The following is a 55400-nucleotide window of genomic DNA, read 5'->3' on the forward strand; positions in this document are numbered from 1 at the left end:
CAGATCGGGATCATCACCGAGCCCCAGGCCGAGTCGTCGCGGCTATAGGGCAGGCGCAGGAAACCATGCTGGACGCCGTCACGATCGAAATCGACGGTCGGCGTGACCGGCGACGGGCGAAGACTGGACATCGGGCTCAATCCTTCACCACCAGCTTGCGCGGCACGTTGGCCAGGCACTCCACACCGGTTTCGGTGATCAGGATGGATTCAGTGATCTCCAGCCCCATCGTCTCCAGCCACAGGCCGGTCATGAAATGGAAGGTCATGCCGGGCTTGAGTTCGGTGCGATCTCCGGGGCGCAGGCTCATCGTGCGCTCGCCCCAGTCCGGTGGATAGGAAAGCCCGATCGAATAGCCGGTGCGGTTGTCCTTGACGATGCCGTATTTCTTCAACACGGCGAAGAAGGCATTGGCGATGTCCTCGCAGGCATTACCCGGCTTTGCGGCGGCAAGGCCAGCTTCCATGCCTTCCAGCGTTGCCTTCTCGGCATCGAGGAATTCCTGCGTCGGCTTGCCGAGGAAGACGGTGCGCGACAGCGGGCAATGGTACCTGTTGTAGCAGCCGGCGATCTCGAAGAAAGTGCCCTCGCCCGACTTCATCGGCTTATCGTCCCAGGTCAGGTGCGGCGCCGAGGCGTCGGCGCCCGAGGGCAGCAGCGGCACGATCGCGGGATAGTCACCGCCAATGCCGCCGACGCCGCGCGTGCCGGCATCGTAGATCTCGGCGACGAGATCGTTCTTACGCATGCCGACTTCGATCTTGTCGACGATGCGCTGGTGCATCGCCTCGACGATACGGGCGGCCTTGCGCATATAGTCGATCTCGGTTGGGCTCTTCACCGCGCGCTGCCAGTTGACCAGCGCGGTGGCATCGACGAAACGGGCGTTGGGCAGATGCTTCTGCAGCGAGGCGAAGGCGGCGGCGGAGAACCAGTAATTGTCCATCTCGACGCCGACGGTGAGCTTGCCCCAGCCGCGATCGGTCAGCACACTCGACAGGAAATCCATCGGGTGGCGCTCGGTCGACTGCACATAGTGGTCGGCATAGCCGACGATGTTGTCATGGGCGAGGTAGGCGGTGCGCTTGGCGCCGTTCGCGTCCTGGCCACGGCCGTACCAGACCGGCTCGCCCGATGGCGGCACGATGACCGCCTGGTGGACGTAGAAGGACCAGCCGTCGTAGCCGGTGAGCCAGGCCATGTTGGAGGGATCGCTGACGATCAAAAGATCGACGCCTTTCGCCTCCATGGCTTTCCGCGTCTTGGCGAGGCGTTCCGCATATTCGCTTCGCGAGAATTTCAGGTTTGGCAGCATTTTGTTGGTCCTCGTTTGTTGGGGCTGGAGCCCGTTTCAACTCGTTGAATCCGGCTCCAGGGAATTTTTTGATTGAGCATGATGCTGGGGAAACCGGTTGCCATTTTCCGGATCATGCTCCTGCGGCCGGCGTCAGCTTTCAAAGATCGTTCCGGCTTTCGCGGCCAGCGCACGGTCGCGGGCGAGCGTGGCGATCGCCGTATCCTGCACGCCCGTGCCGGTCAGATCGGCGATGGTGATGTCGCCAGCCGAGCGCCGGCCATGCCTCGCGCCGGCGATGATCTGGCCGAGCTCGGTCACCTCCGCGTCTCCAGCCATCAAGCCCGCCGCGATGGCATGGTGCAATTCGCCCAGGCGCCGCGTCTGTTTCGCGCTGTCGGCGACATAGAGATCGGCCATGCGCAGGATCGCCGGCGCTATCTCGTTCTTGTGCTCGGCGTCCGAACCCATGGCGGTGATGTGCTGGCCGGCCGAGACAAACCCTGCCTTGATCAGTGGTTCGGTCGACGGGGTGGTCGTGACGATGATGTCGGCACCGGCAACAGCGTTGGCTGCGTCAGTCTCGGCGCGCACGTCGATGCCGAGCCTTTCGCGTAAGGTGGCCGCGGTCACTTCGGCCTTGGCGGCATCGCGCGCCCAGATGCGGGCCTGCGTGATCGGCCGCACCAGCATCAGCGCTTGCAGTTGCAGCCCAGCCTGCACGCCGGCGCCGAAGATCGAGGCGACCGACGAGTCCGGCCGCGACAGATGCTTGGCCGCGACGGCTCCCGCAGCAGCGGTGCGGACATCGGTGAGATAGCCGTTGTCGAGCAGCAAAGCCTCGACCAACCCTGTCTTCGACGACAGCAGCACCATCATGCCGTTGACGCTGGGCAGGCCAAGTTTGGGATTGTCGAAGAAGCCGGGGCTGATCTTGATGGCGAAGCCATCGATACCAGGCACATAGGCGGTCTTGACGTCAACCTCGCCGCGATGCTGCGGGATATCGAGCCGCAGGATCGGCGGCATCGCCACCGGCAGCGTGGCGAGCGCACGAAAAGCGTTCTCGACACAGGCGACGGCGTCGAGATCGAGCGTCACGATTGCGCGCAGTTCAGCTTCGGTGAGGATGGTCATCCTGCTCATGCGGCGCGCTCCGAAATCGATGGCATTTCCCCGCAGACAATCTTCCTGTGCAGTTGCATGTCGATGTTGCGGCCGGAAAGCAGAACCACAACCGGCCCCTCCGCCTTGACCTTGCCGGCGAGCAGCGCCGCGATGCCTACCGCACCGGCTCCCTCGACGATCTCGCGTTCCTGTTCATAGGCGTGGCGAATGCCGGCAGCGATTTCATCCTCGCTGAGCAGGACGACATCGTCGAGCAGGTCGCGGCACATGGCGAAGGTCAGCCGGTTGTCGAGGCCGATGCCGCCGCCGAGCGAATCCGCCAGCGTCGGCAGTTCCTCGACCAGCACAGGGCGGCCCGCATCGAGGCTGGCCTTCATCGCGGCGCCCCGCGCCATCGACACGCCGACGACTCTTGTTCCGGGACGGACACTTTTGACGGCCGCCGCTACACCCGAGGCCAACCCACCTCCGGACAGTTGCACCAGCACCAGAGCTGCATCCGGGACCTGGTCCATCACCTCCAGCCCGAGCGTGCCTTGACCGGCTATGATGGCCGGATGGTCGAAGGGCGGCAGCATGACAAGCCCCTCCTCCGTCACCAGCCGCTCGACCTCGTGCTGGGCATCGTCCTGGCTGTTGCCGACGATACGGATTTCCGCGCCGAGGCGGCGAATTTCGTCCAGCTTATTCCTGGGTACCAGTCGAGACATGCAGATCACAGCACGCATGCCCTCGAGCTTTGCCGCATGCGCAAGCGCACGGCCATGATTGCCGGTCGATGCCGCGACGACGCCGCGCGCCTTCTCCCTTGCGCTGAGCGAAGCGACGGCGTTGGAAGCGCCCCGCAATTTGAAGCTGCCGGTGGTCTGGCGGTGCTCGAGCTTGAGTTGAACCGGGACGCCCAGCCTTTCGGAGAGACTTGCCGAAAGCACGATCGACGTGCGCTCGATCTTGCCGGCAATTCGCTCGCCCGCGGCACGGATATCGCCAAGGGTGACGGTCGCCATGGTCGTCAACCGCGCGGCAAGGGCAGCGTCATCAGACGGCCGAATTCGGGATGGGCTGTCTCATCACCGCAAAGGCGCAGACAATTCCAGGCGGTCGCCTGGTTGCTGGTCACCACCGGGCGGCCGATCGCCTCTTCCATGCCGGTGACCGCCAGCGCGCCGCGCAGTGCCGTGCACGACACGAACAGCGCATCGGCTTGCGGATGCGTCGCCTGGCGCGCGAGATCGATGAGGGCTGCCGGGGCAATGCGCGCCATCTCGCGGTCGTCCTCGAAGCCGAGACAGGTGAAGCTTAGGACTTCGAAGCCACGTTCGGCGAAATAGGTCGCCATCGGTCTGGAGGTTTCCACGGTATAGGGCGTGAGGATGCTGATCCGGCGCACGCCGAAGGCGTTCAGCCCGCGCACGCCAGCCATCGGAGGAGTGACAACGGGTATACCTGACTTGGCGGCCTGGATCGCCGTCTCGATCTCGGCATCGCCAATCACCACCGAGGCCGACGTGCAGGAGTAGCAGATGGCGTCGAGCGGCTCGTCGGGCAGGATCAAGGCAGCGCCCGCCGTCAGCGCCGGCTGCATCTTGCGCAGGTTCTCAGGCGTCGTCGGGTTGGCGTAGGGAATGCGCGCGACATAGACGCCGATCCGTTCGCTCGCCACCATGCGGCGAAAATCCGGCTCGGTCGTGTGGTCGGTGGCCAGGATGATCAGCCCGACACGGCGTTCCAGCGGACGCTCATCGAGCGCTGGCCGGTCGGGCACAAGCTTGATCTCGGACAAGAGCTTCATCTTTTATCTTTCGATCTTGCCGTAGCGGCGTTCCAGCCAGCGCAGCAGCACGACCGAAATCAGGCTGATGGCGAGGAAGAAGGCGCCGACCAGCGTGATCGGCTCAAGGTAGCGATAATAGGTGTTGGCGACGCTTTTCGCCTGGTTCATCAGCTCCAGCACTGTGATCGCCGAGAGCAGCGGCGTCTCCTTGAACATGGCGATGAAATAGTTGGCCAGCGCCGGGATCATCGGCGGAATAGCCTGCGGGATGATGATGTGGGACCAGGTCTGCCGCGCGCTGAGATTGCACGCCTTGGCGGCTTCCCACTGACCACGCGGCACATTGTCGATGCCGGCGCGGTAGACCTCCGCCGTGTAGGTGCCGTAGTGCAGGCCAAGTCCGATGACGCCGGCGACCAGCGGCGGCAAGAGAATGCCGATGTCGGGCAAGACGTAGAAGATGAAATAGAGCTGCACCAGGAGCGGTGTGCCGCGGATGAATTCGGCCACCCAACCGACGGTGCGCGACAGCGCCTTGTTGGGCGAGCGGCGCGCCAGCGCGATGCCCAGACCGACGATCGCGGCCAGCACCGAGCCGAGCAGCGTCGCCAGGATGGTGATCTTCACCCCCTGGATCAGCGTCGGCAGGATCTGCCGGACAAAGTCCCAGTCCCAATCCATCAGCGGACCCAATTCATCAGGAATGCTCTGGCCATCAGACGCGCACTCCGTCGAGGCCGCGCGCCATGCGGCGTTCCAGCGAGCGCACACCCCACGAGATGAGCAGCGCCAGGATGAAATAGATGATGAGGATGGTGGTGAACGGCACCATGGTGTTGCCGGTCTGGGCGCGCACCACCTGTGCCTGGAACGTCAGGTCGGCGAGCGAGATCAGCGAGACCACCGATGTCGCCTTGAGCAGTTCGATGGCGTTGTTGCCGAAGGTCGGCAGCATCACCAGAAACGCCTGCGGCAGGATGACGTGTCGCATGCCTTGCCAACGGCCGAGATTGAGCGCGACGCAGGCCTCATGCTGTTCGCGGCCGATCGACTGCACGGCGCCGCGCACCACCTCGGCTGCATAGGCGCCCACATTCAAGCCCAGCGCCAACACACCGGCCTGCAGCGGGGTCAGTTCGAAACCCACCAGCGGCAACACGAAATAGGCGAAGAACAGCTGCACGAAGATCGAGGTGCCGCGGAAGAACTCGATATAGGCCGTGGCCAGGGCCCGCAGCACGAAGAAGCGCGACAGGCGCCCCATGCCGGCGAGAAAGGCCATGATCAGGGCGAGCACCGACCCCATCAGCGTCAGCTCGATGGTGACAAGCGCTCCCTGCAATATCAGGCCGAAATAGCCGGACCACTGGGTCATAGAGTTGAAGTTTCCAACGTTGGTTTCAGCTTCCTTCTCCCCGTTTATGGGGAGAAGATGCCGGCAGGCAGATGAGGGGCAGCGCTAGCTTGTCCAAATATGGCGCCGCCCCTCATCCGTCACTTCGTGACACCTTCTCCCCGTGAACGGGGAGAAGGCAAGAAAGACGCCCTTATTTCGCCGCGCAGAGCTTGTCGCGCGTGGTCGACATAGCCGCCGCCGCCGAGAAACCGTAGGGCTCGATGATCTTTGCGAACTCACCCGACTTCTTCATCTTGGCGAGTTCGACATCGAAGGCGTCGCGCAACGCCTCGTCACCCTTCTTGAAGGCGGCGCCGTCGCAATAGACCGGCGCGCCCTGCACCGGGGCGATGACTTCGAGGTTCGGATCGGCGGCCTTCTTCATCAGGTCGTTGATCGAAAGGACAGGCAGCGAATAGGCGTCGATGCGGCCGTCCTGCACCATCTTCAGGCCACTCTGGCCGTCCGGCACGACGATGACGCGTTCGCGTGGCACGCCGGCGTTGAGCGCAAGCTTCTCCTCGGTGCCGCCGCCCGGCGCGCCGATGGTGGCTGACGTGTCCTTGGCGACATCCTCGTAGCTCTTGAAGCCTTTCGGATTGCCCTTCTTCACCAGCATCGCTTCGGCGTCGCACAGAACCGGCTCGGAATAGGCAACCGCGGCGCAACGCTCCGGCTTCATGAACAGGCCGGCGGTGACGACGTCGAAGCGGCCGGCCTGCAGGCCGGGAATCATGGCGCCATATTCCGAGATCGAGGCGGCGACATCGGCAACGCCCAGCCGCTTGAATATCTCGCGCGCGACGTCGGGCGCGGCACCCGAAACCTTGCCGTCGGCGGCGACAGCCGTATAGGGCGGCTCATTGGCGATGGCCAAGCGAGCGAAGCCTTGCGACTTCAGCTGTTCAAGCTTGCTGTCGTCGGCCGAACCCGTGATCGAGGCGGCCAGAACCGCCGAAAGCGCGAGACCGGCGACGCCGGCCAGAGTTCCAAGTTTCTTCATTGTTCCCAACTCCTTGTTCTTGTCTTGGTTTGCGTGATCTTAGGACGGCTCAACCGCCCATGGGGACGGCATCGCCGCCTTTGGCATGCGGTCAGACACGATGTCCGGCCGCGATGATCTTCTTCAGGAACCCTTGCGTGCGCTCCTGCTTGGGATTGCGGAAAATCTCGTCGGGCTTGCCTTCCTCGACTATCCTGCCGCGATCGAAGAACAGCACCCGGTCGGCGAAGTCGTGGGCGAAACCCATCTCGTGGGTGACCAGCAGCATGGTCATGTCGGTCTCGGCGCAGAGCCGCCACAAGACACTGAGCACCTCCTCGACCAGTTCCGGGTCGAGCGCCGACGTCACCTCATCGAACAGCATGATCTTCGGCTGCAAAGCAAGCGCACGGGCGATCGCCACGCGCTGCTTCTGACCGCCTGACAACTGCGCCGGCATCGCCTTCGCCTTGTCGGCCATGCCGACCATCTCGAGCAGTTCCATCGCCCGCTTCTGCGCCGCGGCGCGCGGCGTGCCCTTGGTCAGCATCGGCGCTAGGGTCACATTATCGATGACGCTCTTGTGCGGAAACAGGTTGAACAGCTGGAAGACCATGCCGGTTTTCTGGCGCATTCGCGCCAGGTGGCGCTCGTCAGCCGGCAGCAGCTGACCGTTGCGCTCCATGTGGTAGAGTTGCTCGCCGTCGATCTGGATGTGACCGCCGTCGATGCGCTCCAGCGTCATCAGGATGCGCAAGATCGTCGTCTTGCCCGAGCCGGAGGGGCCGATCAGCGCCAGCTTCTCACGCGGCATGACCTGCATCGACAGGCCGTCCAGAACCTTGAAGCTGCCAAAGCTCTTCGAGATGCTGTCGATCTTGATGATGGGCGCGGTTGCGGACAAATGAATTTCCCCGTGCTGGAGAAGCCTGGTGCCCTAACGATGCGGAACGCGCCAAATCATGTCAATTGGGAAAATAATATCATGACAATTATTCTGATTGCGCACATTTTCCGGTCAATCCCAGCCGGCTTTTTGGACATGCCTTTGTCAGAACGCCTTGGTGTATTGGGCGGCATGCTCAGATTGCAAGCAGCAGATGCTCCGGATCGCCAAGCAAGAGCTTGGTGACAACGCCGAGACCCGCGCGCAGTTCCCCCTCGGTGGTCGAACCCAGCGAAATGCGCACCGCCGGATGCCAGGGCGTATCCGAAATACGGAAGGAGGTGCCCGGCGCAATGGCCACGCCTTGCAGCCGAGCCTGGGCGACAAAGCTTTCCTCGGAACGGTCGGCCGGCAGTTGCAGCCAGATATGCAACCCGTCGCGACGGGCACGGTAGTCGACGCCGGCCAGCACCTCGCCCGCGATGTCCTGTCGCCGCCGCAACGCCGCGCGCTGCCAGCGCACCAGCTCCATCGCGGTGCCGTCGGTCACCCATTTGGTGGCGATCTCGGCCACCAGCGGTGTCGCCATCCAGTTCGAGACTAGATGCCGGTTGGCGACAGCGGCAACGTAGCGATCGGGCGCGGCGAGATAGCCGATGCGCAGGCCGGGCACGGTGATCTTGGTGAAGGAGGTGACGTAGAGCGTCCGTTCCGGCGCGAAAGCGGCGACCGGCGGCGGTCGATCCTCGACCAAGGGACCCAGCACGTCGTTCTCGATGATGGCGATGTCGTGCTTGCGCGCCACCGCCGCGATCTGCTCGCGACGCTCCGCATCCATGAGCGTTGCCGTGGGATTGATTACCGAAGGCTGCACGAAGACGGCGCGGATGTCGGACAGCCGGCAGGCTTCGTCCAGCGCTTCCGGAATCAGGCCATTGCCGTCGATCGGCAGGCCTTGAAGATTGAAGCCGAGATAGCGCGCCAGCGGCACCAGCGTATGATGACCGATCGCCTCGGTGGCAACGGTGGAGCCGGGCGGCGCCACGCTCATCAGCGCCACCGTCATGCCGGCCGTGGCGCCATTGGTGAGGCTGATATTCTGCGCGGAGGCGTCCAGCCCGCACAACTTCAGCCATTCGACCGCTACGGCACGGTGGCGCGGGAACACCATGTTTGGCCGGAACGACAGTGCCGAACTGGAAGGCAGGTTTTCGGCGAGCCAGCCCAGCGCCTGCTTCATCCGCTCCAGGTGCATCGGCTCGCAGACCGGCTTCAGGATCGACAGGTCGATGACTTCACCCAGGCGCTCCGGCAGATAAGGCGGCTCCGGTTCGCGGCGCTGCGTCTGCACAAAGCTGCCGCGGCCGATCTCGCCCGAAATCAGGCCGCGCCGGATCAGTTCCTCATAGGCACGGCTGACCGTCTGCACTGAAAGCTTGAGGTCGTCGGCCAGGCGGCGATGGGTCGGCAACCGCGTGCCGTTGGCGAGGCGGCCGTCGTGGATGGCGCGCGCGAACTGGTCGGCCAACGATTGATAGGCCGGCCGCCGGATGAGCGCGGGATCAGGGTGCCACAATGTCATGACTTATTAGAGATCGAAATCAGTGCAATTGACAATCGAAATAATGCGCCGTCATGGTACGATCGACGAGAAAGTGAGCGCTGATGACTGCTGCGAAACTCGACGCGATCGACCTCAAAATCCTCGACGCCATCCAGCGTGATGGACGCATCACCAAGCTGGCGTTGGCCGAGCAGGTCGGGCTGTCGCCGACGCCGTGCTGGATGCGGCTGCGCAAGCTGGAAAAGGCCGGCATCGTCTCGGGTTATCATGCCCGGATCGCCATGCGCGTTGTGGCGCCAGTCGCCACCGTGCTGATGGAGGTGACGCTGGCCAGCCACCGCCAGGCCGATTTCGACCGCTTCGAGCGCGTCATCCGCGACATCCCCGAGATCGTCGCCTGCTGGTCGGTAGGCGGCGGCGTCGACTATGTGCTGAAGGTGATGGCGCGCGACATCGACGCCTATCAGCGGCTGGTCGACGGCTTGCTCGATCGCGAGATCGGCATCGACCGTTACTTCACCTACATCGTCATCAAGACGGTGAAGGATGACATCGCGCTGCCGATAGCGGACCTGCTGCCGGCGTCGACCTAGACCGGATCGACTGCCCCCTCGCCGCAATAGAGAGACTCTCTCTACGGCCAGGCGTCCAAACAGCCTCTCTGTCTGCCGGTGATGGGTAGTCTCCCCGCATCAAACCGAACCGGGAGGCTTCGACCATGTCCGCGCATTTCGCCCGCTCGCATCGCCACGAAGCGCTCGACCGGCTCGCCGACCGCCGGCTGCTGCGCGAACTCGCCTATATCGACGGCCACTGGACGGCAAGCGGGGCGGCCGAGAGTTTCGAGGTCACCGATCCCGCGACCGGCACCACCGTGGCCTTCGTCGCAGCGCTCGATGCCGGCCAGACGACAAAAGCCATCGACGCCGCCGCGCGCGCCTTTCCGGCCTGGCGGGCGCTGCTGCCGCAGGAGCGCTCCAAAATTCTGCGAAAATGGTTCGAGCTGATCATCGCAGCGAAAGACGACCTCGCTCTGCTGATGACGCTTGAGCAAGGCAAACCGCTCAAGGAGTCGCTTGGCGAAATCGACTACGCCGCCTCTTTCGCCGAGTGGTATGCCGAGGAAGCAAAGCGCCTCAACGCCGAGAGCGTCACCAGCCATCTGCCGAACGCGGAAATGATGGTGCGGCGCGAACCGCTCGGTGTCGTCGGCGTGGTCACGCCGTGGAATTTTCCTTCGGCGATGCTGACCCGCAAGGCAGCCGCCGCACTTGCCGCCGGCTGCACCATCGTTGCGCACCCGTCTTCCGAGACGCCACTTTCGGCGCTGGCGCTGGCCGAACTCGGCGAACGCGCCGGACTGCCGGCCGGCGTTTTCAACATCGTCACCGGCAAGGCCGCGACGATCGTTGGGCGCATGTGCGAAGATGCGCGCGTGCGCGCCATGAGTTTTACCGGCTCGACCGAGATCGGCCGGCTGATCGCCGCCCAAAGCGCGCCGACGATGAAGCGGCTGGTGATGGAGCTTGGTGGTCACGCGCCGCTGATCGTCTTTGCCGATGCCGATCTCGACAAAGCGGTGACCATTGCCATCGACGCCAAATTCGCCACATCAGGCCAGGACTGCCTTGCGGCCAACCGCATCTATGTCCAGCGTCCGCTCTATGACCGCTTCTGCGCTGCTTTCGCCAAGCGCGTCGAGGCGCTGCGGGCCGGCAATGGCTTGGCCGATGACGTCGACATCGGGCCGCTGATGCATGAGCGCGCCGTCAAGAAGGTCGAGGAACAGGTCGCCGACGCCGTGGTCCTCGGCGCGCATTGCCTCGCCGGCGGCAAGCGCCATCAGGCCGGACCGCTCTTCTACCAGCCGACGCTGCTGGCCGATGTCGCCGACGACGCGCTGATCATGCGCGAAGAGACCTTTGGTCCGGTCGCCGCCGTCACGCCTTTCGACAGCGAGGACGAAGTCATCGCACGCGCCAATGCGACCGAATATGGCCTGGTCGCCTATGTGGTGACCGAGAACGGCGCGCGCCAGCAGCGCATGGGCCGCGCGCTCGACTACGGCATGGTCGCCATCAACCGTGTGAAGATCACCGGCGCGCCGATCCCGTTCGGTGGCGTCAAGCAGTCCGGCATCGGCCGCGAAGGTTCGCGCCACGGGCTAGAAGCTTTCACCGACCTCAAATACCTTTGCCTGGATGTGGCGTAGGCTCGCACCCGGATCTCTTTCAAGGAGTTAAAAATGCTCGACCAATCCAACGAACTCGCCGCATGGGATCGCGACCATTTCTTCCATCCCTCAACGCATATGGGCACCCACGCACGCGGTGAATCGCCGACGCGGATCATGGCCGGCGGTGAAGGCGTCACCGTCTGGGACAACAATGGCAGGAAGAGCATCGATGCCTTCGCCGGCCTCTATTGCGTCAATGTCGGCTATGGCCGCCAGAAGATATCAGATGCCATCGCGACCCAGGCGAAGAACCTGGCCTATTACCACGCCTATGTCGGGCACGGCACCGAGGCGTCGATCACGCTCGCCAAGATGATCATCGACCGCGCGCCGAAGGGCATGTCGAGGGTCTATTTCGGCCTCTCCGGTTCGGATGCCAACGAAACCAACATCAAGCTGATCTGGTACTACAACAATGTGCTGGGGCGGCCGGAGAAGAAGAAGATCATCTCGCGCTGGCGCGGCTATCACGGCTCGGGTGTCATGACGGGCTCGCTGACCGGGCTGGACCTCTTCCACAACGCCTTCGACCTGCCGCGCGCACCAATCCTGCATACCGAGGCGCCGTACTATTTCCGCCGCGTCGACCGCTCGATGAGCGAGGAGCAGTTCTCGCAGCATTGCGCCGACAAGCTCGAGGAGATGATCCTCGCCGAAGGGCCCGAAACCGTCGCCGCCTTCATCGGCGAGCCGATCCTCGGCACCGGCGGCATCGTGCCGCCGCCCGCCGGCTATTGGGAAAAGATCCAGGCGGTGCTGAAGAAGTATGACGTGCTCCTGGTCGCCGACGAGGTGGTGACGGGCTTCGGCCGGCTGGGCACCATGTTCGGCTCTGACCATTACGGCATGAAGCCCGACCTTATCACCATCGCCAAGGGCCTGACCTCGGCCTATGCGCCGCTGTCGGGCGTCATCGTGGCCGACAAGATGTGGCAGGTGCTGGTGCAAGGCTCCGACAAGCTCGGCTCGCTCGGCCATGGCTGGACTTATTCGGCGCATCCGATCTGCGTTGCCGCCGGCGTCGCCAATCTTGAACTGATCGATGAGATGGACCTGGTGCGGAATGCTGGCGAGACCGGCGTCTATTTCCGTGCCGAACTGGCCAAGGCCGTCGGGGGTCACAAACATGTCGGCGAGGTGCGTGGCGACGGCATGCTGGCGGCGGTGGAATTCGTCAAAGACCGCGACGACCGTGTCTTCTTCGATGCTTCGCTCAAGATCGGGCCGCAAATTGCCACGGCCCTTGCCGCGAGCGGCGTCATCGGCCGCGCCATGCCGCAGGGCGACATTCTTGGCTTCGCGCCGCCGTTGTGCCTGACCCGCGAGGAAGCCGACATCGTGGTGGCCAAGACCGCCGATGCCGTGAACAGCGTATTTGCAAATCTCTGAGACCGACTCATGAATGCCATAACCAAAACCCTCCCCGCCACCATGGCCGCCGTGCTGCTCACCGGGCACGGCGGACCGGAAAAGCTCGTCTACCGAACCGATGTGAAAGTGCCCGCGCCTGCGTCAGGTGAAGTGCTGGTGAAAGTCACCGCTTGCGGCATGAACAATACCGATGTCTGGGTGCGCCAGGGCGCCTATGGCACGGAAGAGGACGCGGCCGCCGTTTCGACTTGGCGCCGCCAGGGCAACACGCTGACCTTCCCGCGCATCCAGGGCACCGACACTGTCGGCACCATCGTTGCCGTCGGCGAAGGCGTTTCGTCGGATCGAATCGGCGAACGGGTGATGGTCGATTTCTCCATCTACAACCGCGACGACGATTCCCTGGCCGACATCGACTATATGGGCCATGGCCGCGACGGCGGCTATGCCGAGTATCAGACCGTGCCGGCCGAGAACGCGCATGTTGTCGACACTATTTTGAGCGACGTCGAACTCGCCACCTTCTGCTGCGCCTATCTCACCGGCGAACAGATGCTGGAACGGGCTAACCTCAAGGCAGGCGAGCGCGTGCTGGTCACCGGCGCGTCGGGCGGCGTCGGCTCCGGCATCGTGCAACTGGCGCGGGCGCGTGGAGCCATTCCCTTTGCTGTCGTGGGCAAGGGCAAGGAAAAGGCGGTGCTCGACATCGGCGCCGAGGCGGTCGTCACCCGTGGCGTCGCGGACCTGCCGCAAGCCGTGAGCGAGGCGACCGGCGGCCAGCCGATCGATGTGGTCGCCGATCTCGTTGGCGGCGCGATCTTCAACGACCTGCTGCGCATCCTGAGGCCCGAGGGCCGCTACACCACGGCCGGCGCGATCGCAGGTCCGGTCGTCCAGCTCGATCTCAGGACCATGTATCTGAAACAGTTGCAGCTGCACGGATCGAGCCAGGGCACGCGCGCCGATTTCCGCCGCATCGTTCGCTACATCGAACAGGGCAAGATCCGGCCGCTTGTCGGCGGCGTCTACAAACTCTCCGATTTCCACCGCGCACAAGCCGATTTCGTCGCCAAGGATTTCGTCGGCAAGCTGGTGGTGGTGCCCGACGCCGTCGCGAAGTGACCTGCCGAAACCTGCATTTCGCCTGAAGCTCCCCTCGCCTGCTGCTGCCACGATCGGAATGGCTTGCAGACCAGCCGGTAAGCCGCCACAAACGGTGACGCCCGCCGCGCCGTCGGCCCGGGCATACGGTCACGGATACAGGCGAGACATGACAGCCCGAATGATACTGCTCGACGCCAAGCCGCTTGGCATCGAGGATGTCGCCGAGATCGCGCGGCGCAATGCGCGGCTGATGTTGGGCGAGGAGGCGATGCGCCGCATCCGGGCGAGCCGCGCGCTCATCGAGCAGCTGACGCAACTCGGCAAGCCGATGTACGGCGTCACCACCGGCCTCGGCGCCTGCGTCGACACGCCGCTCGCGCAGGCCGATCTGATCGCCTTCCAACACAGCGTGCCGCTCAGCCACAGCATGGGCATCGGCCCGGCCCTTCCCACCGAGGCGGTCCGCGCGCTGATGGCCGCGCGCATTTCGGGAATGGCCGCCGGCGGCACCGGCACTTCCGAACGCGTGGTGATGGGCCTTGTGGCGGCACTCAACGCCGGCGTCCATCCGGTGATCCCGACCTGGGGATCGATCGGAGCGGCGGACCTTGCCCATCTCGGCCACATGGCGCGAGCGCTGCGCGGCGACGGCGAGACGGAGTTCCAGGGCAGGATCATGCCGTCGGCCGAGGCGCTCGCGCTCGCCGGGCTCGAACGGCTCGACCTGCGCGAGAAGGACGGCCATGCCATCATCGTCGCCAACAGCCTGTCGACCGGCGCGGCTTGCCTCTGCCTGGAGGATGTCGCCCACCTCATCGACTGGTCGCTGGCCGCGGTGGCACTCAACCACGAAGCGTTCCGCTCGTCACTCACCGCCATCGATGAAGCTGCGCTGTCGGCGCGACCGGCGTTCGGCCAGCGGGAGATCGGGGCGCGGCTGCGGGCGGAACTCGCTGGAAGCGGGCTCTGGAGGGAGAACGTCGCGCGGCGGCTCCAGGATCCGCTCAGCTATCGTTGCGTGCCGCAGGTGTGGGGCGGCCTGTTGCATGCGTTCGAACAGGCGAAGCTGGCAACGGAGATCGAACTGGCCCATTCCGGCGACAACCCGGTGATCCTACCCGAGGACGGATGCGTCGTCTCGAACGGCAATTTCGACCTCACCGCGATGACGCTGGCCTGGGAGCAGCTCGGCCAGGCGCTTGCGCATTGCGCCGTGGGCACCGCCAATCGCTGCATGAAGCTGATGTCGCCGACGGTGGCGGAACTGCCGCGCTTCCTGTCGGCCAGGGGCGGCAGCCGCCAAGGCTACGCCGAATTGCAGAAACCGCTTGCCGCGCTGGAGGCCGAGATCCGGCATCTGGCCAACCCGATGTCGCTCAGCCCGCTTGCCGTATCGGACGGGATCGAGGACCAGTCGTCGATGGCACCACGGGTGGTGGCCAAGACAGCCGAGATTGTCGAACGCCTGCGCTATCTCGTTGCGATGGAGCTGATCTTCGCGGCGACGGGCGTGGAGTTGCGCGGCGTCGTCGACAGTATGGGCGAAGGACCACGGCGCACCTACGCCGCCGTGCGTGCGCTCGTCAGCCCGCTCGACGACGACCGCGAGATGAGCGCGGACATGACGCGGGTCGCCCGGATGGTGGCTGGTCCCCGAGACTGAGTTCCGGCTTATCGCTGGAAAGGTCCCCTGAGATTGAGGTTCTCGGCCAGAAGGCAGAAGCGGTCGATCAACCGGACAAGGTCCTCGCCCTGCTCGGCGACAACGGCGCCTCGCTCGGCAGGCGAGTTATCGGAGAGAGCCTTCCACAACCGGCCTTGCCGATCGCAGAGATCCGCCAGCTCGGAACATTCGCTAGCGGTCAGTTTCAAGAGCTGGCCGGAGGTCACCAATCCAATGCCTGGAGGCGTGGTTGCTCCAAGGGAAAGATAGGCCGGCGGCACGCTGCCTTTTGCGTTCGTCACCGACTTTCGGCAGATGACATCGAAGATCTGGTCGACGGCCTGCTTGGCGCCGGCGACGCGCGAGGGATGATCCGTATCGGCTGCCGCATGCGGCAGAAGCTCGAGTTTTCCGCTGTGCTTCTCGACGAGGCCCAGATAGGGCAGCATCGGTCCGGAAAGGCGACCGGTCGCGGCATCCTTGAACAGGTCGGCATCGATCGCGGCATGACGCACCCTGCCCGAGGACAAGGCTTCGCCGAGGGCCGCAACGTCGACAAGCTCGCCGCGATCGTAGTTGACCAGCACCGCGCCTTTGTTCAGGCGCGACAGGACATCCGCGCCGATGAGCCCGGCATTGGCGTAGCGGCCGGTCTGCGCATCCTGCTTGCCCAGGCCGACATGAACACTCAAGACATCGGCACCATCAGCCGCATCGAGGAGATCCGCCGCATAGACAAAGCCTTCGGCCTCTATCCAGTCCCGATGCCGGGGCCGTGCGTGGATCACCACGCGCATGCCGAAGGCCTGGGCAAGTTTGGCCACCTCCCTGCCGATATTGCCGTAGCCGACGATCGCGATCGTCTTGCCTTCGAGCTTTTCGGTCGGGAAATCGCGCAGCTCCCTGCCGGTGTCGAAGGCGCCGCGCGCCACCCGGTTGTGAAGCAAGTCCACCGGGAGATCCGGCAGCACTTTCAGGATCGCCTTCATCACCATCTGCGCCGTGGCGCGGCTGTTGATGCCGGGCGTATTCATCAGCACGGCCGTACCGCCTTCGCCGCTGCCGCCGCCCCAGGAGTGCGAACCCATATTGCCGGTGCCGGCGCCGATGCGGACGCCGGCGAGCGGAAAGACGGTTTCGGCGGGCAGGAAGGTCGCGGCGGCAATGACGGCATCATAGCGTCCATCGCCGGCGACTTCGATCAGCTCTTCGCGGGTGCTGAGGTCCGGCTGATAGAAGAAATGCACGCGGCCAGATTCGAGAGCGGCCTTGTCGCCAAGCGCAGCCGCATGAAAGCGGCCGCCCTTGGCTTCGATATGCGCACGCACCTCCGACGGGTCGGGCTTTCCGTCGGCGTCGAAGCGCAGGCCGATCAGATCGCAGACCAGCACGGTGTAGGCGCGTTGCGGATCGACCGGTTCAACGGCGCGGGTGTCGGCATTTGCGATCACGTCGATTTCCCTCGTGCAAGAGCGGAGTCCTGCTGGTCCAGCAGGCTTTGAATAATCAGAACCTATCCGCCGGGAACGGCGCGAGATCGATCACCGGCGGCAGACCAGCGGCGAGTTGCGACACGATCTTGCCGGTTTCAGGTACAGTGCGATGCCGCCATTGGCCCCTTGAACGGGCAGGTCGGACGCGCGTAAAATCGCGCTATCTGATTGAGTCTGCTACATTCGTTCGGGCTAATGCTCGGATCGGTCTGGGTATTTCCTTGCACACGGATGCGACCAGCGCGGCCAAGCGCGGCAAATCATTTGCCCATGTGGCGGAGGCCTCCTGGGGCAAGGGCCTCAGCACCTTGCTGCGCATCGTGCGCATGACGCTGCGCCATCCCTGGCAGGTTGCAATCACCCTCATCTCGACATTTATCGCGGCGACGCTGCAGCTTTTCATTCCGCGTCTCCTGGGGCGCGCCATAGACCAGGCGCAAGGGGTGATGGCGGCGGGGGCCGGCACCGCGGCCGAGCAGGCGCTGTGGAATACGGCGCTGACGCTGTTGGTCGTCAGCATCCTGCGAGGCCTCTTCACCATGGCGCAGAATTACTATGGCGAGGCCGTCGGCCACCGGACAGGCTATGAGCTGCGGCTCGCCTTCTACGAGAAGATCCAGCGGCTGAGCTTTTCCTTCCACGACAAGGTCCATACCGGCGATCTCATCACCCTCGGGCTGCTCGACCTCGACGGCGTGCGCATGTTCTTTTCGACCGGTATCCTACGCGTGGTGCTGCTTGGCGTGCTGATCGGTGTCGGCGCCTATCTGTTGATCAGCACCGATCTCGTGCTCGGGTTGTTGAGCCTCAGCTTCGTGCCATTTGTTGCCTGGCGCTCGTCAGTGACGCAGCTCCGACTGCGCAGCACCTGGCTGACGCTGCAGGAGCGACTGTCGGTGCTGAGCCGGGTGATGGACGAGAATCTCGGCGGCATCCGTGTCGTGCGCGCCTTCGCGGCTCAACGGCATGAGCTGGCAAAATTCGACCGTGCCAAACGGGACGCACTGGACCTCGCCAATGAGCGTGTCGACATCCGCGTCTCGAACACCAGCGCCATGAATTTTTCCTTCCTTGCCGCCATGGGCCTGGTGCTGTGGTTCGGCGGCCAGAAGGTGATCGCGGGTCAGATCAGCGTCGGCACGCTGGCCCAGTTCCTCACCTTCATGACCATATTGCAGATGCCGGTGCGCCAGCTCGGCCTGATGGTCAACTCCTTCGCGCGCGCCTCGACCTGCGGCACGCGGCTGTTCGAACTGCTCGACGCTGAGCTCGACATCGAGGACGCGCCCGACGCCAGGGAGCTCGTCATCGCCGAGGGCGTGCTGCGCTTCGACAATGTCGGTTTTCGCTATCAGGGCGCGGGCGAGCGTCCGACGCTTTCCGGCGTTTCCTTCGAAGCAAGGCCCGGCGAGACCGTCGGCATCGTCGGGCCGCCAGGCAGCGGCAAGTCGACCATCGCGCACCTGATCCCGCGCTTCTACGACGTGACCTCGGGCGCGATCACCATCGACGGACAGGACATCCGCAAGGTCACGCTGCAATCGCTGCGCAAGGCGGTCGGCGTCGTGCAGCAGGATGCGTTCCTGTTCACGACCTCGATCGAAAACAACATCGCCTACGGCAATCCCTGGGCGCGCGAGACCCGCATCGGCCAGGCCGCCGAATATGCCCAGCTGCACAATTACATCATCGGGCTTCCGGCCGGCTACACCACGGTCGTGGGGGAACGCGGCGCCTCGCTTTCCGGCGGCCAGCGGCAGCGCCTGACCATCGCGCGCAGCCTGATGTTAAGACCATCGGTGCTGGTCTTCGACGATTCCACGGCCGCGGTCGACGCCGGCACCGAGCAGCGGATCCGGGCGGCGATGAAGCGCTTCGCCAGGGATCGCGTGACGCTCATCATTTCGCATCGGCTGAGTTCGCTGATGCATGCCGACCAGATCCTGTTCGTCGAGCGCGGCCGGATCGTGGAGCGCGGCACGCATGAGGAATTGCTGGCGCTCGGCGGACGCTACCGCGCGCTTTACGACCTGCAGTTGCGGCCGGACGACGATCGGCTCGAGGGAGCCGCCTGATGTCGACGCAGGACGACGAGAAGGAAGATACAAGCCGACGCCCGACCAAGGCCGTCGTCGGCTCGCACCGCGATGAGGAAGAGGTCTTCGGCAAGGCCTACGATCCACGAATCGTCAGGCGCATCTGGAGCTTCGTCAGACCATATCGGGGCCGGATCTTCATCTCGGTCGCGGCGGTGCTGGTGTTCACGCTGACACAGTTGGCGATCCCGCTGGTCATCCGCTACGCCATCGATCACGGCATGGCGCCAGGCAGGCTCGACCGTTCGGTGATGATCACCGCGATCGCCGCTTTTGCCGTGATCATCCTCATCAACTACGCCGCCAGCCATGTCCAGGAGAGCGTCGTCGGCAAGGTGGCGGAGAACGTGCTGTCCGACCTGCGCCGCGCCATGTTCAGCCACCTGCAGCGTGTCTCTCTGGGCTTCATGGACAAGACCGAGGTCGGCCGGCTGATGTCGCGCCTGCAGGGCGACGTCAATTCGATGCAGGAATTCCTCGAGACGTCCGTGATGTCGGTTGGCGACATCGTGCTTCTGTTCGGCATCGTCACCGTCCTGCTGTGGTTGGACTTCCGGCTCGGGCTGCTGACGCTGTCGACCATGCCGGCGCTGTTCATCGTGCGCCTGTTCTGGCTGCCGCGCGCCAAGGTCGCCTTCATGGCCGCGCACGAGACCAACTCCATCGCCAACGGGGCGCTGGCCGAAGGCATCCATGGCGTGCGTACGGTGCAGAGCCTGGAACGCCAGCACGTCAATTTCGATCTCTATGACGAGAAGGTGCTGGCCAATCTCAACGCCCATCTGCGGTCGGCGAGATATGCGCAGGTGATGGTGCCGATCGTCGACACACTGACGGGCATCGCCATGGCGACCGTGATCGTCGTCGGCGGGTCGATGGTGCTGTCGCACAGTCTCGATATCGGCGTGATGGTGGCGTTCCTGTTCTACATCCAGCGCTTCTTCGACCCGATCCGCTCGCTCACCATGCAATACAGCGTCATGCAGCGCGCCATGGCGTCAGGCCAGCGCATTTCCGAAGTGCTCGACGTGCCCGTGGATGTCAGCGACAAGGAAAATGCGGTGGCGCTGTCGCGCGACATGGACGGTTCGGTCGAGTTCCGGAATGTCACCTTCGGCTACCGGCCTAACCAGCCGGTGCTGAAGAACATCTCCTTCCGCGTCTGTCCGGGCGAGACGGTCGCGCTTGTTGGGCCGACCGGATCAGGCAAGTCGAGTTCGATGGCGCTGGTGCACCGCTTCTACGATGTCTGGTCGGGTGAGGTCCTGGTCGGCGGCCATGACGTGCGCGACCTGACGCAAGATTCGCTCGGCGATCAGGTAGCCATGGTGCTGCAGGAGCCGTTCCTGTTCTCCGGCACGGTGCTGGAGAACATCCGCTATCACAAGACCGGCGCCAGCCGCGAAGAGGTGGTCCGCGCCGCACAAGCCGTCGGCGCGCACGACTTCATCGAGCAACTGCCTGACGGCTACGACACCGAACTCGAGCAGCGCGGCGGCAATCTCTCGCTCGGTCAGCGCCAGTTGATCAGCTTCGCGCGGGCGCTGGTGGCCGACGCCAAGATCCTGGTGCTCGACGAAGCCACCGCCAGCATCGATTCCTACACCGAGATGCTGATCCAAAAGGCATTGGTCAAGCTGCTCGAAGGGCGCACCGGGTTGGTCATCGCGCACCGGCTGGCGACCATAAGGGGCGCCGACCGCATCATCGTACTGCAGAATGGCGAGATCGTCGAAAGCGGCAACCATGAACAGTTGATGAAGAGAAAAGGTCTTTACGCCCGCCTCTACAACATGAACTACGCTTCCTTCGACGACATTTCCGAGGAAGACATGGGAATGGACGCTTCGGTCGGCAAAGCGACGTGAGCCGGTGCCGGCAGGGTGCGAGCCGACGGATTGCCTGATGCCTCCGACACGACCTATTTGCGAGATCCCTTGATGTGGCCGCTAACTTGAACGCCGTCTTCGGCGCGCAGGTACAGGAAGCCCGGAATCGAGAGCAGCGGGATGATCGCGGTCAGCAGGAACACCTGATGAAAGCGTTCCGGCGTCAGGACATGGCTTTCGCCCGCAATCAGGCCCAGCAGCATGGCGGCGATCGAGACGCCAAGCGACACGCTGAGCTGCTGCAGCACACCGCCAAGGCTAGTGGCGCGGCTGAGTTTGTCGGCCGGAAGATCGGCGTAGGACAGGGTGTTGGATGTCATGAACTGCGCCGAGCGGACGATGCCGAACAGAAAGACATAGAAACCGATCAGCCAATGCGGCGTATCGGGACCCATCAGGGCGAAGCCCGCCACGGTGGCGGAGCCGACGAGCGCGCTGCCGACCAGCACCACACCGAAGCCAAAGCGCCGCAGCAGCGGCGACAGCAGCGGCCGCATGAGCAGCGCCCCAAAGCTGCCGACGAATGTCAGCGAGCCTGATGTGACCGGGCTCATGCCGAAGCCGACCTGCAGCATCAGCGGCACCAGGAAAGGCACGCCGTTGAGACCGACGCGGCACAGGCCGCCCGCCAGCGTGCCGACCCAGAACGAGCGGAACCGAAACAGCGTCAGGTCGACAGCCGGCGCCACGACGCGGCGTGCATAGCGCCCGAAGGCAAGCAGCAGCAACGCGGCCGCGGCCAACACCAGCACCGTCGCGGACCCGGGAATGACCGGCCGGCCGATATTCTCCAGCCCGAACTGCAGTAGTGCCACGCCAAACCCCACCATCAGGAAGCCCGGGACATCGAAACGCTGCACCGCCTCGCCATGGAAGTCGTCGACGAAGCGCAGCGCGGCAACGATACCAAGGCAGCCGAACGGCACGTTGACATAGAATATCCAGCGCCACGACGCGTAGGTGGTCAGCAGGCCGCCGAGCAGCGGCCCGATGACCGGCCCCATGATGGCCGGCAGGGTCATATAGGTCATGGCGGTGATCAGGCCGCTGCGCGGAAAGCTGCGCAGCAGGATCAGCCGGCCGACCGGCGTCATCATGGCGCCGCCCAGCCCCTGCAGGGCACGCATCGCCAGCAGCATGCCGAAACTGTCGGCCATGCCGCACAGCGCCGAGCCAAGGGTGAAGGTGAAAAGCGCCAGCGCGAACACCCTGCGCGCGCCGAACCTGTCGGCAAACCAACCGCTGACCGGGATGAACACGGCGAGCGTCAAGATGTAGGTGGTGATCGCAAGGTTCAGACGGACCGGCGTCGTGTCGAGACTTTGCGCTATTGCCGGGATCGCGGTGGTGATGATGGTGGAATCGAGCTGCTCCATCAAAAACGCGATGGCGACGATGATCGGAATGATCAGCCGCAGCCTCGGGTCGCGCTCGGTGGCAAATTGAGGCTGTTCCAATGCTCTGGTCAATTCCGTCATGCAGATGGCTTCTATCGGCCAAAGTGGCTTGTCCCGGTTCAAAGGCAAGATTGCCTTGCCGGCCAGCCGGGCCTGATCGCAGGCCCTCTTGTGATCCGGCAAATCGGTGAGCGGTAGTCATTTCCGCTTCGCTGGAAGTCAACAAATCTTGACCGGCACCGCGAGTGCCGCGGACAAACACTGCCCATTTCAGCGGGCGCCGTCCCGATTTCGTGAAGGAACGTGTGCAGCGAGGCGGGCGTTCTTTCCCATATGTCTCGAATGGCAAGGAGACATGCTGATGAGAAAGCGAAGCGTATTCCTCGGCTCCCTCGTGGTGCTGTTGGCCGCGAGCGCCGTCCCGTTTGCCGCTGTGGCCGATGCCGCCGTCACCAGGCACCATTATGTCCGCGTCAACGCCGCCCATAATGACCACGCGCACGCCGCGAACCGCAGACGCGGCCACCGTGACGGTTGGGTCGGCAGGGGCTGGACCGGCGAGAATTCGGCCGACAATAACGACTGGATGGACAGCTACTACAATGGCTACGGCAGTTACCGGGGCCGTGCCGACGACTTCTGTGGAACCATCCAGTGGACGCTCGGCCTGTGCGGTCCCCACGGCCCCTAACGCCTGACCGCCGGAGCCGACGAAGGTTGCTGGCATCACGCCATTTCGGGACGTCTCGACGCCTCGCGGATGGCCTTGTGCACGCCGCGCTGCAAGTCCATGAAGGCCGGGGTCTCCATGACCTCTTCCCGGCGCGGGCGCTCGATGTCGACGTTGAAGGTCTGCATGATGCGTCCCGGGCCGATCCCCATGACGACGATGCGGTCCGATAGATAAACGGCCTCCTCCACGTCATGCGTGACGAACAGCACCGTGAGCCGGTGCTCCTCCCAGATCTGGGTCAGCAGTTCCTGCATCTGGTGTCGGGTCAAGGCATCGAGCGCGCCGAAGGGTTCGTCCATCAGCAGCATTTTGGGGCGATAGGAGAGAGCGCGCGCGATGGCGACGCGCTGCTTCATGCCGCCCGACAGTTCGGACGGGAAGCGATCGGCGCTTTGCGTGAGCTTGACGAGGTCGAGATGCTCGAGCGCGATCTCGCGGCAGGCGGCGCGATCATAGCCGGCGGCCTTGAGAGCAAACTCGATGTTCTGCCGCGCCGTCAGCCAGGGGAGCAGCGTATAGGACTGGAAGACAACACCACGGTCGAGGCCCGGCTGCAGGATCGGCGCGCCATCGATGCTGAGATCGCCGGCGTCGAAATCCTGCAGTCCCGCGACGATCGACAGCAGCGTGCTCTTGCCGCAGCCCGACGTGCCGACGAGGGAGACGAACTCGTTGTCGGCGAGGTCGAGATTGATGTCCCGCAGCACTTGCGTGCGCCGCTCACCGGTGCCGAAGCTCTTGTCGAGACCCGCGATGCGCAATTTGGGAACAGTCACCGGCGGTTCCTCATTGCTGGTGGCCTTCCTGCCGAAACAGCACCTTCTCCAGGGCCTTCATGACCTGATCGGTGATGAGGCCAAGCACGCCCAAGAGCAGGATGTAGCCGATGATGGTGTTTGTCTGGAAATAGCGCTGCGACACGGTGATGCGATAGCCGAGGCCGGATGTCGCAGCGACGAGTTCGGCCAGCACCAGCCAGGTCCATGCCCAGCCAAGGCTGATGCGCAGCGTGTCCCAGATGCCCGGCAAGGCGCTGGGAACGACGATGCGCGTCAGGATCTTGCGGTCCGGCAGGCCGAGCGTGCGCCCAAGGCCGATGAAGTCGGCGGGAACCCGTTTCACATTGTCCATGATCATCAGCACCTGCTGGAAGAAAGTGCCGATGAAGATGATCAGGAATTTCTGGGTATCGCCGGTGCCTGCCCACAGGATGGAGAGCGGCACGAAGGCAACAACCGGCATGTAACGGATGAAATCGACCAGCGGCTCGATGGCCGCCTCCCAGGAACGGAAACTGCCGATCAGCACGCCGATCGGTATGGACAGTGCCGAGGCGAGGAGGAAGCCGATGGAAATGCGGTACATCGAAGCCCTGAGGTCGAGCCACAAGGTGCCGTCGGCGGCGAGCTTGGCGATCTGGGTCGCAACGCTGCCCGGCGACGGCAGGAAGATGGGTTTCACCCATCCCAGCCCGGTCGCTGCCCACCAGGCAAGGCCAAGGCCAACAAAGACGGCCACCGCTATCGCGAGGAAACGCGACCGGGCGATGGGCACGCCGATCCCGGAGGATCGGCGTCGCCTTGCCTGTGTTGCGGCGGGCGCTCGTGCCGGGCGGGCCAAGCCGGTTTTCGCGGGAGGCTCCCCGGACATCCGCGTTACCACCGCGATCCGGATCTCGTCACTGCGCCGCCTTGACGAAGGACGGATCGATCATCTGCTCCGGCGTCACATCGGCCTGCAGAAGCTTGGCGTTCTTGGCGGCCGCTTCGACATCGGCGAATGTCTTGGTGGTAAACTCGCCGGTGAGCGCCGTCTTGTTTTCGGCGAGCGAATAGTAGCGCACCCCGTCGAAAGCGGTGTTGAGGTCCTTGACGTCGGAACCGACCGCCTTGGCGATGATGGCGCGGCCGCCGGCGGTGTCGGCGTTATAATCCTTGAGCGCGGCGTCCCAGCTCTTGATCATGGCCAGCACCTGGCCGGGTCGCGATTTGATCACCTCGTCACGCACCACCAGCACGTCGCTGATCAGGCCGGGATCCTCGCCGGCGGTGAACAGCAGCTTGACGTCCTTGTTCTGCGCCATGGCGACAGTGAGGTACGGCTCGTAGGTGACCGCGACCGGCACCTGGCCCGCGATCAGGGCGCCGCCGGCGTCGGCGGCAGGCATCGGAACCGGCTGGATATCGGCGACCGACATGCCGTTCCTGGCGAGCGCGTATTTGAGCAGGATGTCGCTCGTCGTGCCTTCCTCGAAAGCGACCTGCTTGCCCTTGAGATCGGCGACGGAGGTGACATCCTTGCCTGCGACGATGGCGTCGGCGGTCATGGAGACATCGAGCAGCAGCACGATCTTCACCGGCAGACCGGCCGCAACCATGCCCATCGCCGTGTGGGTGGCGATGTTGGCGGCGTCGAGCTGGCCGCTTGCGAGCGCCGCGTTGATATCCTTGTCCTCGGCAAAGTTGACGATCTGGACGTCCGACAGACCGTTTGTCTTGAACAGTCCCTTGGCCTCGGCGACGTGCCATTGACCATATCCAAGCCAGGGCTCGATGCCTATCTTGAACGATCCAGCTTCAGGTGTCGTCGGGATGGCAGCATCGGCTGCGTGGGCCACCGGGGCGGTGGCGAGCCCGATCGCGGCGGCCATCACGAGCGCGCGAAATTGTCCTGCTAGGTTAAGCGTCATCTTTCGTTCCCCTTGATGATCAGACCGCTTTTTACCCAGGCATCCGGTCTGGTGAGACTGCGGGGTTCTGCTCTTGCGGCACTGTGCCTCGGCGTCTTGCCCGCCACTTCATGGTTGAAGCGCTGACATATTTCAGCGGCAGCGGCAGCGGATGTCAAGGCTGAAATACATACATGCATATACAAGTTGGAGAGACTCAAATTTCAGGTTGATCCAGCTCGGCGGCTTGCATTGGCCCGTCGCGTTCAGCTCGCTCCCGTCGCCTTCAGCTCGCTTTGGAAGGCGAGTAGCGGCTGCCGAGCGAGTAGCGGCTGCCGGCATAGGTCAGCTTGCTGATCGTGGCCACGATGGCCCCCGTCCATGTCCGGCGATGCAGGAGAAGGCAGCAACTGCCGACATCGATGCCGAGATGCTGTGCGGCCTCCTTGTCGGCCGGGATGGCGGAGATGATATGCTCGACCTCGGTCACCGGCGTCTTCTGCATCAGGTAGTCATAGGTCGCTGTCTTGGTGAAGTCCTGCTTGTCGTAGTCGGGGATCAGGCCCGGATTGACGAAACGCTCCTCCAGTTGCACCGGCAAGTCGTTCTCGAAATTGACGACGACGGAGTGATAGATCGAAACCCGCTTCGCAAACTCGAACGACAGTGCCAATTCCTTGGTCGGCATCATCGTTTCGAGAACGAGGACTTCGGAGCGGTGGCTGTTGCCGCGCTCGACGATCTCCGCAGCGATATTGTTGATCTCGATCAGCGTCGACTGCGGCCGGGGCGGCGCGATGAATGTTCCCACACCCTGCAGCCGGATCAGGAATCCCGCCGAGGTCAGCTCCCGCAGAGCCCGGTGGACCGTCATCCGCGACACGCCCAGTGACGCCACCAGCTCATTCTCGGACGGCAGCTTGCGGTCCTTGCCCCACCGGCCCGTCCCGATATTGGTCAGGATATAGTCCTTCACCTTCTCGTAGAGGGGGCTTGCCGTGTCGGGCAAATCGATCATTTCAAAAATCCTTTCCGGCAGGTTGCCGCATGCGGATGATTGTTTTCAAGCCATCGCTGCTTCCCGCCAACAGCCGCTCATAGGCGGCTGGGATGTCGTCCAGACCGATCTCGCAATCGACCAGGGCCAGCAGCGGTTCACTCAGCTCACCCAGCATCCGGACAGCGTCTGGCAATTCGTCCGCGAAAGCATGGCATCCGAGCAACGCGATCTCGCGTTCGACAAGAACATTGGGGTCGATGTCGAGGCGGCCATGGAAGATGCCGACCATCGCTATCGCACCACCAGGATCGAGAACGCCGAGCAACTGGCTGAACGCCGCGATGCTGCCGGTCGCCTCGATGGCCGCCAGCAACGGGACATTGGCGGTCGCGGCTGCAATGACCTCGCGGTCGAGATCGACGATCGTGGCGCCCGTCACTCGCGCCACGCGGGCGCAGCGCGCCTGGTTGCGGTCGGCGACAAGCACGGTGCCGGCGAAGGTTCGCGAAAGCAACAGCGCGGCAAGACCGCCGATCGGCCCGCAGCCGACGACCAGAACCGAACCCGCCGTCTTCGGCAGACGCCGCACCGCGTGCAGCGCGACGGCAAGCGGCTCGGCCATCGCCGCGACGCGCTCGTCAAGGCTCGCATCGATGACATGCAGCAGACGTGCGGGCAACACCGCCTGTTCGGCAAAGCCGCCATCGCAGATTTCGCCGACGAAGCCCAGCGCTGCGCAGAGATGCCGCTTGCCGGCACGGCATTGCGCGCAGTCTCCGCACCAGAAACGGGAATCGGCGACGACCCTGTCGCCGACGGCAATGGTATCGACGCCCTCGCCCAGCGCGATCACCGTGCCGGTCAACTCGTGGCCCGCCGTCGAGGGCGCCCGGCTTATCCATTGGCCGGTGCGGAAATTGTGCAGGTCCGAACCGCAGATGCCGGCGGCATCGACCCTGAGCTTTACCCAGCCGGCATCGGGAATGCCTGGCGCGGCGATGTCCTCGACGCGCAGGTCGCCCGGTCCATAAAGTCGTGCCGCCCTCATCGCGATCGTCTCCGCTAGCCGGCGAGATAGCGGTCGCGGATTTCCGAGACCGCGTTTTCGTGCGAGCTGAAGCCCTCGTAGCGGGCGAGCCTGCGGGCATGCTGCGCCAATTCCGGATACGCGGCCGAGGTGACATAGCCGACCGAGGAGCGCTTGACGAAATCCGTCACCGAAAGCGGCCCGTAGGTTCGCGCCCAGCGGCTGGTCGGCAGCACCGCATTCGGCCCGAGGATGAAGTTGGCAAGGGTCACCGGCGTATGCGGGCCCATGAGGATTTCGGCCGCCTCGGTGATGTGGCCGAGATGCGCGAACGGCTCCTTCGACAGGATTTCCAGATGTTCAGGCGCGTAGTCGTTGATGAAGCGATAGCTTTCCTCCAGCGACGCCGTCAGCACGATGCCGCCGCGCTTTCCGGTCAGCACCGCGCGCGAGAATTCCACACGCTGTTCGGTCATCCGCGACCAGTGGTCGGGAAATGCAGCAAGGGCTGCTTCGGCGACCTTGCGGCTGTGCGTCACCAGATAGGCTGAAGAATCCGGCCCGTGCTCGGCTTCGATCAGCAGATCGAGCGCGGCAAGGCCTCCGTCGACGCTGTCGTCGGCAAAGATGATGGCTTCCGACGGTCCGGCCGGGAGCCCCGTATTGATGATCGAGGACAGCACGCTCTTGGCCGCCACCACCCAGGGACTGCCCGGGCCGACGATCTTGAGCGCCGGCTTCACCGTCTCGGTGCCGTAGGCGACGGCGGCAACGGCTTGCGCGCCGCCGCATTTATAGACGGTTTCGACGCCGGCAAGGCGAGCGGCGACCAGCGTGGCCGCGTCCACCGAACCATCCGAGGTTGGCGGCGTCACGATCGCGATCCGCGGCACGCCGGCAATCACAGCCGGAACCGACGTCATCATCGTCACCGATGGAAAGGCGCCCTTGCCGCGCGGCACGTAGAGCGCGACCGATGCGATGGGCGTATACCGGTCGCCGGCATAGGCGCCCGGCCGGATCTCCTTGAGCCACATGGTCTCCGGCTTCTGCTCCTCATGAAAATGCCTGATATTCTCGATGCCGAACCTGATGCTCTCCACGACTTCCTTCTCGACCTTGTCGAAGGCCGCATCGAACTCCGCTTCCGACACTTTCAGTCCGCCTTCCCTCACATTGGCCTTGTCGAACTCCCTGGCGAAACGGATCAGGGCGGCGTCACCCTCTTCCCTGACGGCCTGGATGATCGGGCGGACCTTTTCGACGAAGGCCGACAGATCGCCTTCGGCGCGTTTCAGCAGACCGGCCCGTTGCGTGGTATTGAGGGATGACAGATCGTGGAAGCTGATGTCGGACATGGGTGCTCCTTCTGTTCAGAGCAATGCGCCGGCCGGTCACATTGCGGAAGACTTTGTTCTCTAACCTGGGCGAGTCGCCTCAGATCGATGCGAGGAAACCGCCATCCACCGGAATGGACTGGCCGGTAATGTAGGCTGAGGCATCCGAAGCAAGGAACACGGCGACGCCGTGCAGATCGCGCAGATCGCCGAAACGATGCTGCGGGATTTTGGCGAGCATGGATTGCCGCCACGCTTCGTCGGCGTAGAACACCTCCGTCATCGCCGTCCTGAAATAGCCCGGGGCGATGGCGTTGACCCTGATGCCAAGCTGCGCCCATTCCGCTGCCAGCGCCCGGGTCATGCCGAGCAGGCCCGACTTGGACGAGCCGTATGGCACCGCCGTCGGAATGCCGACTTCTGAAGTCAACGAGCAGAGGTTGATGATGGCGCCGGGCCGCCCGGCGTCCCGCATCTGCCGTGCCGCCGCCTGGGCGCAGAAGAACGCCCCTTTGAGATTGGTATCGACGATCCGGTCCCACAGCGGCTCGTCAACGTCGAGCGAGGGCCGGACCTCTTCCACTCCGGCATTGTTGACGAGAATGTCGAAGCCGCCAAGCAGGCGGGCTGCCTCGGCGATAACCGTGCGGCACTGGTCGACATCGGTCACGTCAAGCGCAATGGCGTGCGCAACCCCGCCGGCCGCGCGGATGGCCGCCGTCGTCTCGTCAAGCGAGTCCAGGCTACGCGCCGTGACCGCGACGTCGGCGCCGGCCGCGCTCAGCGCCCCGGCGATGCTGCGGCCAATGCCACGGCTGGCGCCGGTGACAAGCGCCTTCCTGCCGGAGAGGTCGAAAAGAGAAGCGTCGCGCATGTGATCCTCCTTGGCCGCTCCATAGCCCAGAGACTACCAGATCGACTTACATATACAAGCATATACAAACAAAGCTGATTGCGATAACGTGACGTCAGCCGCCGCACCAGGATCGCGTAGTTGGCTCTTCATACGAGATGCCACGGGCGGCAGCCCTGTCGCAAATGTCGTAACCTCCCGAAAGCAAGCAGAATTGCCTGGCGTACCCGACACGAAAGTCTGGGTCTGCCGCGCGTGCGGGATATCGGCCATTGAAAGCTATCGTGCCCCTCGAGCCGGCCGCCTTGTCGTGAGAGCCTCGTCCATGAACGAAAGCAGCCCGCCCCGGAGCCTCTATCGCGATACGGCTGGCGGCACCGGCAACTACCCCTCCCTTGCCGGCGCGCAGCGGGCAAGGGTCGCCATTGTCGGCGCTGGCTTGACCGGCCTGTCGACTGCCTTGCATCTGGCGGAAGCCGGCGACGACGTCTGCGTGCTCGAGGCCTATCAGCCGGGATGGGGAGCCTCGGGCAGGAATGGCGGCCAGGTCAATCCCGGCCTCAAATACGATCCCGACACGATCGAAGCCATGTTCGGCCCCGAGCTGGGGTCGCGGATGATCGACTTCTCCTACGGTGCTCCGGATTTCACCTTCAGCCTCATCAAGCGCCTGTCGATCGATTGCGAGGTCCGGCAGAACGGCACCATACGCGCGGCCATCCGGCCGCAGCCGGCAGCCGCGGTGCGGGCCACGGCCAACCAATGCGAGCGGCGGGGGATGCCGGTCGGCTTGCTTGACGCAAAAGCGATGGCGGCGCGAACCGGCACGGACAGATACATGTTCGGCATGTTCGATGCTCGCGGCGGCGACCTCCATCCCTTGAAATACGCGCGTGGCCTGGCGGCCGCCGCGCGGAAGGCCGGCGCGCGGATATTTGGCGGCAGCGAGGTTCTCTCGCTCAGCAGGCAGGCCGGGCGCTGGCTCCTCGAGACCGCAAACGGATCCGTCAGCGCCGAGAAGGTCCTTGTGGCGACGAACGGCTACACGGGAAACTTGTGGCCTGGCCTGGAGCAGTCGCTGGTTCCGGTGTTCAGCGCCATCGCAGCGACCGAACCGCTGTCGCCCACGGTCGCGGCCGCAATTCTTCCCGAAAGGCCGGTCGTCTACGAAGCCGGCAACATCACCGTCTATTACCGCATCGACGTCCAGAACCGGCTCCTCATGGGCGGACGGGGACCGATGAGGCCCATCGGCGATGCTTCCGCCATCCGCTATCTCACCGACTATGCGCTACGGCTCTGGCCGGCGCTTGCTGGAGCGGGGTGGACACATGGCTGGAACGGCCGGGTCGCGGTCACCAAGGACCATCTTCTACACGTTCACGAGCCGGAAGACGGCGTGCTGATCTGCCTTGGCTACAATGGCCGCGGTGTTGCCATGGCCTCGGCGATGGGCGATGCGCTGGCAAACCGCCTTCGCGGCGACGAGACCACTGCCTTCCCGATGCCGATATCGGGGCTGAAGCCAATCCGGCTCCACCGCTTCTGGCCGCTTGGCGTCAGGGCGGCGATCCTTTCGGGCCGGGTGAAGGACCGGTTCGGCCGATAACGGAAGAGCACGCCGCTATGCTCCGGTCTTGGCATCGGACAATCTTCGGGCGTGGTCGTCCATGCATGCGGAGCATCAGCGCCCGCTGATTGCGACCGGTGCACTGCAGGTCGCCCTGCGGCGCGCAGGCGCGTTCAACGGCCGGGCTTCAGCCAAGCGCTTCAGCGCGCCAGCGGTCGGAGCGGGATATGTTCCGAGCACGCTACTCGGCGGCTATCCTGGCGCGCTGCCGGCCGAAGAGCGCCAGACCGACATCGTCCACGGCGAGGCCAATGCGGGTCTGGATCGCTTCGGATGCCAGCACGCCATCAGCGAAATCTTTCTCCGAGGCGTATATGGCCGTCGGCAGCGCAAAGGCTTCGAAAAAGCCGAACAGCGGCCGCAGCTGATGCTCGACGATCAATGCATGGCGATCGCCGCCGCCGGTCGCCGCCAGCAGCACCGGCTTGCCCCTGAGGGCCGCCGGATCGACTAGATCGAAGAAATGCTTGAACAGCCCGGTATAGCTGCCTTTGTAGGTGGGCGAGCCGACCACCAGGACATCGGCGGTCAGGATCCGCTCGAGGACGGCGCGGGCCTGCTCGTCCAGGTCCCGAGTGGCTTTGGCATTGCCAAGGCTGGGACCGAGATCGACGATGTCATGGGTGCTGGCGGCGAGGCCGTATCGTCCGGCGATCTCCGTCACGATATGGTCCACGAAGCCACGGGTCTTGGAGGGCCGCGTGAAATTGCCGGAGAAGCCGACAATGGCCGGATTGGTCATGATGGATGCCCTGTGATCTTTTCGAACCAGTTTGCCAATGCCCATAGTTTTTATAGACATTACTGCCGAACAAAAGGAATTCACGGTCGCCGTGGGACGAAATCGGAAAAGATTTTTCTCCCGGGAGCCAGATCGCCCGCCTGCATGCCGGATGATGACGTCACCCGATCCAGATGCACTTGGCAGCCGTCCCACGCGAAGGGCGATGCGACCGGTGGCGAAAAGGGGGACCATCACCGTTTGTTCGGAACCTGATCGCCCGGCGGCTGTTTTCCGTTCAGCCAAATACGGAGGAAGCCATGGCACGCGACAGAACCGAATATGAAACGGGCGCACGGAAGTATCCCGCCAGGACCGGCCCGGATCCGAACGATGATTTCTCGGTTGACGCAGCGGGCAACAAGCCGCCGGCAGGCGGAATGGGGCTTACGCGACCGGCGGATCAGACAAATGAAGAGACACACCAGTCAGAAGGACAGAACCCGCCTCCCAAGGCGACGCCCAGCCCCGCAACGGAGAAGACATCCGGCGCGGGTCCGGCGATCTCCGAGCACTCGAAGGACGCGAAGGCTCCAAGGTCGGGCCGCCAACCCGGCGCCTATGTCAAGGACTGACGCGGACGGGGGCGATACCTTCTGACAAGCCATGCGCCGCGCAGACCGCCGGTCTGCCGCGCGTTGAACTTTCTTCAGCCGAGGAGACGACCATGCAGACGAAGTCACAAACGGCCGGTGAAGTCGCCAAGCAGCGCCATATCCAGCGCGGGATCGATGCCAAGGACAAATCGAAGCGCAACGGAAAGGCGGAGCACGCCATGCAGGCAGGCGCGCGCCCCTATCCCGAGCCGCCCTTCCCCAAGCAACATCAGGCGAAACCCGGGCATGAAGCGACGATCGAGCCTGCTCCGCTCTACGATGCACCCTACTATGTCGGATCAAAGAAACTCGAAGGGAAGGTGGCTCTCATCACTGGTGGCGATTCGGGTATCGGCCGCGCGGTCGCGGTTTTGTTCGCTCGCGAAGGCGCCGACATCGCAGTCGTCTATCTGGCCGAGGACAGGGATGCCGAGGAGACAAAATCCGCTGTCGAAAAAGAAGGCCGACGCTGCATCCTGTTGAAGGCCGACGTCAGTGAACGCCAGGACTGCCACGATGCCGTGGCGACCACGGTCGAAACATTCGGCCGCATCGACGTGCTGGTCAACAACGCCGCCTTCCAGATCCATTCCAGCGACTTCGGCAACCTGACCGAAGAACATTTCGACACGACGCTGAAGACCAATCTCTATGGCTATTTCCATATGGCGCAGGAAGCCGTGCCCCACATGAAGCCGGGCTCGGCGATCGTCAACACGGGTTCGGTTACCGGCATAGAAGGCTCGAAGCAGCTGGTCGACTATTCGATGACCAAGGGCGGCATCCATGCCTTCACGCGCGCGCTTTCGGGCAACCTCATCGCCAAGGGCATCAGGGTGAACGCGGTCGCGCCTGGCCCGGTGTGGACGCCGCTCAATCCGTCCGACAAGGAAGCCGACGACGTCTCGAAATTTGGCGCCGACACGCCGATGAAACGGCCGGCCCAACCGGAGGAACTGGCTCCCGCCTATGTCTTCCTCGCCTCCCCGCACTGCTCGAGTTACATCACCGGCGAGATCCTGCCGATCGTCGGCGGCTACTGAGGTCAGCGCAATGTATTTCATTGCCCTGGCGACCGACTATGACGGGACGCTCGCACATGACGGGACGGTCTCCAACAAGACGCTCGCGGCACTGGAGCGGTTCAAGAAAAGTGGCCGCAAACTGCTTCTGGTCACTGGCCGCGAGTTGCCCGACCTCAAGCGCGTGTTTCCCGATGTCGGCCTGTTCGACAAGGTCGTCGCCGAAAACGGCGCCTTGATCTACACACCGGCTAGCGAGGAAGAGCGGGCGATCTCACCATCGCCGGAGCCCGAATTCGTCGCCAGGCTGAAAAAGCAGGGGGTGAAGCCACTTTCCGTGGGGCGGTCGATCGTCGCCACCTGGGAACCGCATCAGGCGACCGTGCTCGAGGTCATCAAGAAGATGGGGCTCGAACTCGAAATCATCTTCAACAAGGGCGCGGTGATGATCCTGCCGAGCGGCGTCAACAAGGCCACCGGTCTGGCGGCCGCGCTCGAGGACCTTCACCTGTCGCCGCACAATGTTGTGGGTATCGGCGACGCCGAGAACGATCACGCCTTCCTGAAGGCCTGCGGCTGCAGCGTTGCGGTCGACAATGCCATTCCCGCGGTCAAAAGCACCGCGGACCTGGTTACGCGCGGCGCACGCGGCAAAGGCGTCGAGGAACTGATCGCCAAGCTGATAAAAAGCGACCACGGGATCGTGCCGAAGCGTCATGGCGGGATTGTTCTGGGATCGTCCGGTGGCGATGACATCTATCTGTCGCCGACCGAAAGCGTGCTCATCGCCGGCAGTTCGGGCATCGGCAAATCCACTTTGGCCACCGCACTGACGGAACGCTTCGTCGACAGCCAATTTCAGTTTTGCGTCTTCGACCCGGAGGGTGACTATGACGGCCTCGAGGGCGCCGTTCGGCTGGGGGATGCATCGAGCGCGCCGACAAAGGCGCAGGTGCTCGACCTGATCGCCAAGGCCGACAGCAATGTCGTCGTCAACGGGCTGGCGCTGCGTGTCAACGAACGGCCAGACTTCTTTGCCGACCTGCTGCCTGACCTTGGCAGTTTCCGTCGCCGCACCGCAAGGCCGCATTGGCTGGTCATCGACGAAGCGCACCATCTTCTTCCGAAGCGGCGCGACGACACCCGCGCCGTGCTCTCCCTGGAACTGCCGGGCACGATCCTGATCACCGTCCATCCCGAGGCGATTTCGACCGACGCCCTGCGCCTGATGACGGCCGTCATCGCCCTTGGCCCGAAGGCGAAGGACGTGGTGAAGACCTTCTGCCATGAGACCGGCATCGAGCCGCCGAAGGACATTCCCACGCCCAAGGGCGATCGGGTTCTGTTCTGGCGGCCGGGGGCGCGCAAAAAACTCACGACGGTCAAGGTCATAGAACCTCGCCAGTCGCTCAAGCGCCACAGCCGTAAATATGCCGAGGGTCAACTCGATGAGACCGGCAGCTTCTATTTCCGCGGTCCCGACGACGCGATGAACCTCAGGGCCCATAATCTGATGATCTTTGCTCAGATGGCCGAAGGCATAGACGACAAGACCTGGGAGTTCCATTTGCGCGCGGGCGACTATTCGAAATGGTTCCGCCACCAGATCAGGGACAAGGACCTCGCCCGCGAAACCGCCGAGGCGGAAAAGGACAGCAAGCTTTCGGCGGACGAGAGCCGCAAACGGGTGCTCGATGCCGTTCGGCGGCGCTACACGGCACCCGCGACGGCGCCAGAGGCGTAACAGCCCGACAGGAGGCGGTCATGAGCGACGACCGGCATGGCAAAGACGACAAAGACGGACCCGGCGAAAATGGACCTGTCTTCTCCGCGCGCCAGGCTTCGCAAGGCGAGATCATCCTGCGAACCCGCACGCGCCGGATCATCTTCGTGGCAGGACTGGTCGGCATCCTGATCCTGGCGGCGGTGGTCAGGTTCGCGATCGGTTAAACCTGCCTGGTTGCAACAGCCGCCGCGACAGGGTGTGTCGGGCAAGGCTGACCGCGATTGGAACCCGGGCGCCGACTTGGCGTTCAACCTCCATCGAGAAGGAGAAACGATCATGCCCCGAGGCGATAAATCCAAATACACCGACAAGCAGGAACGCAAGGCCGACCATATTGCCGAAGGCTACGAGAAGCGTGGCGTCTCCGACAAGGAAGCCGAGCGGCGCGCATGGGCGACGGTCAACAAGGACGATGGTGGCGGCAAGAAGGAAGGCGGCTCCGGGCGTGGCAAGCACACAGGTCACCCAGCGGCGCACAAGGGCGGCAAAAGCGGCGGAAAGGCGTCCGCTTCCCGATCGGCCGCCAGCCGGTCCGAATCGGCAAAGAAGGCGGCGGCGACCCGCAAGAGGAACGCCGAACACCACGCCCACTGACCGACCGCGAGGATTGGACGCCGGCATGAAATCGCGACTCGTCAACGAGGCCAATGGCCAACGGACATTTGTCGTGGTGCTCGACCCGGGCGAGGAAGCGTTCGCGGCACTGACCAGCTTCGCGGTCGAGCAGAAGATCGGCAGCGCCTCCCTGACGGCGATCGGCGCGTTCCAACGGGCCACCGTCGGTTGGTTCGACCTGGAGGCGAAGAGCTATCGAAAAATCCCGATCGACGAACAATGCGAGGTCCTGAGCGCGATCGGTGATGTCGCGACGGGCGATGATGGCAAGCCAAGCCTTCATGTCCACGCGGTGCTTGGCTTGAGCGACGGCACGACCAAAGGCGGCCATCTGCTCGAAGGCACCGTTCGGCCGACATTGGAAATCACCGTGGTGGAAGCGCCGGGTCACCTGCGCCGCCGCAAGCGAGCCGAATTCGGCGTGGCTTTGATCGATCTCGGTGCCTGAAGCTGCCGCGGGTGCCGGTTGGCGGGCTTCGCCGCTGGCGCGTGCCCCAGAAAGCGACGTAAGGCAATGACGGACAGCTTTGCCCTACCCCTGAACACGCCCCCCATGGAGGCCAAGGCAGCCGACGCTCTGCCGGATGGGGAGGGCTTTTGGCAATACGAGCCCAAATGGGACGGGTTTCGCTGCCTCGCCTTCAAAGGCGACACGGATGTCGACTTGCGCGCCAAATCCGGCAAACCGCTCGGTCGTTACTTCCCGGAGCTCGTCGCCATGCTGCGGCAAGTCAAGGCCCGCAATTTCGTGGTCGATGGCGAGATCGTCATCGAGCTCGAAGGCCAGCTTTCTTTCGACGCGCTGCAGATGCGGCTTCACCCAGCCGAAAGCCGCATCCGCAAGCTGAGCGCGCAAACGCCTGCCCGGCTGATCCTGTTCGACATGCCGGTCGCGCCGGGCGGCACGATCCTGCTCGGCGAGCCGTTGTCGCAACGACGCCGGGCGGTCGAGGGCTTCGTTCAGGACTACGCCGAGCCTGGCTTGCGGCTATCGCCCAGCACGACCGATCCGGCGGCCGCCAGACGCTGGCTTGAGGAAGCCGGTCATGGTTCCACCGACGGCGTGGTCGCCAAATTGCTGGCCGACCCCTACCGTCCAGGGGAACGCGCGATGGTCAAGGTCAAACGGTTGCGTACGGCCGACTGCGTGGTTGGAGGATTCCGCTATCTGACCGGCAGCAAGGAGGTCGGCTCGCTCCTGCTCGGCCTTTACGATGATAGGGGCAAGCTCGACCATGTCGGCTTTACCTCGACCATCGGCAGGGATGACCGGGCTGGCGTCACCCGAAAGCTGGAAAAGCTGCGTGGCGGACCCGGCTTCACCGGCAAGGCGCCGGGCGGGCCTAGCCGCTGGAGCACGCAGCGCAGCGGCGAATGGGAGCCCCTGCGGCCGGAACTGGTGGTCGAGGTCCGCTTCGACCATGTCACCGGCGACAGGTTCCGGCATGGCACCAAACTGTTGCGCTGGCGGCCGGACAAGGCGCCGCGTCAATGCACCATGCAACAGATCCAGTGATGGAGTTCGTGCCGCGGACGCGCTTGCGAAGCCCGGTCGCGATGAGAGCCTACGCAGCGGTCGCCTCTTTGCGAGATGGCTGGAACAACCGTCCTCACGGCAAGTTGTGCTCCAGCTACACCGCTGGTGGGCTTCACGACAATTGGAGATGACAATCATGGCGACTGCGAAGAAAGCGGCAACGAAAGGGCTTGAAGCCCTGTTCCTCGACGGGCTGAAGGACATCTACTACGCCGAGAAGAAAATCCTGAAGGCGCTGCCGAAAATGGCAAAAGGCGCCGAATCCGAAGATGTTTCGGCAGCATTCGAGAAACACCTGCAGGAAACCGAGGGCCAGGTCGACCGCCTCGAACAGATCTTCGAACTCCTCGACAAGCCGGCCCGGGGCAAGACCTGTCCGGCCATCGACGGCATCATCGAGGAGGGTTCGGAAATCCTCCAGGAATACAAGGGCGACCCCGCGCTGGATGCTGGGCTAGTCGGAGCGGCGCAGGCCGTCGAACACTACGAGATCGCGCGCTACGGGACGCTGATCGCCTGGGCCGAACAGCTCGGCAAGAGCGACGTGGTCAAACTCCTGAACGAGACTCTCGAGGAGGAGACGGCGACCGACGAGGCACTTTCCAGCCTTGGCGAGGGTGGCGTCAACGAGCGTGCCCTGGAACAGGCCGCCTAGCTGGCGAGCTGTTGCCCCGGGCGCTTCAGGCGATCCGGGGCAAACTCCCCGGATTTCGGAGAACGACAATGGACCCCCGCAAAAGAGAGCAACCCGCAGTTCAGACGGAAGACCCGACGGAGACTGAAGGTCCCACGGTAGAGCAGCAGGACTGGGACGCGCTAGCAGGCGCGAAAATCCTTCCGGACGACGTCGAGGTGGAAGACGAGGCCGACGGCGAATTGCCCGAGGAAGATGACGACAACGCCTACCAGGAAAGCGACGAGGCATTGCCCGACGATGTCGAGGAAGCGGTGCTGTCACGCGATCCTTCAAGGGAAGGCGGCCGCTTCGACGAGGAGTGACCAAACTACGGGCGGATTCCGCTCAGCCGACCGCGTGCATTGGGGGCTCTTCGTTCTCGTCAGGATTGGGTAACGGCGCCTCATCGGGCAATCCTTCCGGCTCCGGTTCGCCGATCGGCTTGGGCTTCCAATTGGGAGCCGGCATGGGTACGTCGCGGTTGGGGTCGGGTTCTCTCGGATCGGGCATCAAATCTGTCTCTCTTTCGGCGAACTGTGCGGGTCGGCTCTGCCCAGCACGGTCGCATGCAGAGCCCGTCCCGAGCGCTCGGGACGGGCACGGAGCCACACAGGTTTGCTAGCGATTCTTGTGGCTTTGCTCGCCAGCTCTCACATGCTGTTCATGGGTTCCGCCACGCTTCGTGCCGGCGCTGTCGCCGCCTTGTTGGCGATGGTTGTCACCGGCCGCCTGCTGCTGACGGCGGTTCTTATCGTCCATGTTCTTGTGGCTCTGCTGGCCTGCTTTCACATGTTGCTCATGGCTACCACCTTGATTGGGCATCTTCTTCTCCTTTGAGTTATGCGAGGCGGTCAACCGCCTCAAGGGTCAAAGACGCTGGCGGCCAGGACGTTCCCTCACGTAATATTTCGTGAATCGGACCGTCCATGGGGTAGGCCAGATCAGACGATAAGCTGCTCGATCCTGATCGGAAGATCGCGGATGCGTTTGCCAGTCGCATGGTAGACCGCGCTGGCAACGGCGGCCGCCGTGCCGACATTGCCCAGTTCTCCGAGGCCTTTGACGCCTGCCGGATTGACCTCGTGGTCAATCTCCGGAACCAGAATCACCTGGAGATCCTTGATGTCGGCATTGACCGGCACGAGGTAGTCCTGCAGATCTCGATTGACGTAGCGGGCATAGCGGCTGTCGACCTCGGTCGCCTCATGCAGCGCCTGGCCGATGCCCCAGATCATTCCGCCCATCAGTTGGCTGCGCGCCGTGCGCGTGTTCATGATGCGGCCGGCGGCAAAGGCCCCGACAATGCGCGGCACGCGGATTTCCCTGGTAAGGCGATTGATGCGAACTTCGACGAATTCCGCGCCGAATGCATATTTCACCGAATCCTCGTCCTGCTCGCCGCCGTGAAACTCCGGCTGGCCGGCATAGAGCTTCTTGAGCGCTTCGGGGCTCGCCCCCTTGGGCGCATACTCGGCATACTCCTCGATCGCCCCCACCCGCATGGTTTTCAAGACGTCCTCGACCTTTGCCGAAGCGCCGCCCTTGGCAATGATTTTGCCATCAACGATATCCAGTTCCTCATTGTGGGCGCCGGCAAGCGCACCACCTTCGCCGCTCGCCGCGGCAAACAGCTTCGTCCTGATCGCGTCGCAGGCCTTGAGCACCGCCGAACAGACGCTTGCCGTGGAGATAGACCCTCCCGACACGGGCGCCGGGGGCAAGGTGCTGTCGCCCATCTCGACGCTCACCCTGTCCATGGCGACACCGAGGCGCTCTGCTGCCATCTGGCCGGCGACCGTGCGCACGCCGGTGCCGATTTCATGCGAGCCGCTCTGGACGCGCACATCGCCGTCGACGGTCAGCCATACGCGCGCAGCGCAGGGAGCCGACGAGGTCGGATAGACTGCCGTCGCGCAACCCATGCCGATCAACCAGTCGCCGTCGTGCATCGATCCGACCTTGGCGTCCCGTTTCGTCCAGCCGAACGCGTCCGCCGCCTGATCGTAGCATTGCATCAGCGAGCGGCTCGAGAACGGCTTTCTTCCAATCGGCTCGGCTTTTGGCTCGTTCACCCTCCGGAACTCCACCGGGTCCATGGCCAGGGCCACCGCCATCTCGTCCATGGCGTTCTCCAGCGCATAGACGTAAGGCGTCTCGGGAGGCGAACGCATGTAGCCGGGCGTGTTGCGGTCCGCCTGGACCAGCGACACGTGCGTAAGCACCGCGCCGTAATCATACATGCGGCCGGTCGCCGACGTTCCCCCGACCACGTAGGGATCGGGGCGCGATGTCACCTCCCAGCCCTCATGCGCGAAAGCGGTTATGCGGCCGTCCTTGTCGGCGCCCATGCGGATCCGGTGCCTGGTCTCGGCGCGATAGGTCTGGGTACCAAACGCCTGCATGCGGCTGACCACGCAACGCACCGGCCGGCCGAGACGCCTTGCCGCAACCGCGACGATCGCCGTGCGGGCCGTCATCGGTCCCTTCGAGCCGAATGCGCCGCCGATGTATGGGCTGACAATGCGCACCTTCGCCGGATCGATCTTCAACTGCCTGGCAAGTTCGGCCTTCCAGCCGGTGACGTTCTGGGACGGCTCATGAATGGTGAGTTGATCGCCCTGCCACATTGCCGTCGTCGAAAACAGTTCGATCGGATTGTGGTGCTGCGTTGGTGTCGAATAGCGTGCATCGATCCTGACCGGAGCAGCGGCATAGGCAACATCGAAATCGCCGACCTTGACGTCTTCCTTGAACATCGGGCTTTTGCCCGCGGCGGCAATGGTCGTTGCTCCAGGGCTGTCGAAGCCCGCACTCGGTTTCTCCTCGGCGTAGTCGGCACGGATCAGCAGCGCAGCCTGCTCCGCCGCCTCGAAGGTCTCGGCGACCACCAAGGCAATGATCTGCCCATCGTGAAAGACCTTCCGGTCATGCAGCGGCGCGATCGAGGCGGCGGCGGTATTGCCGAATTTCGGCTTGTCCACCGCGTCCATGTCGCCATAGGTCACGATGTCGAGCACGCCCGGCACCGCTCGGGCATTGTCCAGGTGAAGTGCCGTCACCGTGCCCCTGGCGATACTGCTGGTGGCCAGCACGCCATAGGCGACATTGGCCGCCGCGAGGTCCGCCGGATAACTCGCCTGGCCGGTCACCTTCAGCCGCCCGTCGATGCGCGGCAGCGGGGCACCCATGTTCTCCTTGGGCTGCGGAGCGGCTGCGTTCATGATCACACCTTCATGTCACGGGTTTCGAGGAGCGCCCGCACCAGCGTCCGTTTGCCAAGCTCGATCTTGAACGCATTGTGGCCGCGCGGCCTGGCATCGGCGAAAGCCGTCTCCGCGGCCGCCCGCGCCATTGCCTCGTCCAGCATCTTGTCGTGCAGGACCGCTTCCGCTTCCCTCGCCCGCCACGGCACCGTGGCGACGCCGCCAAGGGCTATGCGTGCCTCGCGGACGTTGTTGCCGTCGAGGTCGAGAGCGACCGCCGCGGAAGCCAGGGCGAAGGCATAGGATTCGCGGTCACGAACCTTAAGGTAGCGGGAACGGCGGGTCCAAGGACCCGCGGGCACGTCGATGGCGGTGATGATCTCGTCAGCGGCGAGGCCGGTCTCGACATGCGGCGTATCGCCGGGCAAGCGATGCAGGTTGGCGAACCGGATTTCGCGCGCGCCGCCAGAACCCTCGACATGGAGGTTGGCGTCAAGGGCAATCAGTGCCTGGGCGAAATCACCATGATAGGTGGCGATGCAGGCATCACTGACGCCCAGCACCGCGTGTTGCCTATTGAAACCGTCCATTGCCGCGCAGCCCGAACCCGGCTGGCGCTTGTTGCAGGCCCATGAGATCTCCCTGAAATACTCGCACCGCGTCCGTTGCAGCACGTTGCCGGCAAGGCTGGCCATGTTGCGGAGTTGGCCGCTGGCTGCCAGCCTGAGGCTGTCGGCAATGACCGGATAGTGGAGCTTGACGTCCTTATCGTCAGCCGCCTCGCCCATCCGCACCAGCGCGCCGAAACGAACCCCTTCGGCGGTGACGCGGATTTGCCGAAGCGCCGGCTCGGAGAGACGATTGAGATCGAGCAGGCGGTTCGGCCGGGCAACGTCGAGCTTCATGTAGTCGGCCAGATTGGTGCCGCCAGCGATGAATTGCATGTCTGACTGGGTCGGCGGCCGATCCGGCGCGGCAAAGTTCGAAGCGAGGGCGATAGCCGCCGGGATGTTGGCCGGTTGCTCGAGAACGAAAGGACGCATGTCAGGCTCTCCCGGTTTCGTCGCGAGCCTGCACGATCGCGGCCACGATGTTGGGGTATGCGGCGCACCGGCAGATGTTGCCGCTCATGTATTCCCGGATATCGGCCTCGGAACCGGCGTGGCCTTCGTTGACACAGCCGATGGCCGACAGAATCTGGCCCGGCGTGCAATAGCCGCACTGGAAGGCGTCATGGTCGATAAAGGCCTGCTGCATCGGATGCAGGGCGCCGTCGCGCGAGGCGAGCCCCTCCACGGTCGTCACATCCTTGCCCTGCATCATCACCGCGAAGCTCAGGCAGGAGAGGACCCGTTTTCCGTCGACGAGCACGGTGCATGCACCGCATTGCCCATGGTCGCAGCCCTTTTTCGTCCCGGTCAGCCCAACGTGGTCACGCAAGGCGTCGAGCAGGCTGGTCCTGGTGTCGAGCGAAAGCTCGTAAGCTTGCCTGTTGATACGAAGCGAGGTGACGACCGGCTCCCGGAGCTTGGAACGGGACGCGGCCACTTCCTCCGCCTTGGCCTCAGGAGACAGGAGCGGTGCGACCGCAGCGGCCGAAACCGTGCCCGTCATGAAACGTCTCCGGCTGAGGCTAATTGGCTTTGGGACGAGGGTTTCGGACATGGCTCGCTCCTGGGCTGGCTTTCGCCGCTAACCTTTCACTCCGGGCATTGTTCCGAATGCAGTGCGACAAAACCCTGCCTGATCGCGAAAGAGTGATTTTGCTCCGGCATGGCGGTGAGGCGCGGCTAAACCCGATCGAAGCGGCCGCAACGAGGCTTCTTGGTGGAGGGTGGATCGATGAGGGGAAGGCTCGGACTCGCACCGGTGCCGCTGACCCTGGCGGCGGCCACTTGCCGGCATGCCGGCAAGCAAGAAGAACGACGGTCGAGGCGGCATCCTACTCCATGACATGTGGAGTGTGCCGCTTATCCTCCTTCGGATCGACGTCAATACGTGCCTTTTTCGGATCGAAGGCGCCATGACGCGCGATGGCCAGGGCCGCGGTATCCGGCGTCTCATACGCCCACATGAAGTCATCGGCCGAGCCGCCGACGGCATGAACACGCCAATAGCTCGCTGTTCCCTTCAACGGGCACTCGCTGGTGGTGTTGGTCTTCTCGAGGAGGTCGAAATAGATATCCTCGAAGGGGATATAGAAGACCGGCTCATGGCCCTCCTCCCGAAGAATTTTCGCACGGTCGCTTGCGGCGACTATCGCGTCGGAGAACCGGACCGTCACCGTGCCGAGGAATGGTTCTATGCTCATGCCGCCGATAGGGCGCCTGGAAATCGCTTCTGAACCTTGCATCTGAATTCTCCTTGGCCAGCGTCTTGATGGTTGGATGACATTTGTCTTCCACGCGTGAAGTCGAAATGCGCGGCAGTGGATTGAGGTTCCGGTCCCTCCGGAAATCCTGGCGTCCGCAGTCATCAGCCTAGCCGCGCCAGGGGAATGACCGGAGCCTCATCCGTCAGGCCAGCCACGCAAGCGGCAGCGGCGTATAGCAATAGGAAATCACGTTCATTTGGTCGCCGGGGCAGTTGGCTGATCGCCACCGGTCGTCGACTTCGGTCTGGCGTCCTGGTCGACTGGTGGGTTCTTGGTGACGGTGTCGGTGTTGGCCTTCGTCGGCTCGGTGTTGTTGTCACATGCGGTGAGCGCAAGACCCGTTGCCAGGATCAGAAAGGATAGGAACCTCGTCATCGCCATCTCCTCGAGTTGACACTCGACAAACGAGGTTCCGCGATTTTGGTTGCCGCCGTGGCCACCCCTTCCAAGGGGGAGCCGTTCCCTTCATCGATCGTTTCCGCGATGTATTCAGTAAGATCGCCCACCTCATCCTGGATGTCCTGCGCCGCGATCCCCTCATCTTGCGCATCCGCCACGCACTGATTTGCGAGTTCCTCCGCGGCATCGATGCCGGACATAGGGATAGGCTCGTCAACGACGTGTTCTTCGATCCAATCCGAAATGAAGTGGGCTGTTCGATTGACGATCAGGTCGGCGTCCTCGGACAACTCCGCTTCGCCCCTGAGCTTATCCCTGGTTGTCGTTCTCATCGGACACACCCGTTCACTTGACCAATTTCAAACGCCGATCGGCCGCAAAAGATGCAGGGAAGGAGGAAAATCGTGATCGGCCGCGCATCGGGAACGGGTGTCTTCATCCCGCGTTGTCAGCCACGCTTTGGACATCAGCGAACCCGGTAATGGCTTTGAAACCACAACGAGGCTCTCCGCCGAACGACAAGCAGCCCTCGCTGATCGATGAGGAAGCAGCCGGCCGCGCGGCCTCGACAACGAAGGACAGCAACGCCGCGGCAGGGCGGGAGCCAGGAAGCCGTGGGCGCGACGCCACGTGGCCATCTCAAATCACTGGGCTGGGGTGGAAGGACATCTTCTGGCGACTTTGGGAAGAGTTCAACAAGGACCGGGTTCTGCTGGTGGCTGCCGGCGCAACCTTCTATCTCCTGCTCGCCTTGTTTCCCGCCCTGGCAGCCTTCATCTCGATCTATGGCTTCGTCGCGGACCCGGTCACGGTCGCCGACCATGTCGCTTACCTCCAGGGATTGCTACCGCAGGGCGGGCTCGATCTTATCCGCGATCAGTTGCAGGCCTTGGCCCGCCAGAAAGCAGGCGCTCTCGGCACAGGCTTTTTCATAGGCCTGACAATCGCCCTCTGGAGCGCCAACAGCGGCATGAAGGCGCTCTTCGACGCGATGAACATCGCCTACGAAGAGCGTGAGAAACGCTCGTTCATTACCCTCAATCTGATGTCGATCCTGTTCACGGTCGGAGCCCTGCTCATCGGCATCGTGCTGCTGCTTACGGTGGGTGTTGTCCCGGCGCTGTTGCGCTTTTTCTACCTTGATGCCTGGACAGAAACCGTGGTTGCGGTATCTCGATGGCCCATCCTGGTAGTGTCGATCCTAACCGGCATTTCCTTGCTCTACCGCTTCGGGCCGAGCCGGGAACATGCGAAATGGCGATGGTTGAGCTGGGGAGCGCTTGCGGCAACCGCGGCATGGATCATCGCGTCGTGGCTGTTCTCGTTCTACCTCCAGCATTTTGCCAACTATAACGCGACATACGGCTCGCTCGGTGCCGTGGTCGGCCTGATGATGTGGACATGGATTTCAGTCATCATCCTGATCGCCGGCGCCGCCATCAACGCGGAAATGGAACATCAGACAGCCTGTGACTCGACCACAGGCCTGGCGGTTCCCATGGGTGAGCGCGGCGCGGTCGTCGCCGACACATTGGGCAAGACTGCGGACTGATGAAACTTTCAGGTAGATGTCCCATCGTCACCTGCACGAGCGACAAGGTTCGAGCCACTCTCACCAAGTGCGGCTATCGTCTATAAAACGGGAATGCTGGTACTCAGCGCCCCAGGTTGATGGGAGGGGGGTCCTATTGCCCAATCGGGCAGGCCAAAGAGGATGAGCAGCCACACACCGACTTGCTGAAGGGCGTCGCTGCCCATGGCGCTGGCGGGAAGTCAAAACAGGAACCTTTGCCAAGGCTTTGCCGTTGAAACCGCGTTCGCCATCGCGGACATCACCCTTCAGTCTGCTGAAAGCTAGTTCCGTGGATACGAAGCCTCAGAAAAGCGAGCCGGACCCGTCCGACGACAGGGCTGGACAAAGCAAGCGTCTCGCCAGCCAGCCAAGTTCGCGGCACGACAAATCGGACGATCGGCAAATGGACGACAGGCCGCAGAAATCGAACCTGCTGGGCTTTCCCAGGCGCCATCCCTATTGGACAGCGGCAATTGTCCTCCTGCTTCTGCTTGTTGCGATGGGTGTAGCGATCTGGTGGCTGAATACGCGTCAGTATGAATCCACCGATGATGCCTTCATCGATGCCCGCACGGTAACGGTGAGCGCCGAGATTGCCGGGCGTATCACCGATGTGGCCGTCACCGACAACCAGCCGGTGCGCAAGGGTGACGTTCTCTTGCGCATCGACGACAGCGACTACCGGGCATCGCTCAGCCAAGCGGATGCCGGCGTAGCCGCCGCTCAGGCCGACATCACCAATGTGGCGGCCCAGATCGAGGCGCAAAATGCCAAGATCGACGCCGCCCAGAAGCAGGTGGTGCTGGCCCAGGCAGCGCTCGACTTCGCCAAGGCCGAAGACCAGCGCAATCGCGAATTGCTGACGAAGGGCACGGTGACGCAGCAGCAGGCGCAGCAGGCTGCATCGACCCTTCGACAGGACCAGGCAACCCTGGACAGCGCCGAGGCGGACGTGGCCGCGGCGAAGAGCCAGGTGACAGTGCTGCAGGCACAGACCAAAAGCGGCGAAGCCAAGCTTCACCAGGCACAGGCCAGCCGGGATCAAGCCCGCACGGCACTGACCCGTACCACTATTACAGCCCCTGTCGCCGGCCGCGCGACAAGCATTTCGGCCGCCATCGGCACCTACACCCAGCCGGGTCAGGTGCTCATGATGTTCGTTCCCAACGAAGTCTGGGTAAAGGCGAACTTCAAGGAAACCCAACTCGACAGGATGCGAACCGGACAGCCGGTCGACATCGATATCGACGCCTATCCGGACAAGACCTTTCATGGCCATGTCGACAGCCTGCAGGCCGGCAGCGGCACCGCCTTCAGCCTGCTGCCCGCCGAAAATGCCACCGGCAATTTCGTCAAGGTGGTGCAGCGTGTGCCGGTCAAGATCGTCTTCGAGAACCCGCCCGATGTGCTGCTCGGCCCAGGCCTGTCGGTGGTGCCGACGGTCAAGGTGCGATGAGCCGCGACAACGCCAGCGACCAGGGCGAAAGCCGATCCGCGGCCGGTGAGCGCAATCCCTGGCTCATCGCCATCATTGTCTCCATTGCCACCTTCATGCTGGTGCTCGACACCTCGATCGCCAATGTGGCGCTGCGCAACATCGCCGGCAGCCTGGCTGCCGGCATGGATGAAAGTACCTGGGTCATCACCACCTATCTGGTCGCCAACTCCGTGATCATTCCAATCAGTGGGTGGCTGGCCAGCGTGATCGGCCGCAAGCGCTACTACATGCTTTGCGTCGCGACGTTTACCCTGGCATCGCTGCTGTGCGGGCTGGCGCCCAATCTCGAGATGCTCATCGTCTTCAGGATCCTGCAGGGCCTCGGCGGCGGCGGCATGGCGCCAAGCGAGCAATCCATCCTGGCCGACACCTTTCCGCCTGAAAAGCGCTCGCAGGCATTTGCCCTCTACGGCATCGCCGTCATCGTCGCGCCGACGGTCGGGCCGACCATCGGCGGCTGGCTGACCGACAATTTTTCGTGGCACTGGATCTTCTTCATCAACGTGCCGTTCGGCATCATGTCACTGGCGTTGGTGCAGTGGCTGCTGGTCGAACCGGAGGTACTCGAACGCGAACGCCAGCAGCGGCTGAAAGGAGGTCTCAGGATCGACTGGGTCGGATTCATCCTGGTGGCGACCGCGCTCGGCTGCCTCGAAATCTTTCTCGACGAGGGCCAGCGCAACGACTGGTTCGCGTCGAGCTTCATCACGACTTTCGCCATTATCTCGGCGATCTCCTTCGCCCTGCTGATCCCATGGGAATTCCGCCACCGCGATCCGATCGTCGACATGCGCCTGCTGTTCACCCGCCAGTTCGGTACATCCTTCCTGGTGATGATGGCGGTCGGTGCGGTGCTGTTCAGCACCACGCAGCTGATGCCCCAGCTGCAGCAGACCGCCTTCGACTACACGGCGACGCTATCGGGCCTGTCGATGATGCCGGGCGGCATCGCCATGCTGATGCTCATGCCGATTTCGGGATTTGCCGCCGGCATCGTCCAGCCAAAATACCTGATCATGGCGGGCATGGCGGTGGTGGCGATCGGCCTGTGGCATATGACTTCGCTTACGCCCGACGCCAGCTTCAGCTTCTTTGCCTTTGCCCGCATCTTCCTGATGATCGGATTGCCGTTCCTGTTTATCCCGATTTCGACCGCGGCATATGTCGGTCTGGCGCCGCAAAAGACCAACCAGGCCTCGGCCTTGATCAATGTTGCCCGCAATATCGGCGGCAGCATCGGCGTGTCGCTCTCCAACACTGTGATCGCCCAGAACGCACAACTCCATCAGGCGAACCTTGTCGGCCACACCGCGCAATCGTCGCCCGCCTACCAGCAGGTGGTACGGCAGGCGACCGAGCACTTCGTCGCCGAGGGTTCCTCGATGCTCCAGGCCAAGCAGCAGGCCATTGGCTGGATCGGGCAGTTGATCGCCCGCCAGGCTTCACTGCTCGCCTATATCGACGTCTTTCGTTACTGCGCGGTGGCAACGGCGCTGCTGGTTCCTCTCGCCCTTCTGCTGCGGTCTTCGCAAGGAAACCCGACCGGCAATAGCGGGGAGGCGTCTGGACCTCCTGGATGACAGGAACCGATCGCCGGCCGGTCCGCACCGCGAACCGCTCCAAGCGGAACGGATCGTCTTCTTGCCGGTTGTGAAGGAAAGGAGATTTCCCATGTCAGACGGTATCATGTGGCTAATCGTCGTCGCCGGCGGGCCAGCGTTGCTGGTCATACTGATTGCCTATGTCCTGGTAACCCGCCGTAACCGTGGTCCGGTTGAACGCAGGGAAAGCGACCGCGCTACCGACCAGCTCTATCGCGAGGACGATCGGCGATAGCTTGCGCATTGGCGGTGTAGGAGGTCGTCGCGGACATGCAACGACCTCCCCTTGGTCTCACCGCATCAAGCACCGCCTCAGGAACGCAAAGAGCCTGTTCCCGCTGATCGTTGCACGGACCCGAGCCGCGGCCCATCGTGCTTTCATGGTGGCACCGACGTGGCAATCACAGACAATGTCGTGGAGCTGCCAGTCGCTCAATTCGAAGAAGCGCTTCGCCTCGCCGTATGTGTCGTCCCTCAGACCCGATGCACGCAAGATCGGGTCTTCGAAGGCAACCGCGAGTGCCGATCCTTCCCCACGTGCGATGGCCCGTGCTTCAGGACGCAAATGTTCCGTGCCGGTTAGCGCACCGAGGCATCGTTCGGGATTTTGCTCGAGAAGTTCAGCCCAACGCGCGATGCGTTCATTACGTGTCATTACCGAAAACGGCGCCAGCGGCTCAATCCTGGCGACGGTTTGGAGCTGGTCGAGTGTCTGATGTTTCATGGTCGGCTCCTGTCTGAGAGGGAGAAGCACCCACGCCTTCTGAAGAAATTATCGCCCGGCAGGGCTTCGACAAGACGGAGGTTTGACGAATTCGCCGCTGGCGACGAACTCCAAAATAATATCGCGGGCCAACAACCGTGATCAGCTCGCACTATCGCGCCGCCACTTCCTGGCAGAGCCTTCCAACTGAATGCTCGCACGATGCCGTGGCGTCAGAGTTCCAGCAGGGCATAGGGGCGGCCGTTCGGTTTGGCCACGTGCATGGCGACGTTGTAAACCTTGGCGCCGCCGGGCGTTTGGCCTTCATAGGAGCCGCGATGCGCGTGACCGTGCACAACGGCGCTGACCTTGAACCGATCGATCGTCTCGGCAAGGCGTGAAGAGCCAAGAAACGGAAATATCTCCAGCGGTTCTCCCTCGACGGTCTCAGCGATCGGCGCGTAGTGGAGGACCACGAGCGTCCGCTTCGCCCGTACCTGGCGCATCGCGTTTTCGAGGCGCATTGCCTCGTTGACACTTTCCGAGACCATCGCCTTGATCGCGGGTTCGCCGAAGGAGCCGAGCATGCGCGATCCGAAGCCACCGACGAACCCTTTCACGCCGACGAAGCCGACCTCCTCGATTTCGACCGCATGGCCATCGAGAAGGTGAACATGCGCCTGGCGCAGGATGTTTGCGACGTCGTCCACCGCGCCGGATTCGTAGTCGTGGTTGCCGAGCACCGCCACCACGGGGATCAAGCAGTTGCGCAGGTCCTCGGCGAGCATCTCCGCCTCACGAGGCTTGCCGAGATTGGTGAGATCTCCCGTCAGGACGAGAATCTCGGCTTCCCTCGATATCTCGCCGAAGAGATCGCGATACGAGGTTCGGGGATCTTCCCTGACATGCAAATCCCCCATGGCGGCAACTTTGAGTGTCCGTGCGCTATCCTTCGGCGCGACGTTCTCCAGGCGGTCAGGCATCACGAAAATCTCCCACGCCGCCGACGCCGGCGAAGCCCCATTCCTTGACATCGATCTCGTAGTCGGTTTGCGACAGCAGCCGCCCGCGGCAGATCTTCATCCTGGGGGACGGCAATTGCCGTTGCTTGGCGAGGCGGTCGAGCAGTTCATCGAGGAGCCATGCCGGGATGTGATCGCGCTCGCTTGGGTAAATCCATCTGAAGTTGATGAGCTGCATCAGCAGGACCTCCCAATGAACCTCCAGATAGGAAAGCAGCCGGTGCCAATCTATCTGGTCGTGTGCCTTGAGGATCGTGTGGGCGATATCGGCGCCGTCGTGCCGGCCCCTGTCTTGAATGAAGCATTTGGACCAGATGAGTTCGGTCGGCCCGATGATCCGCACACGGCTGCCCAGCAACTCGGTCTGTCTGGCGTGCTCCAGCCATCGATCGCCAACAGGCATCATGCCGTTGGCCGATCCGAAGATGACGTCGAAGAAATGCCTGCCCTTGAACACCTTGCCAAGCCACCGGTCGTCCACGATTTCGACGGCATATCCAAGCTCCTTGAAATGGGCGAGGATCCGCGCGTAGTCACCGGCCTTGCAGAAGATATCGAGATCCTTGGTCTGGCGAGTGACGCCGGTATAGGCGCTTACCGCATAGGTTCCAGCGACCAGAAAGGGAATGTCCGTGGCGGTGAGCTCGCGGACGGCTTCCATGTAGAACACCTCCGCCCCGGCGTGCTTAAGCGTCGGCGCCGCCTTTGCATTGATCAACGGGAGCGAAACCAGGACGTCTTCGCGTGATCGATCGGTGGTCATCAATGATGGCTCCTAGCCGCCAACCGACAAGTCGGCCGCTGGGACAACAACGTCGACCCCTCCATGGTTCCGCCTTGCGGGCGGGGTCCGTTTCGTCATGGAGCGATCTGTTCTGAGCGGCGGAGATTCCGCTGGGAACATGGCTTCAAACGCGATCGAACCCAGCCCGATGCCCTCGAGATGGATTCGATGGTGCTTAAACGCCGCAAAGCGCCCCAGCATAGCGCGGCAAGATCGATTTCCGCGAACCTCGTCGCTGCGTGCCAGTGAAAGGAACGTGAGCCGCTTTCAGGGTCGATTGATTGCGCGTCCGCCGTCGCGATCGATCTCGCCCGGCACGTATTCGCCTGCATTGGCATCGAAGCCGGTCCAGCCGTCGGCCTCGTACGATCTGCGGCGTTCGGCCAGGTCCACCGATCGGGATTGCCCCAAAATCTGCTCGGCATTCGGCACGAGTTCGTCCTCCACCTTGGCCGTCACCAAGGTACCGCCGCGGCGTACACCTTCCGCATAGACGTGCGCATCGCGCTCGGGCACGCCCGATTCCGTCAGAGCGCCAATGATGCCGCCGGCCGCTCCACCGGCCACGGCACCGGCAACCGCACCGGCGGCGGTGGCGGCGAGCCATCCGGCCGCGACCACCGGGCCAACACCCGGGATGGCCATGACGCCAAGTCCCGTGAGCAACCCCCCGGCGCCGCCGATCACGGCTCCGATTCCGGCACCGCTGCCAGCGTCTTCAGCGGCCTCGGAACGATTTGCGTCGTACCAGTCATCCGAGTTGTTGGCGACGATGCTGATGTTGGAATGCGGGACTCCCGTCGCCTCAAGCTCGCCGACCGCATCGGCCGCGTCGTCATAATTGTCGAACAGTCCAGTTACGGTTTTCATGTGATTTCTCCTGATCCACGCTCACTTGCTTGCGGCAACCACGTTGCCCTGGTAGTCGACGCCAACGTTGAGGTTTTCGCCTCCCTTGGCCGCCTGGCCGCGCCAGATGCCCTGATCGTCCTTGGTCAGCTTCGACACGTTCGAATATCCGGCGTTCTCGATACGGCTCTTGGCCTGGGCTTCGGTGAAGCTGTTTGCACCAGGAACGAGGGCGGCGGCGTTGGGAGTATTGTCGGTCTTCACCGCCGGCGTTGTCGCTCCCGTAACGGAATCTTGCCCGGCGGCGATCTTTTCGATCGCCTGCTGGTGCATCTTCAGCGTGCCGACCGTTTGCTGGGCAAAAGTCTTGAGCGCGGCGTTGTCACCCCCGCTGGCATAATCCTCGAACAGCTTGACGGCTTCGTCATGCGCCTTGCGCTGCGCGTCGACATAGGCCGGATCAATCGGCCCCTGCGCGTTCTTGAGCTTATCCAGATCGCCCTGATGCTGAGCGTCGAGCGCTGAGGGCACCTTCAGTTTTTGTTCGCCGGCGACCGCTTGCAGCTTGGTGTTGGCGGCGCCGTGGTCCCGGATCATCATCTGGGCAAAATCCTTGATGCGCTGGTCCTGGGCCTTGCCCAAGGCAATCTGACTCGAGTCCACTTCGAACTTGCCGCCGACGGCAGCCTTGTCGACAAAATCCTGGGCGCTGTCGGCCGCGAAGGCAGGCATTGCGAGAACCGTGGAAGCAACCGCGAGGGATGCGAGAAGGTGTCGTGTTTTCATCGGCTTTGTCCTTGTCGGTGAGCGAATTTGCGCTGCGTCCTAACAAGCCAAGATGCGCTTTGTTCCGCTCTCCAGGCCCCATGCCGCTAGACCCGGCAGCGCCAGAAAACCATGGGTGGAGACGAGCGGCTCAGGCGTCGTTATTCCAAATTCCAAACGCCAGGTGCACTGGAACAAATCGACTGTCGCGGCGTTAGAGGCCGTCCGCGGAAGGCTCCGTGGGAGCAACAGGCGAAGGTCTTGGAGGGGCGGGTGCGTACAGGCCATTTCAGAAAACCGATCGTTATTCAACCTGGCCGCATAGACCGCGACAGGGTTGTGGTCTCTGTGTCCGATGCCGCCGAAGTGCTGCTGCGGGACTGGCCAAAGCCGACGTCGGAAAGGCGTCTTGCCGCGATCAGGGCCTGCCTTGCGGTGATGCGTGGCGAAAAGCCTCCAAGGGTTGCACGACAGGCGTTCATTGTTGCGGCCAAGGACGCCAGGATTCTGCTCGGCGATCAAATCTAGTCGTTGGCGCTATGCGCACCACCGCTGCGGATTTGGCAGAGCCTGGTTCGAACGAGAGAGGTCAGTGCCAAGATGTCAATTCCTACACCGGCCTCTGCCAGAGGCGAGATCCAGGGGGGAGAGACGCAGGACAAAACGCCGGGCTTCGATCCTGCCGTTGCTCCGATGGAGACCGATGCCGAGGCGGCGGACACACAAAATCCGATCCCTACGGAGCCGCCACGTTCCCGCCGGCCGAAATTCGAAAATGACGCCAGCTTCGCCAATGCGATGCGGCCGGTCGAAGGCGAGCCGGAACTACGACCTCGCAGCAACTGGCCGCTGTTGGTCGTTGCAGCCGTCGTTTTGGTAGCGGCCGCGGTTTTTCTGGCGGCGAGCATGCTGCGGTGAAACGTCTACGAGAAAGCGCGGCGACGGCCTATTCGCGAAGATCGGGTGCGCTCTTCATGCCCGAAAGTTCGGTCATCGGACACAGCAGCCGCGGCCGCGCCGGGTTAGAAATGTCGAGCTTGTCCCAAGGGATGCGGTATAGGCCATCGCGGCGGCGCAGCCGAAAGAGATCGAGCACGGCCACGCCTATGGCCGAGGTCGAAAGACGCTCGAAAGCGGCGTAGACGCCGACATGGAATTCGGTAACGACAAAATCGTCGCCATCCGGTTCGGCGCGGATTTCCTCGATGTAGCCGATGCTCTTGCCCCGCTGCGAAAGCACGCGTCGCCCAGCCAGATGTTCAAGATTGACGATGGTCATCATCAAGCTCCCGGAATGCGTCCGATGACATGATCGCGCAACCAGTCCTGCCAGGCGAAGATCGTCGTGCGACGCACATCGATATCGAACTCGATGTCGACGCCGATATCCTTCACCTTGTGCCAGGCGATCCGATGCGGCTCGCCGTGGCGCTTGCCACCCAGCTTTGCCGCGAGTTGCGCCATCCATCGCCCCGGCCACGTGCCAAGGCGACGCGCCAAAGTGATGGAGCCGAGTTCGATCGCGACGATCCTTGGGGGCTTGCCCTGCCGCAATTCGGCCACCAGCCCATCGACCTTGCCGATTTTGACCTGGCGGCGGTCGACCACCTGCTTGTCCAGGAGATCACGCAGCAACTCCATCATGTGCCTCCGAATATCTGCAGCGGGATCGTCACCACGGCCAGCACAAAGCCGAGCGCGATGATGAAGATGACCGCGGCATTCGAGAGAATGCCGTTGCGATGCTCGCCGACGTAGCGTTCGTCGTTCAGCAGAAACAGGAATGGAACCACCGTCAACGGCAGGCTGGCCGCCGTCAGCGCCATGGAAAATATAGTGAGCCTCAACGGATCGACACCAAGCATGATCGGGATGGCCGCAAGCAACAACGATACCGTATACACGGCGCTGAAGCCTGGATTGTCGCGCGGCTTGCGGTCCTCGCCCCAGGTCCAGCCGAAACCTTGCGCCACGAGGTAAGCCTGTTGCAGCGCGACTTCGAGTGCAGCGCCGAAGCAGGCAATGGCGAGAGAGGCTACGAACAGGATGAAACCCCAGAAGCCGAATACCGGGATCAGCATCAATGGCATTTGGT

58 protein-coding genes (2 of these 58 running past the window's edge) are annotated in these 55400 nt (G+C 63.4%); 23 read left to right on the plus strand and 35 right to left on the minus strand.

The window, feature by feature from the left end; translation table 11 throughout:
* The 10 genes from doeB to ehuR all read right to left on the minus strand — a co-directional run.
* Positions 1 to 131: the 5' portion of a N(2)-acetyl-L-2,4-diaminobutanoate deacetylase DoeB gene (gene doeB, locus MESAU_RS26310; RefSeq protein WP_015319072.1), read on the minus strand. Its footprint begins 871 nt before the window's first position; 131 of the gene's 1002 nt are visible here — the first part of the coding sequence; the start codon lies at positions 129 to 131; its stop codon lies off the left edge, out of view.
* A 5-nt stretch (positions 132 to 136) separates the two neighbouring features.
* Entirely contained in the window at positions 137 to 1315 is a 1179-nt protein-coding gene (gene doeA / locus MESAU_RS26315; protein ID WP_015319073.1) for an ectoine hydrolase DoeA, read from the minus strand.
* 132 nt (positions 1316 to 1447) lie between these two features.
* A complete protein-coding gene (gene eutC, locus MESAU_RS26320; protein WP_015319074.1) occupies positions 1448 to 2440 on the minus strand; it encodes an ectoine utilization protein EutC in 993 nt (330 codons plus the stop codon).
* Positions 2437 to 3429, minus strand: coding sequence for a hydroxyectoine utilization dehydratase EutB (gene eutB, locus MESAU_RS26325; RefSeq protein ID WP_015319075.1), 993 nt, complete (start codon positions 3427 to 3429; stop codon positions 2437 to 2439). Before eutB ends, eutC begins: the two co-directional genes overlap by 4 nt.
* A gap of 5 nt (positions 3430 to 3434) precedes the next feature.
* Positions 3435 to 4214, minus strand: a complete 780-nt coding sequence (gene eutA / locus MESAU_RS26330; RefSeq protein WP_015319076.1) for an ectoine utilization protein EutA — start codon at positions 4212 to 4214, stop codon at positions 3435 to 3437.
* Between the two features lie 3 nt (positions 4215 to 4217).
* Positions 4218 to 4877, minus strand: a complete 660-nt coding sequence (gene ehuD, locus MESAU_RS26335) for an ectoine/hydroxyectoine ABC transporter permease subunit EhuD (RefSeq protein WP_015319077.1) — start codon at positions 4875 to 4877, stop codon at positions 4218 to 4220.
* A gap of 34 nt (positions 4878 to 4911) precedes the next feature.
* Positions 4912 to 5571 (minus strand): ectoine/hydroxyectoine ABC transporter permease subunit EhuC, encoded by a 660-nt coding sequence (gene ehuC / locus MESAU_RS26340; RefSeq protein WP_015319078.1) that lies wholly within the window; start codon positions 5569 to 5571, stop codon positions 4912 to 4914.
* A 172-nt stretch (positions 5572 to 5743) separates the two neighbouring features.
* Positions 5744 to 6595 carry an ectoine/hydroxyectoine ABC transporter substrate-binding protein EhuB gene (gene ehuB, locus MESAU_RS26345; RefSeq protein ID WP_015319079.1) on the minus strand — a complete coding sequence of 284 codons (852 nt, stop codon included), beginning with the start codon at positions 6593 to 6595 and terminating at the stop codon, positions 5744 to 5746.
* Between the two features lie 91 nt (positions 6596 to 6686).
* A complete protein-coding gene (ehuA, locus tag MESAU_RS26350; RefSeq protein WP_015319080.1) occupies positions 6687 to 7478 on the minus strand; it encodes an ectoine/hydroxyectoine ABC transporter ATP-binding protein EhuA in 792 nt (263 codons plus the stop codon).
* A gap of 178 nt (positions 7479 to 7656) precedes the next feature.
* A complete protein-coding gene (gene ehuR, locus MESAU_RS26355) occupies positions 7657 to 9042 on the minus strand; it encodes a MocR-like ectoine utilization transcription factor EhuR (RefSeq protein WP_015319081.1) in 1386 nt (461 codons plus the stop codon).
* Between the two features lie 83 nt (positions 9043 to 9125).
* On the opposite strand from ehuR, the gene MESAU_RS26360 reads away from it, so the two are divergent.
* The 5 genes from MESAU_RS26360 to MESAU_RS26380 all read left to right on the plus strand — a co-directional run bounded on the left by MESAU_RS26360 (position 9126) and on the right by MESAU_RS26380 (position 15398).
* Positions 9126 to 9617, plus strand: a complete 492-nt coding sequence (locus MESAU_RS26360) for an Lrp/AsnC family transcriptional regulator (RefSeq protein ID WP_015319082.1) — start codon at positions 9126 to 9128, stop codon at positions 9615 to 9617.
* 125 nt (positions 9618 to 9742) lie between these two features.
* Complete coding sequence (locus tag MESAU_RS26365) at positions 9743 to 11236, plus strand: NAD-dependent succinate-semialdehyde dehydrogenase (RefSeq protein ID WP_015319083.1); 1494 nt, start codon at positions 9743 to 9745, stop codon at positions 11234 to 11236.
* 33 nt (positions 11237 to 11269) lie between these two features.
* A complete protein-coding gene (locus tag MESAU_RS26370; RefSeq protein ID WP_015319084.1) occupies positions 11270 to 12649 on the plus strand; it encodes an aspartate aminotransferase family protein in 1380 nt (459 codons plus the stop codon).
* A gap of 9 nt (positions 12650 to 12658) precedes the next feature.
* Entirely contained in the window at positions 12659 to 13753 is a 1095-nt protein-coding gene (locus MESAU_RS26375) for an alcohol dehydrogenase family protein (protein WP_015319085.1), read from the plus strand.
* Between the two features lie 148 nt (positions 13754 to 13901).
* Entirely contained in the window at positions 13902 to 15398 is a 1497-nt protein-coding gene (locus MESAU_RS26380; protein WP_015319086.1) for an HAL/PAL/TAL family ammonia-lyase, read from the plus strand.
* An 8-nt stretch (positions 15399 to 15406) separates the two neighbouring features.
* Here the strand turns inward: MESAU_RS26380 and MESAU_RS26385 are convergent, their stop codons facing one another.
* Positions 15407 to 16849, minus strand: coding sequence for an NAD(P)-dependent oxidoreductase (locus tag MESAU_RS26385; RefSeq protein ID WP_015319087.1), 1443 nt, complete (start codon positions 16847 to 16849; stop codon positions 15407 to 15409).
* 263 nt (positions 16850 to 17112) lie between these two features.
* Here MESAU_RS26385 and MESAU_RS26390 point away from each other — a divergent pair, with 263 nt between their 5' ends.
* Together MESAU_RS26390 and MESAU_RS26395 are read left to right on the plus strand one after the other, a co-directional pair.
* Entirely contained in the window at positions 17113 to 18966 is a 1854-nt protein-coding gene (locus tag MESAU_RS26390; RefSeq protein WP_015319088.1) for an ABC transporter ATP-binding protein, read from the plus strand.
* Positions 18966 to 20855 carry an ABC transporter ATP-binding protein gene (locus MESAU_RS26395; protein ID WP_015319089.1) on the plus strand — a complete coding sequence of 630 codons (1890 nt, stop codon included), beginning with the start codon at positions 18966 to 18968 and terminating at the stop codon, positions 20853 to 20855. Before MESAU_RS26390 ends, MESAU_RS26395 begins: the two co-directional genes overlap by 1 nt.
* Positions 20856 to 20908: 53 nt before the next feature.
* Here the strand turns inward: MESAU_RS26395 and MESAU_RS26400 are convergent, their stop codons facing one another.
* Positions 20909 to 22354: a DHA2 family efflux MFS transporter permease subunit gene (locus MESAU_RS26400; RefSeq protein WP_015319090.1), complete on the minus strand. Its 1446-nt coding sequence runs from the start codon at positions 22352 to 22354 to the stop codon at positions 20909 to 20911.
* Between the two features lie 280 nt (positions 22355 to 22634).
* On the opposite strand from MESAU_RS26400, the gene MESAU_RS26405 reads away from it, so the two are divergent.
* Positions 22635 to 22964, plus strand: coding sequence for a hypothetical protein (locus MESAU_RS26405; RefSeq protein ID WP_015319091.1), 330 nt, complete (start codon positions 22635 to 22637; stop codon positions 22962 to 22964).
* Between the two features lie 35 nt (positions 22965 to 22999).
* Here the strand turns inward: MESAU_RS26405 and MESAU_RS26410 are convergent, their stop codons facing one another.
* The 7 genes from MESAU_RS26410 to MESAU_RS26440 form a co-directional block, all read right to left on the minus strand.
* On the minus strand, positions 23000 to 23782 hold the full coding sequence (locus MESAU_RS26410) for an ABC transporter ATP-binding protein (RefSeq protein ID WP_015319092.1): 783 nt from the start codon (positions 23780 to 23782) through the stop codon (positions 23000 to 23002).
* A gap of 10 nt (positions 23783 to 23792) precedes the next feature.
* Positions 23793 to 24656: an ABC transporter permease gene (locus MESAU_RS26415; protein ID WP_041163526.1), complete on the minus strand. Its 864-nt coding sequence runs from the start codon at positions 24654 to 24656 to the stop codon at positions 23793 to 23795.
* A gap of 28 nt (positions 24657 to 24684) precedes the next feature.
* Positions 24685 to 25695 carry an ABC transporter substrate-binding protein gene (locus MESAU_RS26420; RefSeq protein WP_015319094.1) on the minus strand — a complete coding sequence of 337 codons (1011 nt, stop codon included), beginning with the start codon at positions 25693 to 25695 and terminating at the stop codon, positions 24685 to 24687.
* A 265-nt stretch (positions 25696 to 25960) separates the two neighbouring features.
* Complete coding sequence (hutC, locus tag MESAU_RS26425; RefSeq protein ID WP_015319095.1) at positions 25961 to 26692, minus strand: histidine utilization transcriptional repressor HutC; 732 nt, start codon at positions 26690 to 26692, stop codon at positions 25961 to 25963.
* Position 26693: 1 nt separating this feature from the next.
* Complete coding sequence (locus MESAU_RS26430) at positions 26694 to 27722, minus strand: zinc-dependent alcohol dehydrogenase (RefSeq protein WP_015319096.1); 1029 nt, start codon at positions 27720 to 27722, stop codon at positions 26694 to 26696.
* Positions 27723 to 27736: 14 nt separating this feature from the next.
* The gene (hisD, locus tag MESAU_RS26435; RefSeq protein WP_015319097.1) at positions 27737 to 29059 is read right to left on the minus strand and encodes a histidinol dehydrogenase; all 1323 of its coding nucleotides are present in this window, start codon (positions 29057 to 29059) and stop codon (positions 27737 to 27739) included.
* Positions 29060 to 29138: 79 nt separating this feature from the next.
* Positions 29139 to 29912 carry an SDR family NAD(P)-dependent oxidoreductase gene (locus MESAU_RS26440; protein ID WP_015319098.1) on the minus strand — a complete coding sequence of 258 codons (774 nt, stop codon included), beginning with the start codon at positions 29910 to 29912 and terminating at the stop codon, positions 29139 to 29141.
* Positions 29913 to 30216: 304 nt separating this feature from the next.
* On the opposite strand from MESAU_RS26440, the gene MESAU_RS26445 reads away from it, so the two are divergent.
* Positions 30217 to 31500 (plus strand): NAD(P)/FAD-dependent oxidoreductase, encoded by a 1284-nt coding sequence (locus tag MESAU_RS26445; protein ID WP_015319099.1) that lies wholly within the window; start codon positions 30217 to 30219, stop codon positions 31498 to 31500.
* A 202-nt stretch (positions 31501 to 31702) separates the two neighbouring features.
* Here the strand turns inward: MESAU_RS26445 and msuE are convergent, their stop codons facing one another.
* A complete protein-coding gene (gene msuE / locus MESAU_RS26450; RefSeq protein ID WP_015319100.1) occupies positions 31703 to 32263 on the minus strand; it encodes an FMN reductase in 561 nt (186 codons plus the stop codon).
* Between the two features lie 706 nt (positions 32264 to 32969).
* On the opposite strand from msuE, the gene MESAU_RS26460 reads away from it, so the two are divergent.
* The 8 genes from MESAU_RS26460 (at position 32970) to MESAU_RS26495 (ending at position 38857) form a co-directional block, all read left to right on the plus strand.
* Positions 32970 to 33941, plus strand: coding sequence for an SDR family oxidoreductase (locus tag MESAU_RS26460; RefSeq protein ID WP_015319102.1), 972 nt, complete (start codon positions 32970 to 32972; stop codon positions 33939 to 33941).
* A gap of 10 nt (positions 33942 to 33951) precedes the next feature.
* Positions 33952 to 35664, plus strand: coding sequence for an HAD family hydrolase (locus MESAU_RS26465; RefSeq protein WP_015319103.1), 1713 nt, complete (start codon positions 33952 to 33954; stop codon positions 35662 to 35664).
* A 20-nt stretch (positions 35665 to 35684) separates the two neighbouring features.
* Positions 35685 to 35870 (plus strand): hypothetical protein, encoded by a 186-nt coding sequence (locus tag MESAU_RS26470; protein WP_015319104.1) that lies wholly within the window; start codon positions 35685 to 35687, stop codon positions 35868 to 35870.
* Between the two features lie 112 nt (positions 35871 to 35982).
* Positions 35983 to 36300: a hypothetical protein gene (locus tag MESAU_RS26475; protein WP_015319105.1), complete on the plus strand. Its 318-nt coding sequence runs from the start codon at positions 35983 to 35985 to the stop codon at positions 36298 to 36300.
* A 25-nt stretch (positions 36301 to 36325) separates the two neighbouring features.
* Positions 36326 to 36769: a PPC domain-containing DNA-binding protein gene (locus MESAU_RS26480; RefSeq protein ID WP_015319106.1), complete on the plus strand. Its 444-nt coding sequence runs from the start codon at positions 36326 to 36328 to the stop codon at positions 36767 to 36769.
* Positions 36770 to 36835: 66 nt separating this feature from the next.
* Complete coding sequence (locus tag MESAU_RS26485) at positions 36836 to 37837, plus strand: ATP-dependent DNA ligase (protein ID WP_015319107.1); 1002 nt, start codon at positions 36836 to 36838, stop codon at positions 37835 to 37837.
* A gap of 157 nt (positions 37838 to 37994) precedes the next feature.
* Complete coding sequence (locus MESAU_RS26490) at positions 37995 to 38513, plus strand: YciE/YciF ferroxidase family protein (RefSeq protein WP_015319108.1); 519 nt, start codon at positions 37995 to 37997, stop codon at positions 38511 to 38513.
* A gap of 68 nt (positions 38514 to 38581) precedes the next feature.
* Positions 38582 to 38857: a hypothetical protein gene (locus tag MESAU_RS26495; RefSeq protein ID WP_015319109.1), complete on the plus strand. Its 276-nt coding sequence runs from the start codon at positions 38582 to 38584 to the stop codon at positions 38855 to 38857.
* A 295-nt stretch (positions 38858 to 39152) separates the two neighbouring features.
* Here MESAU_RS26495 and MESAU_RS30505 read toward each other — a convergent pair whose 3' ends face one another.
* From MESAU_RS30505 to MESAU_RS29655, 7 genes are all read right to left on the minus strand, one after another.
* A complete protein-coding gene (locus MESAU_RS30505) occupies positions 39153 to 39356 on the minus strand; it encodes a hypothetical protein (RefSeq protein ID WP_015319111.1) in 204 nt (67 codons plus the stop codon).
* A 119-nt stretch (positions 39357 to 39475) separates the two neighbouring features.
* The gene (locus MESAU_RS26505; protein ID WP_015319112.1) at positions 39476 to 41755 is read right to left on the minus strand and encodes a xanthine dehydrogenase family protein molybdopterin-binding subunit; all 2280 of its coding nucleotides are present in this window, start codon (positions 41753 to 41755) and stop codon (positions 39476 to 39478) included.
* A 2-nt stretch (positions 41756 to 41757) separates the two neighbouring features.
* A complete protein-coding gene (locus tag MESAU_RS26510; protein WP_015319113.1) occupies positions 41758 to 42780 on the minus strand; it encodes an FAD binding domain-containing protein in 1023 nt (340 codons plus the stop codon).
* Position 42781: 1 nt separating this feature from the next.
* Complete coding sequence (locus tag MESAU_RS26515) at positions 42782 to 43402, minus strand: (2Fe-2S)-binding protein (protein ID WP_015319114.1); 621 nt, start codon at positions 43400 to 43402, stop codon at positions 42782 to 42784.
* Between the two features lie 277 nt (positions 43403 to 43679).
* Positions 43680 to 44090: a DUF427 domain-containing protein gene (locus MESAU_RS26520; protein ID WP_015319115.1), complete on the minus strand. Its 411-nt coding sequence runs from the start codon at positions 44088 to 44090 to the stop codon at positions 43680 to 43682.
* Positions 44091 to 44303: 213 nt separating this feature from the next.
* Positions 44304 to 44486 (minus strand): hypothetical protein, encoded by a 183-nt coding sequence (locus tag MESAU_RS26525; RefSeq protein ID WP_015319116.1) that lies wholly within the window; start codon positions 44484 to 44486, stop codon positions 44304 to 44306.
* Positions 44483 to 44842: a DUF768 domain-containing protein gene (locus MESAU_RS29655; protein ID WP_015319117.1), complete on the minus strand. Its 360-nt coding sequence runs from the start codon at positions 44840 to 44842 to the stop codon at positions 44483 to 44485. Before MESAU_RS29655 ends, MESAU_RS26525 begins: the two co-directional genes overlap by 4 nt.
* A 149-nt stretch (positions 44843 to 44991) precedes the next feature.
* Here MESAU_RS29655 and MESAU_RS26535 point away from each other — a divergent pair, with 149 nt between their 5' ends.
* The 4 genes from MESAU_RS26535 to MESAU_RS31585 all read left to right on the plus strand — a co-directional run bounded on the left by MESAU_RS26535 (position 44992) and on the right by MESAU_RS31585 (position 49417).
* Positions 44992 to 46062 (plus strand): YihY/virulence factor BrkB family protein, encoded by a 1071-nt coding sequence (locus MESAU_RS26535; protein ID WP_015319118.1) that lies wholly within the window; start codon positions 44992 to 44994, stop codon positions 46060 to 46062.
* 424 nt (positions 46063 to 46486) lie between these two features.
* Positions 46487 to 47539 (plus strand): HlyD family secretion protein, encoded by a 1053-nt coding sequence (locus tag MESAU_RS26540; protein ID WP_015319119.1) that lies wholly within the window; start codon positions 46487 to 46489, stop codon positions 47537 to 47539.
* Positions 47536 to 49161, plus strand: a complete 1626-nt coding sequence (locus tag MESAU_RS26545) for a DHA2 family efflux MFS transporter permease subunit (protein ID WP_015319120.1) — start codon at positions 47536 to 47538, stop codon at positions 49159 to 49161. Before MESAU_RS26540 ends, MESAU_RS26545 begins: the two co-directional genes overlap by 4 nt.
* Positions 49162 to 49252: 91 nt before the next feature.
* Positions 49253 to 49417: a hypothetical protein gene (locus MESAU_RS31585; protein WP_015319121.1), complete on the plus strand. Its 165-nt coding sequence runs from the start codon at positions 49253 to 49255 to the stop codon at positions 49415 to 49417.
* 57 nt (positions 49418 to 49474) lie between these two features.
* On the opposite strand, the gene MESAU_RS26550 is transcribed toward MESAU_RS31585, so the two are convergent.
* From MESAU_RS26550 to MESAU_RS26575, 5 genes are all read right to left on the minus strand, one after another.
* Positions 49475 to 49906: a hypothetical protein gene (locus MESAU_RS26550; protein WP_015319122.1), complete on the minus strand. Its 432-nt coding sequence runs from the start codon at positions 49904 to 49906 to the stop codon at positions 49475 to 49477.
* Positions 49907 to 50118: 212 nt separating this feature from the next.
* Entirely contained in the window at positions 50119 to 50868 is a 750-nt protein-coding gene (locus tag MESAU_RS26555; protein ID WP_015319123.1) for a metallophosphoesterase family protein, read from the minus strand.
* Positions 50861 to 51670: a nucleotidyltransferase family protein gene (locus tag MESAU_RS26560; protein ID WP_015319124.1), complete on the minus strand. Its 810-nt coding sequence runs from the start codon at positions 51668 to 51670 to the stop codon at positions 50861 to 50863. The genes MESAU_RS26555 and MESAU_RS26560 overlap by 8 nt, the downstream gene beginning before the upstream one ends.
* A gap of 288 nt (positions 51671 to 51958) precedes the next feature.
* Positions 51959 to 52561 (minus strand): general stress protein, encoded by a 603-nt coding sequence (locus MESAU_RS26570; RefSeq protein WP_015319125.1) that lies wholly within the window; start codon positions 52559 to 52561, stop codon positions 51959 to 51961.
* Positions 52562 to 52582: 21 nt separating this feature from the next.
* The gene (locus MESAU_RS26575) at positions 52583 to 53326 is read right to left on the minus strand and encodes a DUF4142 domain-containing protein (protein ID WP_015319126.1); all 744 of its coding nucleotides are present in this window, start codon (positions 53324 to 53326) and stop codon (positions 52583 to 52585) included.
* A gap of 111 nt (positions 53327 to 53437) precedes the next feature.
* Between MESAU_RS26575 and MESAU_RS32000 the strand changes: the two genes are divergently transcribed.
* Both MESAU_RS32000 and MESAU_RS26585 read left to right on the plus strand, forming a co-directional pair.
* Complete coding sequence (locus tag MESAU_RS32000; RefSeq protein WP_245262902.1) at positions 53438 to 53833, plus strand: DUF982 domain-containing protein; 396 nt, start codon at positions 53438 to 53440, stop codon at positions 53831 to 53833.
* A gap of 72 nt (positions 53834 to 53905) precedes the next feature.
* Positions 53906 to 54223: a hypothetical protein gene (locus MESAU_RS26585; protein ID WP_015319128.1), complete on the plus strand. Its 318-nt coding sequence runs from the start codon at positions 53906 to 53908 to the stop codon at positions 54221 to 54223.
* A gap of 28 nt (positions 54224 to 54251) precedes the next feature.
* On the opposite strand, the gene MESAU_RS26590 is transcribed toward MESAU_RS26585, so the two are convergent.
* The 3 genes in view from MESAU_RS26590 to MESAU_RS26600 are tightly spaced (at most 2 nt apart) and all read right to left on the minus strand, a layout consistent with a single transcriptional unit that may run on beyond the window.
* Complete coding sequence (locus tag MESAU_RS26590; protein WP_015319129.1) at positions 54252 to 54584, minus strand: hypothetical protein; 333 nt, start codon at positions 54582 to 54584, stop codon at positions 54252 to 54254.
* Positions 54585 to 54586: 2 nt separating this feature from the next.
* Positions 54587 to 54946, minus strand: a complete 360-nt coding sequence (locus tag MESAU_RS26595; protein ID WP_015319130.1) for a hypothetical protein — start codon at positions 54944 to 54946, stop codon at positions 54587 to 54589.
* On the minus strand, positions 54946 to 55400 hold the end of the coding sequence (locus MESAU_RS26600) for an NRAMP family divalent metal transporter (RefSeq protein WP_015319131.1). 766 nt of this gene lie beyond the right edge of the window; 455 of the gene's 1221 nt are visible here — the last part of the coding sequence; its start codon lies off the right edge, out of view; it ends in the stop codon at positions 54946 to 54948. Before MESAU_RS26600 ends, MESAU_RS26595 begins: the two co-directional genes overlap by 1 nt.

Source organism: Mesorhizobium australicum WSM2073 (assembly GCF_000230995.2).
Classification (GTDB): Bacteria; Pseudomonadota; Alphaproteobacteria; order Rhizobiales; family Rhizobiaceae; genus Mesorhizobium; species Mesorhizobium australicum.

Bases quoted from the DNA above. Each gene is read 5' to 3' on its own strand.
- doeA (WP_015319073.1), bottom strand. From the start codon at position 1,315: ATGCTGCCAAACCTGAAATTCTCGCGAAGCGAATATGCGGAACGCCTC.
- eutC (WP_015319074.1), bottom strand. From the start codon at position 2,440: ATGAGCAGGATGACCATCCTCACCGAAGCTGAACTGCGCGCAATCGTG.
- eutB (WP_015319075.1), bottom strand. From the start codon at position 3,429: ATGGCGACCGTCACCCTTGGCGATATCCGTGCCGCGGGCGAGCGAATT.
- eutA (WP_015319076.1), bottom strand. From the start codon at position 4,214: ATGAAGCTCTTGTCCGAGATCAAGCTTGTGCCCGACCGGCCAGCGCTC.
- ehuD (WP_015319077.1), bottom strand. From the start codon at position 4,877: ATGGATTGGGACTGGGACTTTGTCCGGCAGATCCTGCCGACGCTGATC.
- ehuC (WP_015319078.1), bottom strand. From the start codon at position 5,571: ATGACCCAGTGGTCCGGCTATTTCGGCCTGATATTGCAGGGAGCGCTT.
- ehuB (WP_015319079.1), bottom strand. From the start codon at position 6,595: ATGAAGAAACTTGGAACTCTGGCCGGCGTCGCCGGTCTCGCGCTTTCG.
- ehuR (WP_015319081.1), bottom strand. From the start codon at position 9,042: ATGACATTGTGGCACCCTGATCCCGCGCTCATCCGGCGGCCGGCCTAT.
- MESAU_RS26360 (WP_015319082.1), top strand. From the start codon at position 9,126: ATGACTGCTGCGAAACTCGACGCGATCGACCTCAAAATCCTCGACGCC.
- MESAU_RS26365 (WP_015319083.1), top strand. From the start codon at position 9,743: ATGTCCGCGCATTTCGCCCGCTCGCATCGCCACGAAGCGCTCGACCGG.
- MESAU_RS26370 (WP_015319084.1), top strand. From the start codon at position 11,270: ATGCTCGACCAATCCAACGAACTCGCCGCATGGGATCGCGACCATTTC.
- MESAU_RS26375 (WP_015319085.1), top strand. From the start codon at position 12,659: ATGAATGCCATAACCAAAACCCTCCCCGCCACCATGGCCGCCGTGCTG.
- MESAU_RS26380 (WP_015319086.1), top strand. From the start codon at position 13,902: ATGACAGCCCGAATGATACTGCTCGACGCCAAGCCGCTTGGCATCGAG.
- MESAU_RS26395 (WP_015319089.1), top strand. From the start codon at position 18,966: ATGTCGACGCAGGACGACGAGAAGGAAGATACAAGCCGACGCCCGACC.
- MESAU_RS26400 (WP_015319090.1), bottom strand. From the start codon at position 22,354: ATGACGGAATTGACCAGAGCATTGGAACAGCCTCAATTTGCCACCGAG.
- MESAU_RS26405 (WP_015319091.1), top strand. From the start codon at position 22,635: ATGAGAAAGCGAAGCGTATTCCTCGGCTCCCTCGTGGTGCTGTTGGCC.
- MESAU_RS26415 (WP_041163526.1), bottom strand. From the start codon at position 24,656: ATGTCCGGGGAGCCTCCCGCGAAAACCGGCTTGGCCCGCCCGGCACGA.
- MESAU_RS26420 (WP_015319094.1), bottom strand. From the start codon at position 25,695: ATGACGCTTAACCTAGCAGGACAATTTCGCGCGCTCGTGATGGCCGCC.
- hutC (WP_015319095.1), bottom strand. From the start codon at position 26,692: ATGATCGATTTGCCCGACACGGCAAGCCCCCTCTACGAGAAGGTGAAG.
- MESAU_RS26430 (WP_015319096.1), bottom strand. From the start codon at position 27,722: ATGAGGGCGGCACGACTTTATGGACCGGGCGACCTGCGCGTCGAGGAC.
- hisD (WP_015319097.1), bottom strand. From the start codon at position 29,059: ATGTCCGACATCAGCTTCCACGATCTGTCATCCCTCAATACCACGCAA.
- MESAU_RS26440 (WP_015319098.1), bottom strand. From the start codon at position 29,912: ATGCGCGACGCTTCTCTTTTCGACCTCTCCGGCAGGAAGGCGCTTGTC.
- MESAU_RS26445 (WP_015319099.1), top strand. From the start codon at position 30,217: ATGAACGAAAGCAGCCCGCCCCGGAGCCTCTATCGCGATACGGCTGGC.
- msuE (WP_015319100.1), bottom strand. From the start codon at position 32,263: ATGACCAATCCGGCCATTGTCGGCTTCTCCGGCAATTTCACGCGGCCC.
- MESAU_RS26460 (WP_015319102.1), top strand. From the start codon at position 32,970: ATGCAGACGAAGTCACAAACGGCCGGTGAAGTCGCCAAGCAGCGCCAT.
- MESAU_RS26465 (WP_015319103.1), top strand. From the start codon at position 33,952: ATGTATTTCATTGCCCTGGCGACCGACTATGACGGGACGCTCGCACAT.
- MESAU_RS26470 (WP_015319104.1), top strand. From the start codon at position 35,685: ATGAGCGACGACCGGCATGGCAAAGACGACAAAGACGGACCCGGCGAA.
- MESAU_RS26475 (WP_015319105.1), top strand. From the start codon at position 35,983: ATGCCCCGAGGCGATAAATCCAAATACACCGACAAGCAGGAACGCAAG.
- MESAU_RS26480 (WP_015319106.1), top strand. From the start codon at position 36,326: ATGAAATCGCGACTCGTCAACGAGGCCAATGGCCAACGGACATTTGTC.
- MESAU_RS26485 (WP_015319107.1), top strand. From the start codon at position 36,836: ATGACGGACAGCTTTGCCCTACCCCTGAACACGCCCCCCATGGAGGCC.
- MESAU_RS26490 (WP_015319108.1), top strand. From the start codon at position 37,995: ATGGCGACTGCGAAGAAAGCGGCAACGAAAGGGCTTGAAGCCCTGTTC.
- MESAU_RS26495 (WP_015319109.1), top strand. From the start codon at position 38,582: ATGGACCCCCGCAAAAGAGAGCAACCCGCAGTTCAGACGGAAGACCCG.
- MESAU_RS30505 (WP_015319111.1), bottom strand. From the start codon at position 39,356: ATGCCCAATCAAGGTGGTAGCCATGAGCAACATGTGAAAGCAGGCCAG.
- MESAU_RS26505 (WP_015319112.1), bottom strand. From the start codon at position 41,755: ATGAACGCAGCCGCTCCGCAGCCCAAGGAGAACATGGGTGCCCCGCTG.
- MESAU_RS26510 (WP_015319113.1), bottom strand. From the start codon at position 42,780: ATGCGTCCTTTCGTTCTCGAGCAACCGGCCAACATCCCGGCGGCTATC.
- MESAU_RS26515 (WP_015319114.1), bottom strand. From the start codon at position 43,402: ATGTCCGAAACCCTCGTCCCAAAGCCAATTAGCCTCAGCCGGAGACGT.
- MESAU_RS26520 (WP_015319115.1), bottom strand. From the start codon at position 44,090: ATGCAAGGTTCAGAAGCGATTTCCAGGCGCCCTATCGGCGGCATGAGC.
- MESAU_RS26525 (WP_015319116.1), bottom strand. From the start codon at position 44,486: ATGACGAGGTTCCTATCCTTTCTGATCCTGGCAACGGGTCTTGCGCTC.
- MESAU_RS29655 (WP_015319117.1), bottom strand. From the start codon at position 44,842: ATGAGAACGACAACCAGGGATAAGCTCAGGGGCGAAGCGGAGTTGTCC.
- MESAU_RS26535 (WP_015319118.1), top strand. From the start codon at position 44,992: ATGGCTTTGAAACCACAACGAGGCTCTCCGCCGAACGACAAGCAGCCC.
- MESAU_RS26540 (WP_015319119.1), top strand. From the start codon at position 46,487: ATGGACGACAGGCCGCAGAAATCGAACCTGCTGGGCTTTCCCAGGCGC.
- MESAU_RS26545 (WP_015319120.1), top strand. From the start codon at position 47,536: ATGAGCCGCGACAACGCCAGCGACCAGGGCGAAAGCCGATCCGCGGCC.
- MESAU_RS31585 (WP_015319121.1), top strand. From the start codon at position 49,253: ATGTCAGACGGTATCATGTGGCTAATCGTCGTCGCCGGCGGGCCAGCG.
- MESAU_RS26550 (WP_015319122.1), bottom strand. From the start codon at position 49,906: ATGAAACATCAGACACTCGACCAGCTCCAAACCGTCGCCAGGATTGAG.
- MESAU_RS26555 (WP_015319123.1), bottom strand. From the start codon at position 50,868: ATGCCTGACCGCCTGGAGAACGTCGCGCCGAAGGATAGCGCACGGACA.
- MESAU_RS26560 (WP_015319124.1), bottom strand. From the start codon at position 51,670: ATGACCACCGATCGATCACGCGAAGACGTCCTGGTTTCGCTCCCGTTG.
- MESAU_RS26570 (WP_015319125.1), bottom strand. From the start codon at position 52,561: ATGAAAACCGTAACTGGACTGTTCGACAATTATGACGACGCGGCCGAT.
- MESAU_RS26575 (WP_015319126.1), bottom strand. From the start codon at position 53,326: ATGAAAACACGACACCTTCTCGCATCCCTCGCGGTTGCTTCCACGGTT.
- MESAU_RS32000 (WP_245262902.1), top strand. From the start codon at position 53,438: ATGGGTGGAGACGAGCGGCTCAGGCGTCGTTATTCCAAATTCCAAACG.
- MESAU_RS26585 (WP_015319128.1), top strand. From the start codon at position 53,906: ATGTCAATTCCTACACCGGCCTCTGCCAGAGGCGAGATCCAGGGGGGA.
- MESAU_RS26590 (WP_015319129.1), bottom strand. From the start codon at position 54,584: ATGACCATCGTCAATCTTGAACATCTGGCTGGGCGACGCGTGCTTTCG.
- MESAU_RS26595 (WP_015319130.1), bottom strand. From the start codon at position 54,946: ATGGAGTTGCTGCGTGATCTCCTGGACAAGCAGGTGGTCGACCGCCGC.